General features: G+C 68.3%; 58 protein-coding genes. 22 read left to right on the top strand and 36 right to left on the bottom strand.

The genetic code is table 11. The annotated features are described in order from the left end of the window. The 10 genes from V7702_RS03395 to ruvC all read right to left on the bottom strand — a co-directional run. Positions 1-637, bottom strand: a 637-nt coding sequence (locus V7702_RS03395) for a tol-pal system protein YbgF (protein ID WP_335648738.1), incomplete at its 3' end; no start/stop codon positions are given. 156 nt (positions 638-793) lie between these two features. Further along, positions 794-1,345 carry a peptidoglycan-associated lipoprotein Pal gene (gene pal, locus V7702_RS03390; RefSeq protein WP_335648737.1) on the bottom strand — a complete coding sequence of 184 codons (552 nt, stop codon included), beginning with the start codon at positions 1,343-1,345 and terminating at the stop codon, positions 794-796. Positions 1,346-1,479: 134 nt separating this feature from the next. Continuing rightward, positions 1,480-2,778: a Tol-Pal system beta propeller repeat protein TolB gene (gene tolB, locus V7702_RS03385; protein WP_335648736.1), complete on the bottom strand. Its 1,299-nt coding sequence runs from the start codon at positions 2,776-2,778 to the stop codon at positions 1,480-1,482. A gap of 16 nt (positions 2,779-2,794) precedes the next feature. Then, positions 2,795-3,643, bottom strand: coding sequence for an energy transducer TonB (locus V7702_RS03380; protein ID WP_335648735.1), 849 nt, complete (start codon positions 3,641-3,643; stop codon positions 2,795-2,797). A 9-nt stretch (positions 3,644-3,652) separates the two neighbouring features. Next, positions 3,653-4,132, bottom strand: coding sequence for an ExbD/TolR family protein (locus tag V7702_RS03375; protein WP_335648734.1), 480 nt, complete (start codon positions 4,130-4,132; stop codon positions 3,653-3,655). Positions 4,133-4,138: 6 nt separating this feature from the next. Further along, positions 4,139-4,849, bottom strand: coding sequence for a protein TolQ (gene tolQ, locus V7702_RS03370; protein ID WP_335648733.1), 711 nt, complete (start codon positions 4,847-4,849; stop codon positions 4,139-4,141). A 226-nt stretch (positions 4,850-5,075) separates the two neighbouring features. Continuing rightward, positions 5,076-5,549 carry a YbgC/FadM family acyl-CoA thioesterase gene (locus V7702_RS03365; protein WP_335648732.1) on the bottom strand — a complete coding sequence of 158 codons (474 nt, stop codon included), beginning with the start codon at positions 5,547-5,549 and terminating at the stop codon, positions 5,076-5,078. 14 nt (positions 5,550-5,563) lie between these two features. Further along, positions 5,564-6,595 (bottom strand): Holliday junction branch migration DNA helicase RuvB, encoded by a 1,032-nt coding sequence (gene ruvB, locus V7702_RS03360; protein ID WP_335648731.1) that lies wholly within the window; start codon positions 6,593-6,595, stop codon positions 5,564-5,566. Next, the gene (gene ruvA, locus V7702_RS03355) at positions 6,592-7,209 is read right to left on the bottom strand and encodes a Holliday junction branch migration protein RuvA (protein WP_335648739.1); all 618 of its coding nucleotides are present in this window, start codon (positions 7,207-7,209) and stop codon (positions 6,592-6,594) included. The genes ruvB and ruvA overlap by 4 nt, the downstream gene beginning before the upstream one ends. Continuing rightward, positions 7,209-7,727 carry a crossover junction endodeoxyribonuclease RuvC gene (gene ruvC / locus V7702_RS03350; RefSeq protein ID WP_335648730.1) on the bottom strand — a complete coding sequence of 173 codons (519 nt, stop codon included), beginning with the start codon at positions 7,725-7,727 and terminating at the stop codon, positions 7,209-7,211. Before ruvC ends, ruvA begins: the two co-directional genes overlap by 1 nt. Before the next feature lie 165 nt (positions 7,728-7,892). Between ruvC and V7702_RS03345 the strand changes: the two genes are divergently transcribed. Continuing rightward, positions 7,893-8,123: a hypothetical protein gene (locus V7702_RS03345; protein ID WP_335648729.1), complete on the top strand. Its 231-nt coding sequence runs from the start codon at positions 7,893-7,895 to the stop codon at positions 8,121-8,123. 20 nt (positions 8,124-8,143) lie between these two features. On the opposite strand, the gene V7702_RS03340 is transcribed toward V7702_RS03345, so the two are convergent. The 6 genes from V7702_RS03340 to V7702_RS03315 all read right to left on the bottom strand — a co-directional run bounded on the left by V7702_RS03340 (position 8,144) and on the right by V7702_RS03315 (position 12,962). Next, complete coding sequence (locus V7702_RS03340) at positions 8,144-8,638, bottom strand: hypothetical protein (protein ID WP_335648728.1); 495 nt, start codon at positions 8,636-8,638, stop codon at positions 8,144-8,146. Between the two features lie 45 nt (positions 8,639-8,683). Next, a complete protein-coding gene (locus V7702_RS03335; protein WP_335648727.1) occupies positions 8,684-9,385 on the bottom strand; it encodes an MgtC/SapB family protein in 702 nt (233 codons plus the stop codon). Positions 9,386-9,426: 41 nt separating this feature from the next. Next, a complete protein-coding gene (locus tag V7702_RS03330; protein ID WP_335648726.1) occupies positions 9,427-10,173 on the bottom strand; it encodes a YebC/PmpR family DNA-binding transcriptional regulator in 747 nt (248 codons plus the stop codon). 99 nt (positions 10,174-10,272) lie between these two features. After that, on the bottom strand, positions 10,273-11,064 hold the full coding sequence (locus V7702_RS03325) for an SDR family NAD(P)-dependent oxidoreductase (protein WP_335648725.1): 792 nt from the start codon (positions 11,062-11,064) through the stop codon (positions 10,273-10,275). Between the two features lie 23 nt (positions 11,065-11,087). Beyond that, entirely contained in the window at positions 11,088-11,924 is an 837-nt protein-coding gene (locus V7702_RS03320) for an alpha/beta fold hydrolase (RefSeq protein WP_335648724.1), read from the bottom strand. A gap of 72 nt (positions 11,925-11,996) precedes the next feature. Next, positions 11,997-12,962, bottom strand: a complete 966-nt coding sequence (locus V7702_RS03315; RefSeq protein WP_335648723.1) for a quinone oxidoreductase family protein — start codon at positions 12,960-12,962, stop codon at positions 11,997-11,999. A 208-nt stretch (positions 12,963-13,170) separates the two neighbouring features. Here V7702_RS03315 and V7702_RS03310 point away from each other — a divergent pair, with 208 nt between their 5' ends. The 4 genes from V7702_RS03310 (at position 13,171) to V7702_RS03295 (ending at position 16,900) form a co-directional block, all read left to right on the top strand. Further along, a complete protein-coding gene (locus V7702_RS03310) occupies positions 13,171-14,337 on the top strand; it encodes a hypothetical protein (RefSeq protein WP_335648722.1) in 1,167 nt (388 codons plus the stop codon). Positions 14,338-14,381: 44 nt separating this feature from the next. Next, positions 14,382-14,927: a hypothetical protein gene (locus tag V7702_RS03305; protein ID WP_335648721.1), complete on the top strand. Its 546-nt coding sequence runs from the start codon at positions 14,382-14,384 to the stop codon at positions 14,925-14,927. A 175-nt stretch (positions 14,928-15,102) separates the two neighbouring features. Next, the gene (locus tag V7702_RS03300) at positions 15,103-15,999 is read left to right on the top strand and encodes a patatin-like phospholipase family protein (protein ID WP_335648720.1); all 897 of its coding nucleotides are present in this window, start codon (positions 15,103-15,105) and stop codon (positions 15,997-15,999) included. An 88-nt stretch (positions 16,000-16,087) separates the two neighbouring features. Next, the gene (locus V7702_RS03295) at positions 16,088-16,900 is read left to right on the top strand and encodes a thioesterase family protein (RefSeq protein ID WP_335648719.1); all 813 of its coding nucleotides are present in this window, start codon (positions 16,088-16,090) and stop codon (positions 16,898-16,900) included. 132 nt (positions 16,901-17,032) lie between these two features. On the opposite strand, the gene V7702_RS03290 is transcribed toward V7702_RS03295, so the two are convergent. The 5 genes from V7702_RS03290 to V7702_RS03270 form a co-directional block, all read right to left on the bottom strand. After that, a complete protein-coding gene (locus tag V7702_RS03290) occupies positions 17,033-18,406 on the bottom strand; it encodes a nucleotide sugar dehydrogenase (RefSeq protein ID WP_335648718.1) in 1,374 nt (457 codons plus the stop codon). Continuing rightward, positions 18,403-19,569, bottom strand: coding sequence for a DegT/DnrJ/EryC1/StrS family aminotransferase (locus V7702_RS03285; RefSeq protein WP_335648717.1), 1,167 nt, complete (start codon positions 19,567-19,569; stop codon positions 18,403-18,405). The genes V7702_RS03290 and V7702_RS03285 overlap by 4 nt, the downstream gene beginning before the upstream one ends. A gap of 124 nt (positions 19,570-19,693) precedes the next feature. Next, positions 19,694-21,277 carry an AMP-binding protein gene (locus V7702_RS03280; RefSeq protein WP_335648716.1) on the bottom strand — a complete coding sequence of 528 codons (1,584 nt, stop codon included), beginning with the start codon at positions 21,275-21,277 and terminating at the stop codon, positions 19,694-19,696. A gap of 220 nt (positions 21,278-21,497) precedes the next feature. Then, positions 21,498-21,908, bottom strand: a complete 411-nt coding sequence (locus V7702_RS03275) for a DUF2177 family protein (protein WP_335648715.1) — start codon at positions 21,906-21,908, stop codon at positions 21,498-21,500. Between the two features lie 11 nt (positions 21,909-21,919). Further along, positions 21,920-22,948, bottom strand: a complete 1,029-nt coding sequence (locus V7702_RS03270; RefSeq protein ID WP_335648714.1) for an SAM-dependent methyltransferase — start codon at positions 22,946-22,948, stop codon at positions 21,920-21,922. 190 nt (positions 22,949-23,138) lie between these two features. Here V7702_RS03270 and V7702_RS03265 point away from each other — a divergent pair, with 190 nt between their 5' ends. From V7702_RS03265 to V7702_RS03250, 4 genes are all read left to right on the top strand, one after another. Further along, positions 23,139-24,485: an NAD(P)/FAD-dependent oxidoreductase gene (locus V7702_RS03265; protein WP_335648713.1), complete on the top strand. Its 1,347-nt coding sequence runs from the start codon at positions 23,139-23,141 to the stop codon at positions 24,483-24,485. Then, positions 24,482-25,288, top strand: coding sequence for a DUF1365 domain-containing protein (locus tag V7702_RS03260; RefSeq protein ID WP_335648712.1), 807 nt, complete (start codon positions 24,482-24,484; stop codon positions 25,286-25,288). The genes V7702_RS03265 and V7702_RS03260 overlap by 4 nt, the downstream gene beginning before the upstream one ends. Positions 25,289-25,521: 233 nt before the next feature. Then, positions 25,522-27,336, top strand: a complete 1,815-nt coding sequence (locus V7702_RS03255) for an ABC transporter ATP-binding protein (RefSeq protein WP_335648711.1) — start codon at positions 25,522-25,524, stop codon at positions 27,334-27,336. Beyond that, positions 27,333-29,216, top strand: a complete 1,884-nt coding sequence (locus V7702_RS03250) for an ABC transporter ATP-binding protein (protein WP_335648710.1) — start codon at positions 27,333-27,335, stop codon at positions 29,214-29,216. Before V7702_RS03255 ends, V7702_RS03250 begins: the two co-directional genes overlap by 4 nt. 39 nt (positions 29,217-29,255) lie before the next feature. On the opposite strand, the gene V7702_RS03245 is transcribed toward V7702_RS03250, so the two are convergent. Then, positions 29,256-29,987 (bottom strand): hypothetical protein, encoded by a 732-nt coding sequence (locus tag V7702_RS03245; RefSeq protein ID WP_335648709.1) that lies wholly within the window; start codon positions 29,985-29,987, stop codon positions 29,256-29,258. Further along, positions 29,984-30,460: a winged helix-turn-helix transcriptional regulator gene (locus V7702_RS03240; RefSeq protein ID WP_335648708.1), complete on the bottom strand. Its 477-nt coding sequence runs from the start codon at positions 30,458-30,460 to the stop codon at positions 29,984-29,986. Before V7702_RS03240 ends, V7702_RS03245 begins: the two co-directional genes overlap by 4 nt. A 91-nt stretch (positions 30,461-30,551) precedes the next feature. Here V7702_RS03240 and V7702_RS03235 point away from each other — a divergent pair, with 91 nt between their 5' ends. The 8 genes from V7702_RS03235 (at position 30,552) to V7702_RS03200 (ending at position 37,716) form a co-directional block, all read left to right on the top strand. Further along, complete coding sequence (locus tag V7702_RS03235) at positions 30,552-31,292, top strand: SDR family oxidoreductase (protein WP_335648707.1); 741 nt, start codon at positions 30,552-30,554, stop codon at positions 31,290-31,292. A gap of 17 nt (positions 31,293-31,309) precedes the next feature. After that, positions 31,310-31,912, top strand: coding sequence for a 2-hydroxychromene-2-carboxylate isomerase (locus V7702_RS03230; RefSeq protein WP_335648705.1), 603 nt, complete (start codon positions 31,310-31,312; stop codon positions 31,910-31,912). A gap of 83 nt (positions 31,913-31,995) precedes the next feature. Beyond that, a complete protein-coding gene (locus V7702_RS03225; protein ID WP_335648704.1) occupies positions 31,996-32,691 on the top strand; it encodes a LemA family protein in 696 nt (231 codons plus the stop codon). Further along, the gene (locus V7702_RS03220; RefSeq protein WP_335648703.1) at positions 32,688-33,473 is read left to right on the top strand and encodes a TPM domain-containing protein; all 786 of its coding nucleotides are present in this window, start codon (positions 32,688-32,690) and stop codon (positions 33,471-33,473) included. Before V7702_RS03225 ends, V7702_RS03220 begins: the two co-directional genes overlap by 4 nt. A gap of 1 nt (position 33,474) precedes the next feature. Further along, the gene (locus tag V7702_RS03215) at positions 33,475-34,170 is read left to right on the top strand and encodes a TPM domain-containing protein (RefSeq protein WP_335648702.1); all 696 of its coding nucleotides are present in this window, start codon (positions 33,475-33,477) and stop codon (positions 34,168-34,170) included. An 83-nt stretch (positions 34,171-34,253) separates the two neighbouring features. Further along, complete coding sequence (locus V7702_RS03210) at positions 34,254-34,715, top strand: (2Fe-2S)-binding protein (RefSeq protein ID WP_335648701.1); 462 nt, start codon at positions 34,254-34,256, stop codon at positions 34,713-34,715. 5 nt (positions 34,716-34,720) lie between these two features. After that, positions 34,721-36,910: a xanthine dehydrogenase family protein molybdopterin-binding subunit gene (locus V7702_RS03205; RefSeq protein WP_335648700.1), complete on the top strand. Its 2,190-nt coding sequence runs from the start codon at positions 34,721-34,723 to the stop codon at positions 36,908-36,910. 65 nt (positions 36,911-36,975) lie between these two features. Next, positions 36,976-37,716, top strand: coding sequence for a DUF3800 domain-containing protein (locus tag V7702_RS03200; protein WP_335648699.1), 741 nt, complete (start codon positions 36,976-36,978; stop codon positions 37,714-37,716). 142 nt (positions 37,717-37,858) lie between these two features. Here the strand turns inward: V7702_RS03200 and V7702_RS03195 are convergent, their stop codons facing one another. The 4 genes from V7702_RS03195 to V7702_RS03180 form a co-directional block, all read right to left on the bottom strand. Further along, positions 37,859-39,241: a vWA domain-containing protein gene (locus tag V7702_RS03195; RefSeq protein WP_335648698.1), complete on the bottom strand. Its 1,383-nt coding sequence runs from the start codon at positions 39,239-39,241 to the stop codon at positions 37,859-37,861. 10 nt (positions 39,242-39,251) lie between these two features. Then, the gene (locus V7702_RS03190) at positions 39,252-40,220 is read right to left on the bottom strand and encodes an AAA family ATPase (protein ID WP_335648697.1); all 969 of its coding nucleotides are present in this window, start codon (positions 40,218-40,220) and stop codon (positions 39,252-39,254) included. 128 nt (positions 40,221-40,348) lie between these two features. Further along, positions 40,349-41,335, bottom strand: coding sequence for an alpha/beta fold hydrolase (locus V7702_RS03185; protein WP_335648696.1), 987 nt, complete (start codon positions 41,333-41,335; stop codon positions 40,349-40,351). Positions 41,336-41,397: 62 nt separating this feature from the next. Next, positions 41,398-42,480: a hypothetical protein gene (locus V7702_RS03180; protein ID WP_335648695.1), complete on the bottom strand. Its 1,083-nt coding sequence runs from the start codon at positions 42,478-42,480 to the stop codon at positions 41,398-41,400. 190 nt (positions 42,481-42,670) lie between these two features. Between V7702_RS03180 and V7702_RS03175 the strand changes: the two genes are divergently transcribed. From V7702_RS03175 to V7702_RS03155, 5 genes are all read left to right on the top strand, one after another. Next, on the top strand, positions 42,671-43,945 hold the full coding sequence (locus V7702_RS03175) for a cytochrome P450 (RefSeq protein ID WP_335648694.1): 1,275 nt from the start codon (positions 42,671-42,673) through the stop codon (positions 43,943-43,945). 2 nt (positions 43,946-43,947) lie between these two features. Continuing rightward, positions 43,948-44,979: a phosphotransferase family protein gene (locus V7702_RS03170; RefSeq protein ID WP_335648693.1), complete on the top strand. Its 1,032-nt coding sequence runs from the start codon at positions 43,948-43,950 to the stop codon at positions 44,977-44,979. Then, positions 44,976-45,422, top strand: coding sequence for a hypothetical protein (locus V7702_RS03165; protein WP_335648692.1), 447 nt, complete (start codon positions 44,976-44,978; stop codon positions 45,420-45,422). The genes V7702_RS03170 and V7702_RS03165 overlap by 4 nt, the downstream gene beginning before the upstream one ends. A gap of 95 nt (positions 45,423-45,517) precedes the next feature. Then, positions 45,518-45,925 (top strand): Zn-ribbon domain-containing OB-fold protein, encoded by a 408-nt coding sequence (locus tag V7702_RS03160; protein ID WP_304712856.1) that lies wholly within the window; start codon positions 45,518-45,520, stop codon positions 45,923-45,925. Between the two features lie 7 nt (positions 45,926-45,932). Further along, positions 45,933-47,072 (top strand): thiolase C-terminal domain-containing protein, encoded by a 1,140-nt coding sequence (locus V7702_RS03155; protein ID WP_335648691.1) that lies wholly within the window; start codon positions 45,933-45,935, stop codon positions 47,070-47,072. A 51-nt stretch (positions 47,073-47,123) separates the two neighbouring features. Here the strand turns inward: V7702_RS03155 and V7702_RS03150 are convergent, their stop codons facing one another. The 9 genes from V7702_RS03150 to V7702_RS03110 all read right to left on the bottom strand — a co-directional run. Further along, the gene (locus V7702_RS03150) at positions 47,124-47,612 is read right to left on the bottom strand and encodes a hypothetical protein (protein ID WP_335648690.1); all 489 of its coding nucleotides are present in this window, start codon (positions 47,610-47,612) and stop codon (positions 47,124-47,126) included. Continuing rightward, positions 47,609-48,205 carry a response regulator gene (locus tag V7702_RS03145; protein ID WP_335648689.1) on the bottom strand — a complete coding sequence of 199 codons (597 nt, stop codon included), beginning with the start codon at positions 48,203-48,205 and terminating at the stop codon, positions 47,609-47,611. The genes V7702_RS03150 and V7702_RS03145 overlap by 4 nt, the downstream gene beginning before the upstream one ends. Before the next feature lie 12 nt (positions 48,206-48,217). Further along, positions 48,218-48,598 carry a hypothetical protein gene (locus V7702_RS03140; protein WP_335648688.1) on the bottom strand — a complete coding sequence of 127 codons (381 nt, stop codon included), beginning with the start codon at positions 48,596-48,598 and terminating at the stop codon, positions 48,218-48,220. After that, the gene (locus tag V7702_RS03135; protein ID WP_335648687.1) at positions 48,598-49,155 is read right to left on the bottom strand and encodes a chemotaxis protein CheD; all 558 of its coding nucleotides are present in this window, start codon (positions 49,153-49,155) and stop codon (positions 48,598-48,600) included. Before V7702_RS03135 ends, V7702_RS03140 begins: the two co-directional genes overlap by 1 nt. Then, positions 49,152-49,541 carry a response regulator gene (locus V7702_RS03130; protein ID WP_304712850.1) on the bottom strand — a complete coding sequence of 130 codons (390 nt, stop codon included), beginning with the start codon at positions 49,539-49,541 and terminating at the stop codon, positions 49,152-49,154. The genes V7702_RS03135 and V7702_RS03130 overlap by 4 nt, the downstream gene beginning before the upstream one ends. After that, entirely contained in the window at positions 49,541-50,578 is a 1,038-nt protein-coding gene (locus V7702_RS03125) for a protein-glutamate methylesterase/protein-glutamine glutaminase (RefSeq protein WP_335648686.1), read from the bottom strand. The genes V7702_RS03130 and V7702_RS03125 overlap by 1 nt, the downstream gene beginning before the upstream one ends. Continuing rightward, the gene (locus V7702_RS03120) at positions 50,575-51,465 is read right to left on the bottom strand and encodes a CheR family methyltransferase (protein WP_335648685.1); all 891 of its coding nucleotides are present in this window, start codon (positions 51,463-51,465) and stop codon (positions 50,575-50,577) included. The genes V7702_RS03125 and V7702_RS03120 overlap by 4 nt, the downstream gene beginning before the upstream one ends. Beyond that, positions 51,462-51,929, bottom strand: a complete 468-nt coding sequence (locus tag V7702_RS03115) for a chemotaxis protein CheW (RefSeq protein WP_335648684.1) — start codon at positions 51,927-51,929, stop codon at positions 51,462-51,464. The genes V7702_RS03120 and V7702_RS03115 overlap by 4 nt, the downstream gene beginning before the upstream one ends. A 2-nt stretch (positions 51,930-51,931) precedes the next feature. Continuing rightward, positions 51,932-53,413: chemotaxis protein CheA (locus V7702_RS03110; protein ID WP_335648683.1), on the bottom strand; the 1,482-nt coding region annotated here is incomplete at its 5' end.

Genomic DNA, 53,413 nt, shown 5'->3' with positions numbered 1-53,413 from the left:
CCTCGGGCGCCAGATTTGAACCACCATGGGTGGCGGTGAAGCCCTCGAACGCCGTCTCTGCGGCGTCATAGTCGCCGCTCAGCATCAGGCCGCGGGCGCGGTCGAAGTCGGCCTGCGGCGAGCCGCCGCCGTCGCTGACCCCGGGGGCCGGGGTGGCGCCGAAGCCCGGCGGCGTGCTTCCGCCCCCGTTCGCGCCGCCCCCGTTCGCGCCGCCAATGGGCGCTCCGGTATAGGCTTCCAGCGTGGCGATGCGTTCGGTGAGCGCCTGGATCTGAGCCTCCAGGGCGGCGGTGCGTTCGGCGGCCTGGCGGGCCTCGAAATTGTTGGTCTCGATCTGGCCGTTGATCCGGGTCAGCACCGTCTCCAGATCGCTCAGCCGTCGGTCCAGGTCAGCGAGGCGGTAATCGGTCTCGGCGGGCTGGACCACGACCGGGCGGCCGGTGTCGCGACCCTGGAAAACAATGGCGCGGAGTTCGCGCACGACCTTCTCCATCCGCTCGACCCGGCGAGCATCGCGGGCGTCCAGGGGATCGTCCATAGAGGTCTGGGCGAGGGCCGGGGTCGAGACAGCGGGACCCAGGGTCGCCAGAGTCAGGGCCAGGGCGGCGGGCAGGGCGAAGCGGCTGCGAAGCGTCATGGTCAGATCATCTATGAGGCCGAAGGGCCGAAATTGCGGCGCCGAGGCCACCATGGGCCAGCGAGGCCGCCGGCGCCAAGGGCCAGGGGAAGGCCGACAGCAAAGAGGGGACCCGCATGGGGTCCCCTCCGCGAGATCAAAAGTTCAACTCAGGCCCTAGTTGGCGCCCGAGGTGATCGCCGTATGGGCGTTCCGGTTACGCTGATAGGCGTCCTCGCTCGTGCCCGGATCGATCGGGCGCTCCTTGCCGTAGGACACGGTGTTGATGCGGCTCGACGACACCCCGCGGGAGACCAGGAAGTCGCGCACGGCGTTGGCGCGGCGGGCGCCCAGGGCGAGGTTGTATTCGCGAGTGCCGCGTTCGTCGGCATTGCCTTCGATGCGGATCATCACCGACGGATAGCGGTTCAGCCAGGCGGCCTGGGCTTCCAGGACCGGGGCGGCGTCGGCGCGCACCGAATAGGAATCGAAGTCGAAATAGACCCGGTCACCGACATTGATGACGAAGTCCTGCTGGGTCCCGGGCAGCACGCCCTGGCTCACCGGCGGGGGCGGCGTGCCCGGCTGGGAGGCCGGCGGGGGCGGCGGCGGGGCGGTGGGGCCGACGGCTTCAGGCTTGGGACGCGAAGCGCAGGCGGTGACGGACGCGGCGGCGAGCGCGATGATCGCAAACTTCGCGGCGCGCTGTGTCATGGAGCTGGTGGTCATCACGCAGTCTTTCCTTATAGAGATGTTATAAAAACGCGGCGCGCCCGGCGCCAGTCACAGGATACGAAGCTGTTTGTACATGCTGAAGTCAAGCTAGGCCAACAACTTCCAAAACCTTCTCCTACATTCACTCGTCAGTTGAGCAGAGGAGACCATGCGGGGTCCGACCCTGACTGCGGGTACGGCGCCGGCCGGACGATCCGACCCGTGACATCAACGCTCCACAAACGCGAAGGTCCGCCAGGTGTTTCACGGGAGAACATCAAAACTCTGCCATTGGGGGCCCAGGTGGGGCCTTCATCCAGATAGCTGGTGGTCAGAAGTCGCTCGTCCGAGCCGTCGGGGCGCATCACGCCGATGTGGAACTGGCCCCCGGCCTGCTTGGTGAAGGCGATGTATTCGCCGGTCGGACTCCAGACGGGGGTCATGTAACGGCCGCCCCCTCGGGAGATCCGCATCGCCCCCGAGCCATCGGCGTTCATCACATAGATCTGCGGCGAGCCGCCCCGGTCGGAATTGAAGGTGATCCTCGCGCCGTCCGGGGAGAAGGACGGCGAGGTGTCGATGGACGGATCGCTGGTCAGGCGGCTGGTGGAGCGGCTGCGCAGGTCCATCACATGGATGTCGGTATTGCCGCCCCGCTCGACCGAAAAGGCGACCTTGCCGCCGTCATGGGAGAAGCGCGGGGCGAACACCATGCCGCTGAAATTGCCCAGGGCTTCCCGTCGGCCGGTCTCCAGGTTGAACAGGTAGATCGACGACCCGTCCGGCCGCAGGGCCATATAGGTGATCTCCTGGCTGGTGGAGGAGAACCGGGGCGTCATGACGATGTAGGAGCCGTCGGTCAGGTAGCTGGGATTGGCGCCGTCCTGATCCATGATCGCCAGCCGCTTGATCCGGTCGACGCGGCCGCCGCTCTCGGCGACGAACACCACGCGGGTGTCGAAATAGCCCTTCTCGCCGGTCAGTCGCTCATAGACGGCGTCGGAAATCTTGTGCGCCACCCGGCGCCAGTTCTCCGAGGTGGAGGTGAACTGCATGCCCAGCAGCTGCTGTTCGGAAAAGACATCCCAGAGGCGGAAGTTCACGGTCAGGCGGCCGGTGGCGTCCACCGTCACCTCGCCATTGACCAGACCCTGGGCGTTGATCGTCTTCCAGTCGGCGAACCGGGGCTGATAGCGGATGTCCAGGTCACGCTCGATGAAGGCGGCCGGGTCAATTGGGCGAAACAGGCCCGAGCGCTCGAGATTGCTGGTGATCACCTGGGCGATCTCAGCGCCGCGCTCGCCGGCGAATGCGGGGACGGCGACGGGCAGGGGCTGGACGTCGCCGCGGTTGACGTCCACCTCGATCTGCGCGCGGGCGGGGCTGGCGAGGGTCGCGGCCGACAGCAGGGCCGCCGTCAGGGCGACGAACAGGGTCCTTAGACGCATGGGCTCGATAGCTCCTCTAGTTGGCGGCGCACGCCTGGGCGGCGTTGAAGCTCACGGCGATCTGGTCACCGTAGAACTCGCGGGGGAGTGTGGTGAAGGGGGCGGCGCTGTAGACCGCGCGAATGGCGCGCTCGGCGGCGGCGCGGACGACGGGGTCCGATGAGTTTTCCTGCCCGCCGGCCTGGACATCGCCGACCACTCGGCCATCGCTGCCCAGACGGAAGGTGACGCGCACGCGGACATTGCGCGCGGCCTCGACCTCGCAGTTGGGGTTCCAGCGGCGCTGAAGCTCATCGGCCAGGCCGGACATGGCTGCGCCGGAGGCGCCGCTGCCGCTGGTGGAGCGCGGCCGGGTGGCGGTTTCAGGCCGAGCGCTGCCCTTGGAGGCCGAACTGCGCGAGCCCTTCAGGCTGTCGGCCAGGGCGTCCAGGTCGAGGGTGTTGTCCTTCTTAGGCGGCGCAGCGGGCTTGGGGGCGGGCGCCTTCGGGGACGGGGCCTTGGGACTCGGGGCAGGCTTGGGGGCCGGCTTGGGCGTCGGGGTCGGGGCAGGCTTGGGCGTGGGCGCCGGCTGCGGGCGAGGCTGTGGCGTAGGTTGCGGCTGCGGTTGTGGCTCGGCGGCCGCGGCGGGCGCCTCGAGGGGCGCGTCGGGTTCCGGCGCTTCGGTCTGGGCGCTCAGGTCTTCCGGTCCCTCGACGGCGGGACGGGGATTGGCGGGGATCGAGCTCACCACATTGATCGGCACCACCGCGCCGACCTTCAGTTCGCGGTCCCACGGCCAGGGGATCAGGGCCGCACCGACCAGCGCGACGTGCAGGATCGCCGAGATGATGAGGGCTGAGCTCAGATTCGACCGCTCACCGCGCATGAGCTGTCCTCAGCGCGCCGTCTGATCCGCGCCCGAAGAGGGGCCGCCGGTCTCGGTGAGCAGGTTGATGGAGGTGAAGCCCGAGCTGGCCAGGGCCGCCATGACCTGGGCGACGGTGGCGTAGGAGGCCCGGCCGTCGGCGCGCACATAGATGGGGCGCTCGGTGGAGCCGTCGGCCATGGCGATCAGTCGGGGCGAGAGACTGTCGAAGGGCGTCTCCTCCTCGTCGATGAAGACGACCCCATCGGCGCGCACCGAGACGGTCAGGGGCTCGGACTGGTCGGGGATGGCGCTGGCCTCGGTTTTCGGCAGTTCCAGGGGCACGCCGACGGTCAGCAGCGGGGCCGAGACCATGAAGACGATGAGCAGCACCAGCATCACGTCCACCATGGGCGTGACGTTGATTTCCGACAGGGCGCCGCGGCGGCTGGACCGCCGCCTGCGCCTGCCGCCGCCGGCCGAATAGGCGTCGTGGGAGGAGAGCGCCATGGAGGCTCAGGCCCGGTCGCTCAGCCGCCGCTGGATCGCGGTGGCCAGGTCGTCGGCGAAGCCTTCCAGCCGCCCGGAATAGCGCGCGGCGTCAGACGAGAACTTGTTGTAGGCGATATAGGCCGGGATGGCTGCGGCCAGGCCGATGGCGGTGGCGAACAGGGCCTCGGCGATGGCCGGCGCCACCACGGTCAGGTTGGTGTTCTGCTGGATGGCGATGGCCTGGAAGGCGCCCATGATCCCCCACACCGTGCCGAACAGGCCAACGAAGGGCGAGGCGGTGGCGACGATGGCCAGCAACGGCAGGCCTTCCTCCACCCGCGAGGCCTCGCGGGCGATGATGGCGTCCTGCACCCGATCAATGCGTTGGATCAGGAAGCCAGCCTGGGTGTCGCTGGACAGGCCCTTGGCGCGGGCCTCGCGCCATTCGCGAAGGGCGGCCTGCAGCATGCGGGGGAGGGCGTGCTGGGGACGTTCGCCGGCCTCGTTGGCGATCTCTTCCAGGGAGCGACCGGAGGACACCTGGTCCTCGAACCGGTCGGCATGGCGGTTAAGTGCGCTGAACCGCAGCAGCTTGTCGATGATCACCGCCCAGGAGAACAGGGAGGCCAGGCCCAGGCCAATCATCACGGCCTTCACGACCCAGTCGGCGCGCAGGAACAGCGCGATCAGGGAAAAGCTTTCGGCCGTCAATGTGCCGGAGGCGGCGGGGTCCATGCGGTCTGGGCTCCGTTGGCGAGGGCGAGATTGCGCCCATGGGATGGCTTGGGACGTGGCGGTGGCAAACTTAAGGCGCCGATCGGTGACGATCACGCCCCTACGCGCGCCAGTGGAACTGCAATAACCTTACCGAAGCCTGCCTAACGCCCAGAATGGTCGATCGCTTCGAATCGTTTTGCCGATAAGGTGAACCAGTCCGTCGACCGCGTCGCTTATGCCGGCGTTATGCGACGCCGGAACCCTCGTCGGCCGAGAAGTAGGGCGCCAAGGCGGCGGCCATGCCCGGCGGCGGCTTGCGGGGCCGGCCGTCGAGGCCGATGCAGGCGGCCAGCACCGCCGCCTGAGCGATCAGGGTCTCGCCGCGCACGATCCTCTGGCTGATGAACAGCCGCGGCCCCTTCACCCGGTCATAGGTGGTGCGCACCTGCAGGGCGTCGTCGATCCGAGCTGGGGCTTTGAAGTCTAGCTCCATGCGCACGATGGTGAAGGCGGACGGTGTCTCCTGGTCCAGCAGCTCGGCATGGCGCACGCCGGCCAGCCGCAGGAAGTCCGACCGCCCACGCTCGAAATAGCGCAGATAGTTGCCGTGATAGACGACGCCGGTGAAGTCGGTGTCCTCGTAATAGATCCGCACCGGCAGGACATGTTCGCGGCCATCGATCCAGCCGGCGGAGGGTTCACCAGAGGCGCGGGTCATGGTCGGGACCTCCGCTATTCGTCGAACAGGGTGGGCTGGCCCGCGCCTGGGGGCTGGGGCGGTGGGGTCAGGCCCAGATGACCATAGGCCTTGGCGCAGGCCACGCGGCCGCGGGGTGTGCGCTGGATGAAGCCTTGCTGCATCAGATAGGGCTCGATCACGTCCTCGACGGCGTCGCGGGCCTCGGCGATGGCGTAGGCCAGGGTCTCCACCCCGGCCGGCCCGCCCCCATAGTTGTCGATCAGGGCGCGCAGATAGCGGCGGTCGAGGGAGTCCAGCCCCACTTCGTCCACCTCAAGTCTCGCGAGGCCCCGGCCGGCCGCGCCCCTGTCGATCTCGGCGGCGCCCTCGGCGGCGGCGAAGTCGCGCACCCGCCGCAGCAGGCGGCCAGCGACCCGCGGCGTGCCCCGGGCGCGGGCGGCGATCTCGGCGGCGCCGTCCTTGGTTAAGCTCACCCCCATCTTGCCCGCCGCATGGGCCAGGACCTTGATGAGTTCGGCGGGCGTGTAGAATTCGAGGCGCACCGGAATCCCGAACCGGTCGCGGAGCGGCGTGGCCAGCAGGCCGGCCCGAGTGGTGGCCGCCACCAGGGTGAAGGGCGCAAGATCGATGCGGATCGAGCGGGCCGAGGGGCCTTCGCCGATGATCAGGTCCAGCACGTGGTCCTCCATGGCGGGATAGAGGATCTCTTCCACATTGGCCGCCAGGCGGTGGATCTCGTCGATGAAGAGGACGTCACCGGCCTCCAGATTGGTCAGGATGGCGGCCAGGTCCCCGGCCTTGGCCAGGACCGGGCCGGAGGTGGCGCGGAAGTTGACCCCCATCTCCCGGGCGATGATCTGGGCGAGCGTCGTCTTTCCCAGGCCCGGCGGGCCAAACAGCAGGACATGATCCAGGGTGTCGCCGCGATCCCGGGCGGCCTGAATGAAGATGCGCAGATTGGCCTTGGACTGTTCCTGGCCGACGAACTCCGCCAGCGTCTGAGGGCGATAGGCCCGGTCGGTTCCCTCGGCCGGGGCCGCCTCGCCGCTGACCAGCCGGCTCATCGGCCCAGCTCCTGCAGGGCGGCCTTGATCAGGGCGGGCGCCTGCGCCTCTTCGCCCAGCCGCACGGCCGCGGCCTCCACCAGCCGTCTGGCCTGGGGTTCGGCGACGCCCAGGCCCATCAGGGCGGCGACGGCTTCACCCGAGGCCGACGGCGCTGGTGCGGCTTCAGCGGCCCCGGCGCCTGGCGCAAAGGCGCTGATCGGCAGGTCGGTGAGGGGCTTGTCCTTCAGCTCGGTGGCGATGCGCAGGGCGAGCTTGGGACCCACCCCTTGGGCGCGGGCGATGGCGGCCTTGTCCTGGCGCCCGGCGGCGGCGGCCAGCTCGGCCGGCGGCAGCACATCCAGCACTGCCAGCGCGGCCTTGGGGCCGACGCCCTGGATTTCCTTGAGGATCAGAAAGGTGCGGCGCTCGTCCCGGGTGAGGAAGCCATAGAGACGCATGCCCGCCTGCTCGCTCCACTGGGTCTCGATGTGCAGCACAGCCTCCTCGCCGATGGCCGGCAGGCGCGACAAGGTCCGCGCGCCGCAGCGGACCACATAGCCGACGCCCAGCACGTCGATCAGGGCGTCCTCCTCGCCGATCTCGGCGACCGTTCCCCGCAGCCGGCCGATCATCACGCCACCCGCCTCGCGGGCGTGCGGGCCGCAAGGCTGCGCGCCGTTCGGGCATGGGCGTGGGCGATGGCTACGGCCAGGGCGTCGGCGGCGTCGGCCTTGACCGCGCCGGCCGCCGGCAGCAGCCGGGCGATCATGAAGGCGACCTGATCCTTGTCGGCGCCGCCGGTGCCCACCACGGCCTTCTTGACCACGGTGGCGGCGTATTCGGCCACCGGCAGGCCGGCCCGGGCCGGCGCCACCAGGGCCATGGCCCGGGCGTGGCCGAGCTTGAGCGCGCTGGCGGCGTTGTTGTTCATGAACGTCTCCTCCACCGCCGCCTCGTCCGGGCCGTGGTCGGCGACAATGGCGCTGATGGCCTCGAACAGCACCAGCAGGCGTTCGGAAAAGGGCAGGGCGTCCCTGGGCGCGATCACCCCGTGCGCCACATGGGCCAGGCGCGCGCCCTCGATGGTGATCACCCCCCAGCCGGTGCGGCGGAGGCCTGGGTCCAGTCCAAGGATTCGCACGGCGGTCATGGGCGACTCTATAGGCGTGTTCGGGGATTGTTCCTACCGGGCGATTTGGGGCCGGCGAGGTTAAGGCGACGTTAGCCCTTCGGCCTTTGGCGCGCTTCCGAGGTGTGCGGAAGGGCGCCGAACGTTTTTCCCCGATCGTCGTTTAAGCCCCAAAGGAGTACGCAAATGGCGCTTCCCAAAGGCATGCAGCAATCCCGCCGGGTCGGGTTCCTCATTCCCATCGCCCTGTTGGCGGTGGGCGTGGCGGCCGCGGTCATCTTCGCCTTCAGCCACCTCGCGGCCAAGGGCCCGGCGCCGCAGCTCGACGCCTCGCCGAAAGCCGTGGCCACCGGCGACACGGCGCCCAGGCGCGACGCCTATAATGCGGGCGACTATACCGAGCCCGACGCGAAATAGGTCATGCGCCAGCCTTGAACTCAGGCGTGCAGACCGCGGACCTTCGTCAGGTTGGGGCGGGGGATCGGGTTCTTGAAGGCGCCCTTGGCCTTGGCCCGGTCGCGGGCGAGTTCGGCCCAGGCCGCGGCGAAGCCGGCAGGGGTTCTGGCGTCGGATGGCTGGGTTCGCACCAGGCTGAGCGCACGTCCGGCCAGGGCCTCTGCGACCGTTTCCCACACCACGGCGTCTGGAACGGGCGCGCCGGCCACGTCCTGCCAGCCCGCCGCCCGCCGCGCAGACATGGTGCGCACGCCCTCGATCAGCAGCGGGTCTGACAGGTGGAGCGCGATGGCCTTGTCCGGCGGCAGGTCGGCGACCGCCGCCTGCAGGGCGCGGACGCAGAAGCCCTCGGCGTCCAGGTCCCGGTCGCCGCCGGCGGCGCCGGACATGGCCTTGCCGATCTGACGGAGCCAGGCCCAGCCGCCGGTGCGGTAGGGGGCCTGATGATTGGTTTCGATCCAGATTCGCAAAGTCATGAGGGCGCGGCTTCTAACACCACAGGCATGGCCGTGTCGCCTGCCTCAGTCTTTTCGGGGGGCAAGCCTGTACTCCACCACCTGGGGATCATCGCGCAGGCGCTTGGCCAGGCGCTCCACCTTGAGCTGGCCGCTACCATGCAGGGTGGCGCTGTATTCCACCCGGCCAAGCCGATCCTCGGCCCCGGCCCAAAGCCGCTGGCTGATGGCGCCGGCATGGAGGCCGAACTCGCCCATGAGGTCGCGGAATGCGCTCTCATCCAGGGCCTCGGCGCGACGGTAGCAGACCCGCACATCGATGATGTTGAGCTGGGGCATGTGCCGGTCGGCCCATCTCAGGACGCCCAGGACCAGGATGGTCACGGCCGTGCCGCCGATGGCCAAGCCATAGAAGCCAACGCCATAGAGGGTGCCGAGCGCCGAGGTGATCCAGAGCGAGGCCGCCGTGGTCAGGCCATGCACGCTCAGCCCGTGGCGGAAGATGACGCCGCCGCAGAGAAAGCCGATGCCGGTCAGAATGCCGTGGGCCATCCGTACCGGATCGATGCGAACCACCTCGGTCGAGACATCGCCCATCCACTCCAGCTGATGGACAGCGGCCAGCATGAGCAGGGCCGAGGCGAGGCTGACCAGGATGTGGGTGCGAAAGCCGGCCGGCCGGCCGCGATACTCGCGCTCGAACCCGATCAGGCCGCCGGCGACGACGGCCCCTGCCACGGGCAGCACATAGGCGGCGAACCACTCCATGGGGCTCCAACGCGCGAGGGGCGCTGAAGCTTCATGGGCGCTCAGCCGGCGTAGGTTTCCAGGTCCTCGTCGGAGACGTCGTAATTGCCATAGACGTTCTGGACGTCGTCATCGTCTTCCAGGGCGTCGATCAGCTTCATCAGCGTGGCGACGGGCTCGCCCTCGACCGGCGTCAGGGTCTTGGGCCGCCAGGCGATGGCGGTGGACTTGGGTTCGCCCAGCGAGCCTTCCAGGGTCTGGGCCACATCGGAGAGGTCTTCGAAAGCGGTGTAGATGGTGTGGGTGTCCTCGTCGGACTCCACGTCCTCGGCGCCGGCCTCGATGGCGGCCTCCATCACCTTGTCTTCGGAGCCGACGCTGGCCGGATAGACGATCTGGCCCACCCGGTCGAACATGAAGGAGACGGCGCCCGTCTCCCCCAGATTGCCGCCGTTCTTGGAGAAGATCGCCCGCACATTGGCCGCCGCACGGTTGCGATTGTCGGTCAGGGCCTCGACGATCAGGCCCACCCCGCCCGGACCGAAGCCCTCATAGCGGATTTCCTCATAGGCCTCGGCGTCGGCGCCTGAGGCCTTCTTGATGGCCCGGTCGATATTGTCCTTGGGCATGGACTCGGCCTTGGCGTTGGCCACGGCCAGACGCAGGCGGGAGTTCATCGCCGGGTCGGGCATGCCTGACTTGGCGGCCACGGTGATCTCGCGGCTGAGCTTGGAGAACAGCTTGGACCGCACCGCGTCGGCGCGGCCCTTGCGGTGCATGATGTTCTTGAACTTTGAATGTCCGGCCATGGGTGGTCCTGGAAGTCTTGGTCTGGTCTTGAAGCGATGGAAGCGCCGCTTCTAGCGCTCGCCGGGGCGTAAGGCAAAACCCTGCGCCCCGGCCATGAGCTAGCGAGGACCGAAGCGCTTGCCCACCGGGTGAGATGACGACAGGCCGCCGTCTACGGCGATGGCTTGGCCGTTCACATAGGAGGCGTCGTCGCTGGCCAGGAACAGCGCCATGTGGGCGATCTCGTCGGCGACCCCGGCCCGTTTCAGCGGATTGAGCTGGCCGATCTTGTCCTCGCTGCCCTTGGCGCGGGCGAAATCGAAGACCCCCTTGGTCATGCCGGTCTCGATGAGGCCGGGGCAGACGGCGTTGACCCGCACGCCCGTCCCATAGAGCTCATTGGCCGCCGTGGTCGCCAGGTTGATGACGCCGGCCTTAGACGCCGAATAGGAGGCCGGGCCGGCGCCCGAACGAATGCCGGCCACCGAGGCCGTGCAGACGATCGAGCCCTTGCCCTTGGGGATCATGACCTTGCTGGCGTGCTTTATGGCCAGGAAGGGGCCGATCAGGTTGATCCGCAGCACCTCGGCCCAGATGTCCGGCGTCAGTTCGAAGAAGGGGGTGGGCCCACCCGTGATCCCCGCATTGGCGTAGACAGCGTCCAGGCCGCCGAATTCGTCCACCGCCCGCTGGATGTAGGACTCCACGAAGGCCTCGTCCCCGGCGTCGCCGGTCATGGCCACGGCCTGGCCGCCATGAGCCTTGATGGCGGCGGCCGTCTCTTCGACGGCCTCAGCCCGGTCGACGCAGACCACCCGCGCGCCCTCGCGGGCGAACAGGCTAGCGCTGGCCCGGCCGATGCCGCTGGCTGCGCCGGTGACCACGGCCGAAAAGCCTTCGAGACGTCCCATGAAATACTCCTGCGATAAAAGCTTCAGCGCGCCCGTTCGGCGGCGGCGACAATGGCGTCGATGATGGTGTCGTAGAGGGGCTCGGGCAGGTCGTGGCCCATCCCGGGGATGATGCGCAGCTCCGCGCCCGGAATCGCCCTGGCCGTGGCTTCGCCGCCGGCCTTGGGGATCAGCGGATCGACCTCGCCGTGCAGCACGACCGTGGGCACGTTCAGCTTGGCCAGCTTCTCGGTCCGGTCGCCGCTGGCGCCGATGGCGCCGCGCTGGCGCTGGACGCCCTTGGGGTTGAAGGCCCGGCGCATTTCCGACAGCACCCGCTCGCGCAGGGCTTCGTCGGTCCAGGGATAGGCCGGGCTGCCGATGGTTCGGGCGTTCTTCATGCCGTGGACGACGAAGGCCTCTTCGTCCACGGTCGGGTCAGGCGCGACCTGGGTGAGGACGGCGGCGGCCTCGGGCGTGGAGTCCATGGTTCCTGGCGCGCCGGTGGCCGACATGATGGAGGTCAGAGAAAGCACGCGGCCCGGATGCTCGATGGCCACGGTCTGGGCGATCATGCCGCCCATGGAGACGCCGGCCACATGGGCCTTGTCGATCTTCAGGTGGTCCAGCAGGCCCATGGCGTCGGCGGCCATGTCCGACAGGGTGTAGCGGTCGCCGGACTGGAACCAGGTGGAGCGGCCCACATCGCGGTTGTCGAAGCGGATGGCGCGATAGCCCCGGGCGACCAGCTTCTCGCAGAAGGGGACGGGCCAGCGGGTCATCTGTGACCCCAGGCCGTTGATCAGCAGGACGGCCGGCGCGTCGTCCGGTCCGAAGGTCTCGTACTCGATCTCGATGCCGTTGACGGCGGCGCGGGGCATGACGGCTCCTGGACTATGACAAGGAAGGTGGACGGCGCAGGCCTGGGCCCGCGCCGTCCGATCATGGGGCGATCAGGGGACCAGGACCACCCGGCCGACAGCCTGGCGGCTCTCGATATAGGCGTGCGCCCCGGCCGCGTCCGACAGCGGGAACTCCTTGTCGATGATCGCTTCCAGCTCGCCCTTGGCGGCGTCTTCGATCAGCTGCTGGATGTTGTCGTGCACCCGGTCGGTGCCGATCTCGGCGCCCAGGAAGACGCCCGACAGGGTCCGGTTGCCGCCCATCATGGAGCCGACATCGACCACCATGGGCTCGCGCCCGGCCGCCCCGACCATGGAGACCCGGCCGCGATAGGCCAGCGAATTGATCGAGCCCTGCAGGGTCGAGCCGCCGACGGAATCGACCACCACGTCGACGCCCTTGTTGTCGGTCAGGCGCTTGACCTCCTTCACCACGTCGTCACGGGTGTAGTTGATCCCGTGGTCGAGGCCGAGGCGCTTGAGCTTCTCCAGCCGCTCGTCGGAGGAGGCGGTGGCTAGGATGAGCCCTGCGCCGGCCCTCTTGGCCAGCTGGATGGCGGCCACGCCCACGCCGGACGCGCCAGCCTGCACCAGGACGGTCTCGCCCTTCTTCATGCGGCCGAATTCGAACAGGCAGTCATGGGCCGTGCCGAAGGTCACCGGAATGGCCGCGGCCTTGCGGACATCGAAGCCGTCGGGGATGGGCCAGCAGTTGCGGGCCGGAACCGAGCGCAGCTCGGCATGGCTGCCCCAGTTGTTCACCGTGGCGACCTTCTGGCCGACCCGGACATTGGTGACCTCAGAGCCGATCTCGATGATCTCGCCGGCGGCCTGATAGCCGACCACGTGCGGGTTGGTCATCAGCGGACCGCGCCAGCGGTTCAGGGTGTCGCCGCCCTCGATGGCGATGGCCTCGACGCGGATGATGACGCCCTTGGGGTGGCAGGCCGGGTCCGGAATCTCCTCGTATTTGAGGACTTCGGGACCGCCGTTCTCGTAATAGACCGCAGCCTTCATGCGCCTTCTCCCTAATGGCTTAAAACAAATGTTTGAGCCGCAAGGCTTCCCATGCGCGGCGGGCCTTCGCAAGACGCTCGGCGCAGCCTGAGGTGGACTTCGAACGCCTCTAGCTTGGCGCATAGTCCATTTGGGTCATGCGGCGCGCCGCCACAGGGGCGAGAACCGGCGAGCAATTACAGCCACTTGTCCCAGGGCCGCATCCCCCATGCGCCACAAGATCTCTTGCCTTGCCGCCGCGGCGTCTGCGGCTTGCCTGTTGGGCGTCTCCGGGCCTGCATCGGGTCAGGCCGACCCATTCGGCGCCCTCTACCAGCCGCCGCCGGGCAGTCCCGGGGCGAAGGAGGCCTCGTCCGGGCGAACGGGATCGACCTCGGTGAGCGGGGCGGTGGGGCGCTCCTATGCCGGCGCCCAGACAGGCGGCATGGTCAGTCTGGCGCAGCTCGACATGATGCCGGGCGACCTGCCGCCCATGGCCGTCGTGCTGGATAGCGGGGGGACCCGCGTTCTGAAGAACCGGCCGCGGATCGTAGTGCCCGGCTATTCGCTGGCCTTCATCCAGGGCGCCAGCGCCAGCGCCTTCGCGGGGGGCGCGGGTCTCGACACCAACGCCAGGCGGACCAAGATCGCCACCCGCCTGGTGGGCTTTGCTGATGATATGGCCACGGCGTTGGCCGACGAGGCGCACGCCGATCTGGTGCGGCAGCTGCAGGCGGCCGGGTTCGAGGTCGTGGACCTGGCGTCCCTGCAGGCTTCGGAGCGCCTGCGGAGCCTGCCGCGCCATGGCGTTGCGGTGGGCGGGCAGGGCGTGATCGACAGCCGCGCCACCAAGGCCTGGGTGGTCTATGGCCCTCGCGCCCTGCCGCCCATCAAGGGCCACGCCTTCGAACAGGGCATGGGGGCGATCGCCGCCTCCGGCGCCCTACTGGCCTTCGGCAAGGCGAGCCAGGAGCTGGACGCCATCGTCGTCGCCCCCCGGCTGATGATCGACTACATCGACATGGAGAGCAGCGGCCGGCGCACCTATAGCGGTTCGGCCTCGGTGGACGCCGACCTGCGCTTCGCCATCAATCCGGTCAGCCGCGTGGACTTCGTCTGGGGCAATGAGCGCGGCGGCGCCATGCCCGGCTGGTTCACCACCAAGGGCGCGGCCTCGCCACAGCCTTTCGGCATCCTGGCCCAGACCGACGACCGCTCGGACTCCGTCGCCCTGCACAACGCCCTGGCGACCACGGGCTTCGGCTCCTTCTATCGCCAGAGCCTGGTCTACGACGCCGAGGTCTCACCCAAACGCTACGCGGCCCTGACCCGGTCCGCCTTCCAGGGCTTCAACGCCGCCCTGGTCGCCGAAATCCGCAAGGCGCGGGCCCCGTGACGTCACGCCGATTTTCACCTGATCTCCAGCTACGGAGCGCCACCATGAAGCGCATATTCTGCCTTACCGCCGCCGCCCTCGCCCTGAGCGGGACGGCCCACGCCCAGGTCCCCGAAGGCGCGACGCCTCCGCCCGCGGCGACGTCCGTCGTGGCCGTTCCCGCGGGGGAAGCCCCTGCGGCCCAGGCGCCGTATCTCGACCCCAACGTCTACCAGGTGCTTCGCTCCGGCGACCGGGCCATGAGCTGCGAGCAGATCGGGGCCGAGGCCAATACGCTGAACGCCCAGCTGATGACCGAGCAGCAAGAGGCGGCCCAGCAGGCGCAGCGCGCCAAGCAGGGCCGGGGCATCGCTGGCGGACTAGCCGGTGGCGTCCTGGGCGGCGCGGCCCGTTACGGGCTGGCCCGCGGCATGGTGGGCGGGGCCTTCAGCCCCTTCGCCGCCCAGGCGATGAGCGCGGTGGCTGATTCCAGCGCGCAGGCCGTGGGCCAGGCGGTGGCCGGCGGCGGCGATGTCGCCGCGCCGACGGTTTCGCCGCAGCAACAGCGCATGAACCACCTCCTGGCCATCTACCGGGAAAAGGGCTGTTAGGAGCGTCGCACCCCTTGCCGCGACGTAGCCGGGCTTGGGGGAGCACCGGCCTTATCCTGACGGAGAGAGCGCAGCCTTGGCTGCGCTCTCATTCGTTTTCGCAGGCGCCTTCATGGACATGCCTGTCCCGGCGCCCGATCCTTCCCGAAAGACAAGACACTTGGGAGAGAGACCGATGAGCAGGGCGCTGGTGTTGGGGGGCGGCGGCCCCGTGGGGATCGCCTGGGAGTCTGGCCTGCTCGCCGGCCTCGCCCAGGGCGGCGTCGATCTCGGCGCGGCGGACTTCATCCTCGGGACATCGGCGGGCTCGTTCGTCGGCGCCCGGCTGGCGCTGGGCGATCCCGCCAGCGACCTGGCCGCGTCCATCCTGGCCGAGGCCGACCGCCCGCGTCAGCCGCCGGCCAAGGCCGGGGAGAAACCCCGCCCGGCGCCCGACCTGACGCCGCTGATGAAGATGATGCAGGAGGCCAGGTCCGGCGCCCGGCCGGCGCAGGAGGTGCGCGCCGACATCGGGGCCTTTGCGCTCGCCGCCGAGACGGTGGACGAGGCGGCCTTCATCGCCTCCTTCGGCCGGTCCTTCGCGGGCCTGGCCGAGGACGCCTGGCCCGAGCGGGGCTTCGCCTGCACGGCGGTGGACGCCCTGACCGGCGAGTTTCAGCTCTGGACCAGGGATTCCGGAGTCGGCGTCACCCGGGCTGTGGCCTCGTCGTGCTCGGTGCCGGGGGTCTATCCGCCTGTGACGCTCAAGGGCCGGCGTTATATCGACGGCGGCATGCGCTCCTCGCTCAACGCCGACATGGCAAAGGGTCATGACCTGGTGGTCCTGGTGCAGGTGCGCGGGGGCGAGAGCGCCGGACCTGCCGCCGAGGCCATGGCCAAGCAGTTGGAGGACGAAATCTCCGCCCTCAAGTCGTCGGGGGCCGAGGTGGTGCTGATCGGCCCCGACGCCGGCAGCGCCGCGGCCATGGGCTTGAACCTGATGAACTTCGCCCGCCGTCCGGACGCCGCCCGCGCCGGGCTGGAACAGGGCCGCGCCGAGGCCGCCCGGATCGCGGCGGCCTGGAACGGGTGATCTAGCCTTCCCTTAGGGCGCCCTTCCTAGAAGCAGGCCTATTGATCGCGGCCTCCCCGCCGCGCCTGCATTTCTTGAGGGATTTCCCATGGACGCCGCCGCGCCCGTGCGCCTGCACGATTTCGACGAAGCCCTGCCTTTGACCCCGGCCGGTCCCCGCCTGTGGGATTCCCGGATCGACAAGCGCTACTGGAACATGATCGGCCCCTGGGGCGGCTGGACCGCCGCCCTGCTGCTGAAGGCGGTTCTGGCCGAAAGCGACCATGGGGGCACGCCGGTGGGCCTGACCGTCAATCTCATGGGTGGCCTGGACGACAGTCCCCTGCAGCTCTCGACCCGGCCGGCCCGCCAGGGCAAGTCGGTGGAGTTCTGGACCTCCGAGCTGATCCAGAACGGCGCGCCGGTGGCCATGGCCATGGTGACGCTCGGCCAGCGGCGGGAGACCTTTTCGACGCACGAGGCGAGCTTTCCCGAGGGCGTGAAGGCCCCTGAGGAGATCGGCAGCATCCCCACCCGCCCGGGCTTCTTCACCGCCATGTTCGAGCAGCGGCCGGTGCAGGGCTCGGCGCCGCTGCAGGAGAATCCCGACAGCCTGACGCGCAACTGGATGCGTGACCATCAGGCCCGGCCGCTGGACTATGTGCTGCTGGCCGGTCTGGCCGACGTGTTCGCGCCGCGGATCTTCTATCGCAGCGCCGAGCGGCGGCCGGCTTCGACCGTGAGCATGAGCGTCTATTTCCACGCCACCCCGGCGGAGCTGGAGGCGGTGGGCGGCGACTTCATCCTGGGCGAGGCCAAGGGCCGCCGGTTCGAGAGCGGCTTCTTCGACCAGCACGGGGCGCTGTGGTCCCGCGACGGCGTCCTCCTGGCGACGACCGAACAGCTCTGCTGGTTCAAGTAGGGGGGCGGCAGGCCCGGACGTCGCCTCACCTATCTTCGTCATTCTCGGCCTTGTGCCGAGAATCCCTCGCGACGCTCGCGCCCGCCCTCGACAGGGATGCTCGCCACAAGGGCGAGCATGACGCCGGAGGGGTTAGGCCTTGCGGATCTGATCCACAAAGCCCGGAGCCAAGCGGCCGATGGCGTTGCGGGTGTCGATGACAAGGGGCACGGCCGTCGTCAGGGCGGCGTAGTCCACCGCATCGTGGTCGGTGCAGATGACCGCGCAGTCATAGGCGGCCAGGGCGGCCTCGTCCCAGGCGATGGAGGTCATGCCGGCCACCTCTGCATGCTCGTCGTTCGGCGGCACGCTGGCGATATGCGGGTCGTAGTAATCGACCGCCGCCCCGCGCTCGCGCAGCAGGCGGATGACGTGCAGCGAGGGGCTCTCGCGCATGTCGTCGACATTCTTCTTGTAGGCCAGACCCACCACCAGGATGCGCGCGCCCTTGACCGCCTTGCCCTCGCGGCTGGAGAGGGACTCGGCCACGGCCTCCACCACACGACGGGGGAGGGCGGCGACCACGTCGCCGGCCAGCTCGATGAAGCGGGTCGCCTCGCCGTGCGCCCGGGCCTTCCAGGTCAGGTAGAAGGGGTCGATGGCGATGCAGTGCCCGCCCAGCCCAGGCCCCGGATAGAAGGGCATGTAGCCGAAGGGCTTGGTCTTGGCCGCATCGATCACCTCCCAGATGTCGATGTCCATGCTCTCGAAGACCACCTTGAGCTCGTTGACCAGGGCGATATTGACCAGCCGGAAGATGTTCTCGGTCAGCTTCACCGCCTCGGCCGTCTTCAGGTCGCTGACCGGCACCACCTGGGTCAGCGGCGAATAGACCGCAATGGCCATGCGTCGCTCGGCGTCGGTGTCGGCGCCCACCACCTTGGGGATGGTGGTGGCCCCGAAGTCGATGTTGCCGGGGTCTTCCCGTTCGGGGCTGTAGGCGATGGCGAAATCCACCCCGGACTTCAGGCCTGTGGCGCGCTCCAGGATCGGCCGGATCAGCTCTTCGCTGGTGCCGGGATAGGTGGTGGATTCCAGCACCACCAGCTGGCCGCGCCGCAGGTGGCGGGAGATGGTCGTCGCGCAGGCCGCCACATAGGAGAGGTCAGGCTCCCGGTGGACGTTAAGCGGCGTCGGCACGCACATCAGCAGGGCGTCGGCGTCGGCCAGGCGCGCCTCATCGGTGGTGGCTTCCAGCCGGCCGGTAGCCCCCATGGCGGCGACCCGGTCGTCGGAGATGTGTTTGATGTAGGAGCGGCCGCCGTTCAGGGCCTCGATCTTGGCTCGGTCCGGGTCATAGGCCAGGACCCGGAAACCCTTGCCCAGGAAGCCTTCGGCGAGCGGCAGGCCCACATAGCCCAGGCCGATGACGCCGATCACCAGGTCCCGCGATTGCGCGCGGGACTCGAACGCCGCAGCCATTTGATCCGGCGTCGGACGATCTCCGTCCAGGGCGGGTCCGCTCATGCGTTGCGACCGGCGAAGGCGCGGACGGCGGTGATGATCTGATCCTGCACGTCGGCCTCCAGATAGGGGTGCATGGGCAGGCTGATGACCCGCTCCGCCGCCGCCATGGTCGCCGGCAATCCGCCCGGTCCCACAGGATAGCCCGAATAGACCCCCTGCTTGTGGATTGGGATCGGATAGTAGACCGCGGTGGGGATTTCGGCGGCCTTCAAGTGCGCGGCCAGGCCGTCGCGATCGTCGGTCTCGATGGTGTATTGGGCCCAGACCGAGACCCCGCCCGCGATCACCTCAGGCGTGCGGACCACGTCACCCAGCCCCTGGGCGTAGCGGTCGGCCACCCGGTTCCGGGCGTCGATCTCATCGGCGAAGATGGCGAGCTTCTGCAGCAGGACCGCGGCCTGGATGGTGTCCATCCGGGCGTTCATGCCGATCCGCATGTTCAGGTATTTGGGATCGTGGTCGAAGGTGCGGCCCTCAAGGTCGGATTTCACCGCCTGGCCATGGACCCGCAGGGAGACCAGCAGGTCGTGCAGGCGCGCGTCCTTGGAGAGCACCGCCCCGCCGTCGCCATAGCAGCCCAGCGGCTTGGCCGGGAAGAAGCTGGTGGTGGCCACATCGGCCCAGTGCAGGGGGTGATGGCCGCCCAGCGTACAGCCGAAGCCTTGCGCGGAATCGGCGATCAGCTTCAGGCCATGCTTCTGGCAGACCGCGCTGAGGGCCGGATAGTCGGCGGGCTGGCCGAACAGATCGACCGCGATCACCGCCCTGGGCGTCAGCCTGCCTTCGGCCTTCACCGCGGCGATCGCCGCGTCCAGGTGGGCGGGGTCCATGTTGTAGGTGTCGGGCAGGATGTCGACGAAGACCGGCGAGGCGCCCACCAGGGGCACGACCTCGGCGGTGGCCGCAAAGGTGAAGGACGGGCAGAAGACGGCGTCACCGGGCCCGACTCCCCAGGCCATAAGCGGCAGCATCAGGGCCTCGGTCCCCGATCCGCAGGACAGCACATGCGGCGCCTGGCCGAATTCCCCTAGCGCAGCCTCGAAGGCGGCCACCTGCGGCCCCATGACATAGGCGCCTGAGCGCACCACCTCGAGTATGGCGGCTTCCAGGGGCTCGCCGAGGCGCTGGCGCTGGGCCTGCAGGTCAATGAACGGAATCGGCATGGCGGTTACTCGCGGGTCTGTAGGCGGCGGTACATGCCATGGGCCCCGAGGTCACGCCAAACACGGATGTTTTCGCAAGGTTTCGCCGCGCCGGAGCGGGTCCGGCGCGGCGCAGGCCTTGCGATCAGATCTGCCGGGCGCGGCCTTCCCAATAGGGGGCGCGGACCTTGTTGCGCTGGATCTTGCCGGCCTCGCTGCGGGGCAGCTCGGTGACGAAGTCCAGGCTGCGGGGCACCTTGAAGCCGGGCAGGGCCTTGCGGGCGAAGTCGAGGATTTCGTGGGCCAGATCGTCGCTGGGCTCATAGCCTTCATTGAGCATGATCACCGCCTTCACCTGCTCGCCCCATTCGGCATGGGGGATGCCCACGGTGGAGGAGTCGGCCACGGCCGGGTGCTTGATCAGCTCGTTGTCGATCTCCTGCGGATAGATGTTCACCCCGCCGGAGATGATGGTCTCGGCGCTGCGGCCGGTGAGGAACAGATAGTCATCCTCATCGAAATAACCGACGTCGCCCATGGTGAAGAAATCGCCGACCCGGGAGGCCTGGGTCTTGGCTTCGTCCTTGTAGTACTGGAAGCCGCCGCCGGGGGGCAGCTGGTGGTAGATGGTGCCGGGCACGCCGTTGGGGCAGTCATTGCCCTGTTCGTCGATGATGCGGACCTGCAGCAGGGCCGGGCGCTTGCCGACGCTGCCGGGCTTCTTCAGCCACTCTTCGGAATTGATGGTGAAGCCTGCGCCGCCCTCGGAGCCGGCATAGTACTCGCTGAGCACCGGGCCGAACCACTCGATCATCGCCTGCTTGACCTCCGGCGGGCAGGGCGCCGCACCGTGGACGATGTAGCGGACGTGATCGACGGAATACTTGGCCTTCACCTCGGCCGGCAGATCCAGCAGGCGCTGGAACATGATCGGCACCATGTGCAGATGGGTGACCTTCTGCTCGCTGATGGTGCGCAGGACCTGTTCGGAATCCCACTTGTCCATGAAGATCAGGGTCGAGCCGGTGCCCATGGCGGCCCGGACGTCGAAGGCCAGCGGAGCGGCGTGATAGGCCGGGCCGGCGCAGAGCTGGATCGAGGTGTCGTCATAGCCGCGACCGGCCAGGATGCTGGAGGGGGTGACCACCGGCGTCGGGCGGAAGACGCCCTTGGGCCGCCCGGTGGTGCCCGAGGTGTACATCATCTGGTTGCCCAGCACCGGGTCGGAAATGTCGGAGCCGTCCAGGCCCGCGAGCGCTGCGTCATACTCCACGAAGCCGTCGACGGCGCCGCCGACCGACAGCTTCAGGGTGGCGTTCGGGCAGTTGGCGGCGGCCTCGGCCATCACCGCCACGCGAGCGTCGCCGACCAGCACCTTGGCTTCGCAGTCGTTGATGATGTAGGCGATTTCGTCGGCGTTCAGGTGCCAGTTGACCGGGGTGATGCGGACGCCGGCCCGCATGGTGGCGGCCAGGACCTCGATGAATTCCACCCGGTTCGAGCAGACCAGGGCCAGGCTGTCGCCGGGGCCTGCCCCGTGCTGACGGAAGAGGCGGGCGAGCCGGTTGGCGTTGGCGTTCACCTCGGCGAAGGTCCGCGTCCGGCCATAGGCGTCGATGACGGCGGGCTTGTCAGGCTGGACATCGGCCCAGACCGCCATGGTCATGCCGGTGACGGCGGCCTGGTCGAGCCGGTCTTCCAGGCCCACGCGCTCTTTCAAATCTTCCATCAAATTCCTCCCGACGCCTGCTGTCCGAAGCTTCGGGACGCAGGTCGCATCTGATTATCGTTGCGGACGGCCGTTCATCGGAGGGGCGCAGACGCAATATGCCTGCCCGCCCGCCGAACCGTCATCGGCCGCCACAATGACAGCGGAATTCCGCAACGACAACGCCCGCCCGATCCGAACAGAGGCCGGATAGGGCGGGCGATGGGAGAGGGATCAGGGCCTAGACGGCGCGCTCGGCCCAGCGGGTCACGAAGAAGCCGGCCGTGGCCGAGGCGCCGGTCAGGACCGTGCCCCAGACGATGTCGGCCAGGGTGATGTGAGTCGCCCAGACCTTCAGGGTCGCCTGGTTGGTCAGGTCGTAGGTGGCGTAGCAGAGGAAGCCGAGGATGGCGCCGGTGGTGAGCGCCTGGGTCCAGGCGCCTTCGCGCACCGCCGGACTGACCGCCAGGATCATGATGCCGGCGATATAGATCAGATAGAAGGCGATGGCCGGCGGCAGGGAAAACTGGTCGGCCAGCACCGCGTTGAGGGTCGGCCGATAGAGCTTTGGCCCCGCGGTGGTCAGCCAGACCGCGTCGATGAGGGCGAAGGCCAGGCCCGTACCCAGATAGCCGATGACGTATTTCAGCATGGTCGGATCCTTCAGGCCGAGGGTTTCAGACGATAGTGGCTGACGCCCCACTCCTGGCCGTCCCGGTGGCCGAACAGGCCGGCGGTGGCCAGGAAGAACAGCCGCCAGCGCCGCCGCCAGAGGGGGCTTGCGTCCCCATAGACCTCGGCGAGCACCTCACGCAGGGCTGTGTCGTGGCGGTCGAAGTTCTCCAGCCAGTGCAGCGCGGTGCGCTGATAGTGCTGGCCCGACCAGCGCCAGTCGGCCTCTACCTCGAAGAGATCGGGGAACTGGGCCATCAGGCCATGGCTGGGCATCACCCCGCCTGAGAAGAAGTGCTGGGCGATCCAGTCGGCTTCGTCCTCCACATCGAACCGGTAGGGCGTGGTGCGGTGGGTGAAGACGTGGATGAAGGCCCGGCCGTCGGGCTTCAACCACCCCCGCACCCGGGCGAGCAGGGCGCGCCAGTTGGCCATATGCTCGAACATCTCCACCGAGACCACGCGGTCGAAGACGTCCGGCGTCTCGAAGACATTCATGTCGGCGGTCACCACCGTGACATTGGCCAGGCCCAGGGCGTTGGCCCGGCCGCGAATGAATGCCCCCTGGCTGGCGGAGTTGGACACCGCGGTGATCCGGGCGTTGGGCAGGGCCCGCGCCATCCATAGGGTCAGGGAGCCCCAGCCGCAGCCGAGTTCGAGGATTTCCTGACCATCGGCCAGGCCCGCATGCTCGGCGGTCTCGGACAGGGCGTTCTCCTCGGCCGCCGCCAGGTCCTCGACGCCCCGGCCGTAGAGGCAGGAGGAGTATTTCAGCTGCGGTCCCAGGACCTTCTCGAAGAAGGCGGCCGGCAGTTCGTAGTGCTGATCGTTGGCCGCGGCGGCATGCTCGGCGATGGGCCTCTGGGCCATGTCCTGGGCGAAGGCGGTTTCGGCGTCCGGCCCGGACTGACCCAGTTGCCGACGGGCGTTAGCCACCAGCAGTTCGATCGCCGCCCGCCGCATGACATCGGGAATGGGCGCGCCCTCGAAGGCCTGGACGGTCGAACTGATGAAACTCATTGGCGGCGTTCCTCGCTACGGCGGTCAGGCCCGGCGATCAAAGGGAACCGAGGGGCCGGACGTCCCCTTGATTACGCGCAAGGCGGAGGTTCGGATGCGTCGCCCTCGCTGCATCCGCAGGCGCATTCGCGCCGTATCGCCTCTCGCCGGAGACCCGCCGTGGCGTCGCCGACGAGAGATTGGAGTTCCCGTGGGCGTAGAGAGCACTTCCAGGCCGTTGCGGATCGCCGTTGTCGGCGCCGGCGTTTCCGGACTTTCCGCCGCCTGGCTCCTGGGCTCCCGCCATCAGGTCACCCTGTTCGAAGGTGATGGCCGGCTCGGCGGACACGCCCACACGGTCGACGCCCCTGGCGGCCCCGACGGCGTGATCCCCGTGGATACCGGGTTCATCGTCTTCAATGAGGACAACTATCCCAACTTCACCGCCCTGCTGAAGCACCTTGGGACGCCCAGCATTGACGCCGACATGGCGCTCAGCGTCTCCCTCGACGACGGGGCGTTCGAATATTCCTCAGGTTCGCTGTTTGCGCAGAAGCGCAACTTCTTCAGCGCTCGCTACTGGGGCATGCTCCGGGACGTCACGCGCTTCTACCGCAACGGGCCCAAGGACCTGGCCGAGCTGGATTCGCCGCTGACCAGCCTGGACGACTATCTGAAGCAGAAGGGGTACTGCCAGGCCTTCCGGGACGATCACCTGCTGCCGCAGGCGGCGGCCATCTGGTCGACCCCCTTGGCGGCGATCCGGGACTACCCGGCCGCCGCCCTGATCCGCTTTTTCCAGAACCACGGCATGATGCAGGTGTTCGGCCGAGGCCTCTGGCGGACGGTCGAGGGGGGCAGTCGCGCCTATGTGGAGAAGCTGGTCCAGGCCTTCCAGGGCGAGGTGCGCAGGGGCGTCCGGGTCACCGGCGTACGGCGCGAGGCTGGCGGGGTCGATCTCCGCCTGGCGAGCGGCCAGGTGGAACGGTTCGACGAGGTGGTGATCGCCACCCACGGCGACCATGCACTGGCCCTGCTGGAAGACCCGACGCCGGAGGAGACGCGGCTCCTGTCGGCCTTCCGCTACAGCCGCAATCTGGCGGTGCTGCACACCGACCCGGCCCTGATGCCCCGGCGCCGGGCGGCCTGGACGAGCTGGAACCACATCGGTCGCCGCAATGCGCCCCAGGAGGGTTGCGTCACCTACTGGATGAACCGTCTGCAGAGCTTGCCGGCCAAGCCGGAGCTGTTCGTCACCCTCAATCCCACCCGCGAGATCGCGCCAGAGGCGATGATCCGCACCGATGTCTACGACCACCCCCTGTTCGACAGTGGGGCGATCGCCGCCCAGCAGGCGCTTTGGGGCCTGCAAGGGGTGAAGCGGACCTGGTTCTGCGGCTCCTATTTCGGTCATGGCTTCCATGAGGATGGGCTGCAGTCAGGCCTGGCCGTGGCCGAGCAGTTGGGCGGCGTCCGCCGGCCCTGGTCGGTGCAGGACGAGTCCGGCCGCATCCACCTGTCGGCCCGCGCCGCCGCCCCGGCCGAGGTCGCGGCGTGAGCCAGGGCGCCAGCGCGCTCTATCCCGGCCTCGTCGCCCATCGGCGGTCGCGGCCCCGGGCGCACGCCCTGCGCTACCGCATCTTCATGCTCCTGCTGGACCTGGACGAAGGACCGGCGCTGGCCCGCGGGCTCCGCCTGTTCGGCTTCGATGCGCCGGGCCTGATGAGCTTCCAGACCCGCGATCACGGGGACGGCTCCGACACACCGCTGAAGGTTCAGGTGGAGCAGCATCTGGCCAGGGCCGGCATAACAGGCGGCGGGCCGGTGCGCCTGCTCTGCATGCCCCGGGTCCTGGGCGGGGTGTTCAACCCGATCAGCGTCTATTTCTGCCACAGGTCGGACGGGGCGCTCAGCGCCATCCTCTATGAGGTCAACAACACCTTCGGCGACAGGCACAGCTATCTGATCCCAGTGGCGACGGACGCACCGAGCGGAGTGGTGCGGCACACCGCCGAGAAGGTGTTCTTCGTCTCGCCCTTCATGGACATGGAGCTGACCTACGCCTTCAAGGTCCGTCCCCCGGGACAGGGAGAGACGGATGGTGTGGCCGTCAGTATCGAGGTGGCCGACGCCAAGGGGCTCCTTCTGTCGGCCAGCTTCGCCGGTCAGCGGCAGCCGTTGGACGACAGGCGCCTGCTGGCCACCTGGCTTGCGCACCCCTGGATGACGCTCGGCGTCATGGGCGCCATCCACTGGGAGGCCTTGAAGATCTGGCTGAAGGGCGAGCGGATTCGTCCCCGGCCCAGGGCGCCGCAGAATCCCGTCACCCTGACGCCACAGGCCGACGCCCAGGCGGCCTGAAGCCAACTTGTCTGTGCCGTCCCGACGTCCCCGCGGGGATGGATGTCACGTGGGCGGACTATTTGGCGGGCGCGTCAAAAGATGGTGGCGCGACCCATGGTGGCGCCGCATGATGGCGCCATACCAAGATTGGACATTTTCAGATGAGTGATTCACGCCCCTCCCCCAGGGATGCGGCGGCGGATTCTGTGTCGATTGACGTCTCGGCTATGCCCCGGGTCCTGCGCAGAATCATGGGGTTGGCCCTGCGCTATCCGGGCCTGGTCGCCCTGGCCGTCGGCTGCTCCATCGGCGCGGCCCTGTTCAGCCTCACCCTGCCCAAGCTGTTCGGCCAGGCGGTGGACCAGGCCCATCTGCTGCTGGCCAACGAGGCCGCCAGCGCCGAGGACGTGCAGCGCGCCCTGGTCAGCACGGCGCTTCTGGTGCTGGGCGCCGCCAGTCTTCGGGGTCTACTGACAGGCTATGGCGGCTACGTGGCCGAGAAGGTCAGCCAAAAGGTGGCCTATGACCTGCGGCTGTCCTTCTTCCAGCAGCTTCAGCGCCTGTCCTTCGGCTTTCACGACAAGATCCATTCCGGCGACCTGGTGACCCGCGGGATGCTGGACCTGGAGGGGACGCGGGCCTTCATCCAGGGCGGCATGATGCAGACCCTGACGCTGGTCATGCTGCTGTCGGTCTCGGCCTTCATGATGTTCTCCACCGACGTGACCATGGCCTTCCTGGCCCTGGCCTTCGTGCCGTTCGCCAGCTGGGTGCTGGCGCGGATGGGAATCATGCTGCGGGTGACCTGGCTTAGGGTTCAGCAGCTGATGTCGGTGCTGACGCTCACCATGGAGGAGAACCTCCAGGGTATCCGGGTGGTGCGCGCCTTTTCGGCCAAGGCCTTCGAGATGGGCAAGTTCGACGTCGCCGCCGATAACGCCCTGCAATATTCGTTCAAGCGGATCACCCTGCGCTTCCGGGCGATCACAGCCATGACGCTCAGCTATTACGGCTCCATGGCCCTGCTGCTCTGGTACGGCGGCCACCAGGTGATCGCCGGGGCCATGTCGGTTGGCCGGCTCACCGAATTCCTGGCCTATATGACCCTGCTGCAGGCCCCGATCCGGCAGATCGCCATGATCTTCGCCTCGGCCGCCCGGGCCACCTCCTCAGGCGGCCGGGTGTTCGAGGTTCTCGACCTGGAGCCGGAGATCGCCGATGCGCCCGGCGCTCAGCCCCTGGCGCCGAGCCAGGGCGTGCTGCGCTTCGAGCGCGTGGACTTCGCCTATGACGAGGGCCGCCCGGTGCTGCGCGACGTCAGCTTCGAGGTTCGCCCCGGCCAGACCCTGGGGGTCGTCGGCGCGCCGGGCAGCGGCAAGTCGACCATCGCCAACCTGATCCCCCGCTTCTACGACGTCACCGGCGGCAGGATCACCATCGATGGCCAGGACATCCGCGAGGTCAGCCTGGCCTCCCTGCGGGAATACATCGGCTTGGTGCAGCAGGAGGCCTTCCTGTTCGACACCACGGTGACCAACAATGTCGCCTATGCCGATCCCTGGGCCGAGGAGGACCGCATCGTCGGCGCCGCCCGCACCGCCCAGCTGCACGACTACATCGCCGGCCTGCCCACCGGCTACACCACAAGGGTGGGCGAGCGCGGGGTGGCCCTGTCCGGCGGCCAGCGCCAGCGTATGTCCATCGCCCGCGGCGTGGTGCCGGGGCCGGGCGTCATGATCTTCGACGACTCCACCGCCGCCATCGACGCGGTCACCGAGCGCAAGGTCCGCGACGCCCTGGCCAGCGCCACCAGGGCCAAGGCCACGGTGATCATCGCCCACCGCCTGTCCTCCCTGATGCACGCCGACCAGATCATCGTGCTGGACGAGGGCCGCGTGGTGGAGCGCGGCGACCATCAGAGCCTGGTGGCGGCCGGCGGTGTTTATGCCGAGCTCTACGCCCTGCAGACCCGGGCCGACGGGGGCGGATTGTCCGAGGATCTCCCGCCGGAGCCGACCGCCGACCCTGAAGTCGTCGCCAACCAGATCCAAGGGGTGCGGGCATGAGCGATTTCGTCTTCGACCGCGGGACAGACGTCGCCTCGCAGACGCCGCGCCGCCCGCGGGCCACCCTGGGCAGCGATGACGCCGAGGAGATCTTCGCCTCGATCAATCCCAAGGTGCTGGGGCGGTTCATCCCCTATCTGAAGCCGCACAAGGCCTTCGTCATCGGCGCGCAGATTGCCGTGCTGATCTCGGCGGCCACGGCCATCGCCATTCCCTACATGATCGGCCAGGCGGTGAACGCCGCGGTCGGCGGCGGCGACAATGCGCGGCTGGACCAGATCATCGCCATCTTCGTGGGTGTGGTGATCCTCAACGCCGCAGCCTTCTTCCTCGAACAGTGGATGAGTTCGCGGCTGGCCCAGCGGGTCATCTTCGACGTCCGCCGCTCCATGTTCAGCCACTTCCAGGACGTGTCCCTGTCCTTCATGGACAAGACCCATGTGGGCCGGATCATGGCCAGGCTGCAGGGCGACGTGAACGCCCTGCAGGAATTCCTGGAGAGCACCACCGGGGCCGTGGGCGACATCGCGCTCCTGATCGGCATCACCGTCGCCCTGCTCAGCATGGACCTGCAGCTTGGCCTGCTGACGCTGACGGTGATCCCGGCCCTGATCGTGGTCCGGGCCATCTGGCTGCCCTTCTCCAAGAAGACCTTCCGGGAAGCCCGCGACGCCTCGTCCACCGCCAACAGCGCCCTGGCCGAAAACATCCAGGGGGTTCGCACCGTCCAGGAGAGCCGCCGCGAGGCGATGAACTTCGAACTCTATTCGGAGAAGGCCCGGGAGAACATGACCGCCCAGAACAACTCGGCGGCCATGACCCAGGTGATGGTGCCGACGGTGGACGTTCTCACCGGCCTGGCCATGGGCATCGTGATCGTGATCGGCGGCAATGCGGTGCTGGGCGGGCGCCTGGATGTCGGCGTCATGGTCGCCTTCATCTTCTATGTGCAACGCTTCTTCGACCCCGTGCGCATGCTGTCCATGCAGTACACCATCATGCAGCGGGCCATGGCGGCCGGTCACCGCATCTTCGAGGTGCTCGATGTGCCGGTGACCATCGTCGATAAGCCCGGCGCCGAGGCCCTGGCCGACTTCGAGCCGACGGTGGAATTCCGCAATGTCACCTTCGGCTATGACCCGGCCCGGCCCGTCCTGCACGATGTGAGCTTTGAGGTGCAGCCCCGGCAGGTGGTCGCCCTGGTCGGCCCCACGGGCTCTGGCAAGACCAGCATCATCGCGCTCGCCCACCGCTTCTACGAGGTGGACCAGGGCCAGGTGCTGATCGGTGGCCGCGACGTGCGCGACGTGACCCTGGAATCCCTGGGCCGCAACATCGGCATGGTGCTGCAGGAGCCCTTCCTGTTCAGCGGCACCATCGAGGAGAACATCCGCTACAACACCGAAGGCACCACCCGGGAGGACGTGATCTCCGCGGCCAAATCGGTCTCGGCCCATGACTTCATCATGCGCCTGCCCGAGGGCTATGACACCCAACTGGGCCAGCGGGGGCGCAACATCTCTCTTGGCCAGCGGCAGCTGATCTCCTTCGCCCGCGCCCTGGTGGCCGACCCGCAGATCCTGATCCTCGACGAGGCCACGGCCAATATCGACTCCTTCACCGAACAGGCGATCCAGAAGGCGCTTAAGGTGCTGTTCGCCGGCCGCACCTGCATCGTCATCGCCCACCGCCTGGCCACCATCCGCGACGCCGACAAGATCATCGTCCTGCAGCAGGGCCACATCCTGGAGCAGGGGCCGCATGACGTGCTGATGGCCAATAAGGGGCTCTATTCCAGGCTCTACACCTCGGCCCACGCCTCGTTCGACGACGCCCAGGTGGCCGCCACCGGCGACGCTGAGTTCGCGACGCGGACGTGAAGCGGACGTCAGGCTCCGCCGCGCGCCTGCGCGGCGACGCTAGGGCGCTTCATTGAACGTCAGCATCACCTCGGGGAGGGGCGTGAGCATACGCGGCTCTTCGCTGTCGGCCTCGATGTCCAGCCGCAGGGCGAGCGGCGAACCCCAGGGCTCGGAGAGCACCAAGCGGGTTGGGCCCAGATCGAACGCCATGCCTTCATAGGGGGGCAGGCGAGACGTCACCGGACCGAGGGACTCAGCGCCCAAGGTCGCGAGCACCGCCTGCGCCGCCTCCAGATCGGTCTCCGGAAGCCAGACCCGCGAGATAACAGCCGGACCGGCGCCCGGCCCAGCGGGGTCATAGAGCGGGCTTTCGAAGTCGGGTAGGGTGGGGGCGCCCGGATGGTAGGCGATCACGAACAGTTGGGAGGCCAGCCCCTGTCCCTTGCGGAACGACAGCAGGTCCCAAGGCGCCTCCAGGTGCGGATCCGCCGCCTCGTCACGGCGGGCCGCCTTGGCCCTTAGCCCGGCGGCCGCGACCTGGCGTTCCAACTGGTCGATATCGCCGTTCAGGCCAACCAGCCGGTGAAAAGGACGGCCGCCGTCCGGCGACGGGGCCCCCACCTGGTGGACATCGAGGAACGGCCCGTTGGCGAAGCGAACGCCGCGGGCCGCCAGGGTCCCGCCGGGGGCGTAGCCATCCATGATCCCGACGTGGGCGGCCTCGGCGATGACGCTCAGCAATTCATCCCTTTTGTCGGTCCAGAGGGCGATGTGATCCAGCCTGATCATCCAGGACTTCCCAGCGCCCCGGCCCTAGCGCCAAGACCCGGCCTCGCCTCCACGTCGCGGGCGGTGACGGGCTCGCCGCATTCGGAGCAGACCTGGACGGCGTGGAAGTCGCAGCCGCAGGCCTTGTGCCGCCTCAGGATCGGGGGGCCGGCCTCGCCGGCATAGTGGCGGTCACCCCAGTCGACGATGGCCATGATCACCGGATGCAGGTCCAGGCCCTTGTCTGTCAGGTGGTATTCGTGGCGGATGGGGCGGTCCTGATAGGGGCGGCGCTCCAGCACGCCTTCGGCGACCAGGGTGTTCAGCCGCTCGGTGACGATGCTGCGGGAAATGCCGAGCCTGGCCTGGAAGACCTCGAACCGGCGGACGCCCAGGAAGGCGTCGCGCAGGATCATCAGGGTCCAGCGGTCGCCGATCACCGCCAGGGAGCGGGCCACCGAACAGGGCTCCTGCGCCAGTTCATCCCATTTCATCGCGGTCGATCTCCTGCTGACGGTCAATGATGCGATTGACTCCATTCGAATTCAATACGAACCTGAGTTCGAAATCTGAACGGAGATCCTCATGGCCGACCAACCGAAGGGCGCTTGCGTGGTCATCGGCGCCGGCGACGGGGTCGGCGGGGCCATCGCCAAGGCTTTCGCCGCCGAGGGTCTGGTCGCCTGCGTCACCCGCAGGCCCCGCCATGAGGACCAGCTTCAGGCCCTGGCTGATGAGATCATCGCCGCCGGCGGCCAGGCCCGCGCCTATGGGGTGGACGCCCGGGAGGAGGGTGAGATGACCGCCCTGTTCGACCGCATTGAGGCCGAGGTCGGTCCCATTGAGGTGGTGGTGTTCAACATCGGGGCCAATGTCCGCTTTCCGATCCTGGAGACCACCAGCCGGGTCTTCACCAAGGTCTGGGAGATGGCCTGCTTTGCAGGCTTCCTCACAGGACGCGAGGCCGCCCGGGTGATGCTGCCCAGGGGGCGCGGGACCATCCTGTTCACCGGCGCCACGGCCTCGGTTCGTGGGCGCGAGGGGTTCGCCGCCTTCGCCGCGGCTAAGCATGGTTTGCGCGCCATCGCCCAGAGCCTGGCCCGGGAACTTGGTCCGAAGGGCGTCCATGTGGCCCATGTGGTGGTGGACGGGGCCATCGATGGGGTGTTCAGCCGCGGAAACATGCCCGACATCGAAAAGCGCCTGGCCGAGGACTCCATTCTCAAGCCCGCCGACATCGCCGCCACCTATGTGGCTCTGCACCGCCAGGCCCGCTCGGCCTGGACCCATGAACTCGATCTTCGTCCCTGGTCGGAGAGCTGGTGAGCAAGGAGAGACGCCCGATGGCCGCCACCCTGGAATTCCTGTTCGATTTCGGCAGTCCCAACGCCTACCTGTCGTGGCGCGCCCTGCCGCCGATCCTGGCGCGCACCGGGGCGGTGGTGGCGGTGCAGCCTGTGCTGCTGGGCGGCCTCTTCAAGCTGACCGGCAACCGCTCGCCGGTGGAGGCCTTCGCCGAGGTAAAGGGCAAGCTCGCCTATGAGAATCTGGAGACGCGGCGCTTCGTCGCCCGCCATGGGCTGAACGCCTTCCAGATGAATCCGCACTTTCCGGTCAACACCCTGCTGATCATGCGCGGCCTGGTCGCCGCCCGCCGGGCTGGCGTGAGCATGGCCTATATGGAGGCTGTGCTGGCCGCCATGTGGGAGGATGGGCGCAAGATGGATGATCCCGCCGTGGTCGCCGAGGTGCTCACCGCCGCTGGCCTCGACGCCCAGGCGCTGCTGGAGGCGACCCAGGATCCGGAGGTCAAGGCCGAGCTGATGGCCGCCACCGAGGCCGCCGCCGCCAGGGGCGCCTTCGGCATCCCCACCTTCTTCGTGGGCGAGGAGATGTTCTTCGGCAAGGACCGGCTCGGGCAGGTGGAGGAGGCGCTCAGCGCCTGAGGCGGCGGCGCCCATTGCGCCGGATCAAGGCGCAGCCCACATTCGCGGCGAAACTGCGCCATCACCGCTTTGGAGCGCCCGCCTTGACCCGACTGTTCGCCCGCCTCGCCCGCATCGCCGTCCTGATCGCCGTGCCCCTGGCCTTGGCCGGCTGCGGCATCAACACCATTCCTACCAAGGACGAGCGCGCCAAGGCCGCCTGGGCTGAGGTGCAGAACCAGTATCAGCGCCGCTCGGACCTGATCCCCAACCTGGTCTCAACCGTCCAGGGCTTCGCCGCCCAGGAGCGCGAGGTCCTGGTGGCCGTCACCGAGGCGCGCGCCTCGGCCACCCAGGTGCAGGTCAACGCCGACACCATCACCGATCCTGAGCAGTTCCAGCGGTTCGCTGAAGCCCAGAACCAGCTGTCGGGCGTGCTGGGTCGTCTGATGATGATCCAGGAGCGCTATCCGGAGCTGAAGTCCAACCAGAACTTCCTCGCCTTGCAGAGCCAGCTGGAAGGCACCGAGAACCGCATCGCCATCGCCCGGCGCGACTACAATGAGGCGGTGCGCGACTACAACACCGAGATCCGCACCTTCCCCGGCGCCATCTGGGCCAATACGGTCCATGGCTGGGCCGAGCCCATGCAGACCTTCGAAGCCTCGGCCTCAGCCCAGACCGCGCCGACGGTGACCTTCGAGCAGCCGGCGGCCCCTGCGCCTGCGCCCCTGCCGGCTCCCGTTCCTGCGCCCCTTCCGGCGCCGGCCCCCGCCGTTGAGCCTGCGCCGGGCCAATGAGGTCGTTCGGCGCGCTCTGCGCCCTGGCCTTCGGTCTCGTCCTGGCGCTCGCCGGGACGGGCCACGCCCAGACTGCGCCCAGCTTTCCGGAGCTGACCGGGCGCGTGGTCGACGGCGCAGACATGCTGTCGGCCCAGACCGAGGCGCAACTGACGCAGCAACTGGCGGCGCTTGAGACCTCCACCGGCCGCCAGCTGGTGGTGGTCACCCTGCCCGACCTGCAGGGCTATGAGATCGAGGACTACGGCTATCAGCTGGGCCGCCACTGGGGGATCGGCGAGGCCGATACCGATTCCGGCGTCCTGTTCATCGTCGCGCCGAACCAGCGGAAGGTGCGCATCGAGGTAGGCTACGGCCTGGAGCCGATCCTTACCGATGCGCTCTCGTCCACCATCCTCCAGGCCGTGGTTCTGCCGGAGTTCCGCGAAGGGGCCATGGAGCAGGGCGTCATCGCCGGGACCCAGGCCATCGTCGATCAGCTGGCCCTGCCGGAAGAGGAAGCCGTGGCGCGGGCCGCCGCGGCGGCCGAACAGCCCCAGGCCGAAGAGGGTCTGATCGCGCCGATCATCTTCGTCCTGTTCATCGTGCTCTGGATCATCGGCGGCTTCATGGGCGCCTTCGGGCGTGGCCGTGGACGCCGCGGCCGCCGAGGCTCAGGCCTCTGGTGGCTACTGCCTCTGCTGCTGTCCAGCGGTGGCGGTCGAGGCGGCGGCTTTGGCGGCGGAGGCTTCTCCGGCGGCGGGGGCGGCTTCGGCGGCGGCGGATCTTCGGGGAGCTGGTGACATGCTGAACGATCAGGAGACCCAGAAGGTCAAGGCGGCGGTCCGCGCCGCCGAAACCCGCACCCGCGGCGAGCTCTATTGCGTCATCGCCGAAGAATCCTCCGACTATCGCGAGACCCCCTTCCTGTGGGCCGGGCTGACGGCCCTGGCCGCCCCGGCCATCCTGCTGCTGGGCGGCGTCGAGGTTTCGGTTCCTGACGCCTTCGCCCCCTGGACGGCGGCCCAGGCCGGGGCGGCGGCCGAGACGGCGGTGCGCGGCGCGCTGACCGCGACCCTGGTCCTGCAGGCGGTGCTGTTCATCCTGGTCGCCGCGGTGGGTTCCCTCGAGCCGGTTCGCCGGTTCATGACGCCGCGCAGCGTCAAGCTCGACCGCGTCCGGCGCCACGCCCAGGAGCTGTTCCTGGCCCGCAACCTGCACCAGACCCGGGAGCGGACCGGTGTGTTGATCTTCGTCTCCCTGGCCGAGCACGCCGCCGAGCTGATCGCCGATGAGGGGATCGCCGGGGTGGTCGACCAGAAGCGCTGGGACGGCGCCATGGCGGCCCTGGTGGCCGAGGCCAAGGCCGGGCGGCCGGCGGAGGGTCTGGCGGCGGCCGTCACCCAGGTGGGCGACATCCTGGCCGAGCACTTTCCCGCTGATCCCGCCGACAATCCCAACGAGCTGCCGGACGCGGTCATCCAGATCCCCCGGCTCTAGGGCGGCGCTCGAACAGTCGTTTACCTGCGCCCGCAGCGCCCGTACTCTCGGTATCCGAGGAAACGAGAACAAGGGGACGGGGCATGGCCTACGAGCTCAACGTCAACGGCAAGGCGATGACCGCCGACGTGGACGCCGATACGCCGCTCCTGTGGGTGCTGCGCGACACCCTGGGCCTTGTGGGGACCAAGTTCGGCTGCGGGATCGCCCAGTGCGGCGCCTGCACCGTGCATGCCGACGGCGCGCCGATCCGCGCCTGCGTGACGCCGGTCGAGGCCATCGGCGCCGCCCAGATCACCACCATCGAAGGCGCCAGCGCTCTGGAGGTTGGCGCCCGCGTGCAGAAGGCCTGGAGCGAGCTGGACGTGGCCCAGTGCGGCTACTGCCAGCCGGGCCAGATCATGTCGGCCACCGCCCTGCTGGCCGAAAATCCCACCCCCAGCGACGCCGATATCGACGCGGCCATGGCCGGAAACATCTGCCGCTGCGCCACCTATGTGCGCATCCGCGCCGCGATCAAGCGCGCCGCCGGCCAGGAGGCCTGAAGACCATGGGCATCATCTCCAACATCACCGAAGGCTTCTCCCCCTCCCGCCGCGCCGTCCTGGCCGGCGGCGGCGCGGGCGGGCTGATCCTGGCCTTCAGCCTGGCGGGCAAGGGCGCGGCGGCCGATACGCCGGCGGCGCTCAACGCCTACGTGCAGATCGCGCCGGACGGCATCGTCACCATCGTGTCGAAGAACCCGGAGATCGGTCAGGGGATCAAGACCTCCCTGCCCATGCTGATCGCCGAGGAGTTGGACGTGGACTGGGCCAATGTCCGCACCGTCCAGGCCGACAATGACCCGGCCGCCTATGGCCGCCAGTTCGCCGGCGGCAGCATGGCCACGCCCCTGCACTGGGACCAGCTGCGCCAGGTGGGCGCGGCCGGGCGCGCCATGCTGCTGGCCGCCGCCGCCGCGGACTGGGGTGTCGAGGCCGCCAGCCTGACCACCGAGCCGGGCGTCGTCGTCCATGCCGCCAGCGGCCGCCGCGCGCCCTATGGCTCGCTCGCCGCCAAGGCCGCGGGCCTGACCGCGCCGGAACTGTCCAGCGTGCCGCTGAAAGACGCGTCGGCCTACCGGATCATCGGCCAGCCGACCCCGCAGGTGGACACCGCCGCCATCGTCACCGGCCAGCCCCTGTTTGGCATCGATATGCGCCTGCCGGGCATGCTGTACGCCGCCTACGCCAAGGCGCCGGTGTTCGCCGCCAAGGTGGCCAGCGCCGACCTGGCCGCCGCCCAAGCGGTCAAGGGCGTCCGCAAGGCCTTTGTGGTCGAGGGCGGCGCCGAGCTGGACGGCCTGCTGCCCGGCGTCGCCGTGGTCGCCGACAGCTGGTGGGCCGCCAACAAGGGCCGTCAGGCGCTGAATGTTCAGTGGGCGGACCATCCGACCTCCAGCCAGTCCACCCAGGGCTATGCCGGCCAGGCCCGCAGCCTGGTCGAGGCCAAGGGCGGCAAGGCCCTGCGCAGCGACGGCGATGTGGAGGCCGCGCTCTCGGCCTCGGCCCAGACGGTGGAGGTCGACTACTTCTACCCCTTCCTGTCCCACGCCACGCTTGAGCCGCAGAACTGCACGGCCCACTTCCATGACGGCAAGATGGAGATCTGGGCCCCGACCCAGCTACCCGAGCCCGGCCGCCAACTGGTGGCCAAGACGCTGGGCATCGCGCCGGAAAACGTCATCGTCCACATGACCCGCTGCGGCGGGGGCTTCGGCCGCCGGCTGATGAACGACTACATGGTCGAGGCCGCCTGGATCGCCCGAGAGGCCGGCGCCCCGGTCAAGCTGGTCTGGACCCGCGAAGACGACATGCGCCACGACTTCTACCGTCCGGCCGGTTTCCACCACTTCCGCGGCGGGATCGACGCCTTAGGGAATGTGACGGCCTGGGCCAACCACTTCGTCACCTTCGGCGAGGGCGAGGCCACCGCCCGCAGCGCCGGCATGGCGCCGACGGAATTCCCCGCCCGCTTCATCGACAACTATCAGCTCGACGTCTCGATGATGCCGCTGGGTGTGCCGACCGGGCCGCTGCGGGCGCCGGGCAGCAACGCCATCGCCTTCGTGGTGCAGTCCTTCATCGATGAACTGGCCCATGCCGGCGGGGTCGATCCAGTGGAGATGCGCCTGCGCCTGCTGGGCGATCGCGGCCTCGTCGGCGAAGACGCCCGCTCAGGCTACGACGCCGCCCGCATGGCGGCCGTGGTGCGGCTGGCGGCGGAAAAGTCCGGCTGGGGCGAGGCCCTGCCAGCGCGAACGGGCAAGGGCATCGCCTTCCACTACAGCCACCTGGGCTATTTCGCCGAGGTCGCCGAGGTCTCGGTGACCGACGATGGCGCGGTCAGTGTCCACAAGGTCTGGGTCGCCGCCGATGTGGGCCGCCAGATCATCAACCCATTAGGCGCGCTGAACCAGATCGAGGGCTCGGTGATCGACGGCATCTCCGAGATGTTCGGCGAAATCACCATCAAGGACGGCCAGGCCGAGCAGGCCAATTTCGACACCTTCCCCCTGCTGCGCATCGACGCCGCCCCGGTGATCGAGACCCACTTCATCAAGTCCGACAACCCGCCCACGGGCCTGGGCGAACCCGCCCTGCCGCCGGTGGTCCCGGCCGTTACCAACGCCATCTTCGCGGCCACGGGCAAACGGGTGCGGAGCTTGCCGTTGACGGCTGCGGAGTTGGCAGCGGGGTAGGGGACTAATCTGAACAGCCAATCGCTGCATATCCCCTTTTTTGTTCTCGCTGCGGGCGGGGTACTTTGGCTGCGTTTGCAGAGGTTTACATTGATGAGAGCGGGACCCACGACGGGTCACCGGTCATGTGCGTGGCCGGGTATCTCTTTCTGAAAGCAGGCGCCACCCGCTTCAAAAGGGAATGGGCGAAAGTCCTGAAGCGGGAGAAGATTCCCTTCTTCCACATGGTGGACTTTGCGCCGGGCAATCACCCGTTCGACCACATGGATAAGCCAAAACGCATCGCGGTCGAGAAGCAACTGATTGCCGCGATCCACGACTGCGCTGTCTTCGGCTTTTCGGTTACCGTAGACGAGCGAGAGTACAACGAGATCATAACCCCGAATCCAAGCATCGGCGGAGCATACTCATTCTGCTTGAGGGGCTGCCTTGCTGAAATTAGCGACTGGCGGAAGCGTAGCAACTTCAGAGGTGAGATCGCCTACTTCTTTGAGGCAGGCCACCGGGATCAAAGCGAAGCGAACCGGATCATGCACGAGGTGTTCCGAGACGCAGAGGCGCGTCGGCGCTTCGCGTACGGCAGCCACGCTTTTGTTGAGAAGACAATGATCGTCCCCCTGCAGTCGGCGGATCTTCTGGCGTGGCTTTGGCGCAACGACTTCATCCGTGGGATAAACAAGATCCGAGTGAGCCGCGCCGATCTCGTGGCGCTTATTAGGCCGCAGGATAAGACCATTGCCTACCGCAGGCCGCTGCTGATCGAGGTTGAGGAGGCAATTGGCCTCGTCGGCGGATGGGGCGCGTGACTCCTCGCTTAACAGATGCGATTTTTTGGGCGGCGGGGCTTGGCCAGTAGGAAATTGCAGCGGCGGATGCCTACCTACCCAGCTGGTTCACCTACAGCCGATTCTCAGTCACTCACCTGGCCGCGCCGCACCTGACGCCCCCTCAGTGCGGGACGTACTGGCGCAGGACGTCTTCGATGATGCGTTCGAGCTGGTCGAGCGTGTTGCAGGTCTTGGCCAGGTGGCAGAAGGGCAGGTAGCGGTTCATGACGCTGTCGCCCTGGTTCCAGTAGCTCTCCGGCTCCGGGTTCAGCCAGATCACCGAGCGGGAGCGCTCGTGGATGGTGCGCATGATGTCCAGGCGCGGATCGGCATAGTTGGAGCGGGCGTCGCCTAAGAAGATCACCGTGGTGTGGCGGTCGAGCTTGTCCAGATGGTTCTCGGCGAAGTCCTGCAGGGCGCGGCCATAGTCGGTCTGCTGGAAGCCGATCAGCTTCAGGACCTCCAGGATCGCCTTGTCCACCCCATGCTCGTCCAGGATCTGGTTCACCGGGATCGTGCGGCCGGAAAAGGCGTAGGCGTCCATCCGGTCGACCACCTCATTGAGGCTGTAGAGGAAGGTCAGCAGGAACTGGGCGGCCGCAGCCACCGACTTGGAGACGTCGCAGATGGCGATGATCTTGGGCTTGTCGACCCGCTCGGTCTTCCAGACGACGTTGAACGGCACCCCGCCATAGGCCATCGATTGGCGCAGGGTCCGGCGCACGTCCAGGTGACCCTTGCGGGCCCGGTTGCGGCGGCGGGAATATCGGTCGGCCAGGCGTTTGGCCATCTTGCGGACCAGGGCCTGCATCATCTGCAGGTCCACCGGATCGATGCCGCCCTCGGCGTTCAGCGCCTTGCGGGCCAGAAGCTCCTCGCGCAGCTGGCGGCCGCTCTCGGCGGCGTAGAGGTCGTGCTGGCGCTGGACATAGCGCTGGGCCTCGGCGGCCACGACCTTGCGGCCGGCCTCCAGCCGGTCGGCCAAGGCCTGCCCGCCTTCCCCTTCAAGCCTGCGGGCCTGGCTGATGATCTTCTCGATCTCGGCTACGCCCATCTCGTCCAGCAGACGCCGGGTCAGCCGGCTCTTCTGGGTCGACAGCCTGATCTCCGAAACCTGGGCTGCCTGGGCGGCCTTCTCCATGGCCTGGGTCAGCGCGGTGGAATCGCCGGCCAGGATGATCTGGGCCAGCTCCGAACCTGCGGCTTCTTCGGACACGTCCTCCAGCTTCGCCTCGGGCGGCGCAGCCTCGCCGCCTTCCGGCTGCGAGGGCGGCGCAGCGAAGTCGAACGGGTCCCGGGCGAAGAAGTTGTCGAAGGCCCGGTCGAACCGGCGCACCTCGTCCTCGCTCTTGGCGAGCGTGGCGCACAGCGCGTCCTTCAGCAGCTCGCGATCGGCATAGCCGATGCGGGCCACCGCCTCGTGGGCGTCGATGGACTCCGCCGGCGAGACCTTCACATCGGCGGCCCGCAGGGCGCGGATGAAGTCCTCCATCTGGTGCTGCATGGGCGGCGCCTTAAGGAGTCGTCTGGGCCGTCCGCAGCAGTTCGCTGATCTGCGGCTCGACCATCTGAATGTCCTGCTCGTACTTCAGGATCACGTTCAGGGTGTCGCGGACCATGGCCGGGTCCAGGCTGTCGGCGTGCATCAGGATCAGCGCCCGGGCCCAGTCGACAGTCTCGGAGATCGAGGGCGACTTGCGCAGGTCCATCTCGCGCAGGGCATGCACGAAACCGACCAGCTGGTGGGTCAGGCGGGCCTCGATGTCCGGCACCCGGCTGGCGACGATGCGGCGCTCGAGGCTCGCCTCGGGCAGGGGGATGTGCAGGTGCAGGCAGCGGCGCTTCAAAGCATCGCCCAGGTCGCGCACATTGTTGGAGGTCAGGAAGACGATGGGCGGGGTCTTGGCCTTGATGACGCCGAGCTCCGGCACCGAGGCCTGATAGGCCGACAGCACTTCCAGAAGGAAGGCTTCGAAGGCCTCGTCGGACTTGTCGATCTCGTCGATCAGCAGGACGCAGCCGTCATCCTCGCGCAGGGCCTTCATCAGGGGCCGGGGCTCCAGGAAGGGCTCGGAGAAGAACATGTCGCCCATGCCGTGCAGGCGCTCCATGGCCTCGTCCATGCCGGCCGCGTCGGCCAGTTCGGCGCCCATGCGGTCCTTGAGGATCTGGGTGTAGAGGAGCTGCTTGCCGTACTTCCACTCGTAGAGGGCCTTGGACTCGTCCAGCCCTTCATAACACTGCATGCGGATCAGCGGCAGGTCGAGCAGGGCGGCGGTGGAGAGCGCCAATTCGGTCTTGCCGACGCCGGCGACCCCTTCCACCAGGATCGGCTTCTGCAGGTGGACCGACATGTAGAGCGCCGTGGCGATGCGGCGCGAGGCAATGTAGCCGACGCCGGCCAGGCCCTGAACCAGGGCGTCGACCGAGGCGAATGAATCCGCGGGCGGCGAGGCGTTCGCCGCCTGAGCCAAAATCGTCAAAGTCTCAATCTCTCAAATATTGGGCCGGCGTCGAAAAATCGCGGCCCCCTTAGGGTGCAATCTTCCGATAGTGCCAATTGCGCGCCGCATAAGGCAAGCCCGATCGCCGGGACGGCCGGAGCGTGGACCTATGGCGCGGTCTTCAGGAAGTCGAGAATGGCGCTGCGGGCCTGCGGCTCGTCCAGGGTGGGCGCGTGGCCGACGCCCTCGATATCCAGGCGGCGCATCTGCGGCGCCAGGGCCTGCATTCGTCCGGCGGTTCCGGCGGTCAGCAGATCGGACTGCGCCCCGCGGACCAGCAGCAGGGGCCGGTTCACCGCCAGGGCCATGAACAGCGGCCAGAGATCGGGGCTGGACTGGGTCGATCCTGCGGGTGCGCCGGCGAAGGCCTGGGCGATGGCGGGATCGTAGTCCGGGACAATCCGGCCCGGAGCGACCTCGCGCCAGGTGCGGCGGGCGAAGGTCATCCAGTCGGCGTCGGAGAGGTTCGGGAGGGCGACTTCGTTGACGGCCCGCGACCGCTGGGCGGCCTCGGCCCAGGAGGCGGCGGGCTCGGCCGCGCCCACATAGCCGCCGATGCGGGTCAGGCCCTCGGTGGCGATCTCGGGCCCGATATCGTTGAGGACGGCGCCGGCGATCAGGTCCGGGCGCAGCGTGGCGAGCGTCATGGCGATCAGCCCGCCCATGGAGGTCCCCAGGAAAATCCCCCGGGCCAGGCCGGCCTCGCTCATCAGGGCCGCCACGTCTCCGGCATAGACGGCGGGGTTGTAATTGGACGGGTTGGGATCACGGGCCGAACGCCCGCGCCCGCGGACATCGAGCGCCAGGACGCGGCGGCCCGCAGCGGCTATGGCGGGCGCGATCCCGTCGAAGTCGCGGCTGTTGCGGGTCAGTCCATGGAGGCAGATGACCGGCAGGCGGGCCGGGCCCGCGGCCGGCGCATAGTCCCGGGCCGACAGATCAAGCCCGTCGGTGGAGGTCCAGGTCCGCTCGGTCCCCTCGCTCGCCGCCCCCGGGGGAGAAGGCGGACGAGACGGCGGCGGGGAGCCAGGGGGTGGCGCTGTCGTCCGGGCCGCCGGAGCCGCGCCGAACATCTGGGACAAGATCCGTCGCATGGCGCAGGGCCCTCAAAGTCTCAGGATCAACCCGACCAGCCCCGCACGCCCTTGGCAAGGCCTCACCCCAGGCCATAGGGCTTGTAGGGGCCGGCGATGAGCTGTTCGAACACGCCCAGGCCGCTCTGTTCGGCCTCGCCTGGCCAGGCCAGCTTCACCCGCGACAGGGCCTGGATGTGGACGTGCTCAGGCGCCCCCATGTCAACGGCGGCCAGGTCGATGTCCTCGCGCTCCACCACCAGCTCGCCCTTGTAGGCGCCGTGACGCCAGGCGCCGGAATAGCCGATGCCGCGCATCAGAAAGGTGAGGAAGGGCTCGAACGTCACCTGGGCGAGGCCCCCATCGACGGGAATCTCCAGCACCCCGCCCTTGGCGTGCCGCGTGCCCGGGACCAGCTCCACCTTGGTCATGCGGGCGGCCTCTGTGTGATAGCCGCCGCCCTGCGCTGCGCCGTCGGGCAGGACCACGGCGCGGGTGTTCCAGGTCGTGCCGTCCGGATCGGCGTTGACGTGGAAGAAGACGCTGCGGTCGGCGAAGTTGAGCGGCGTCCACTGCCAGAAGAAACCGGTCATGGTCATGGGGACCGGCGGCTGCGGATCGGGCGCGCCGACGGGACGAATCCCCCAGGAGCGGTCGCGGGAGCCCACCGTACCGGCCGGCAGATCGCGGCGCTGGCCGTCCACCTCGATCCAGCCCTCGCAGCGGACGTTTTGGGTCATGCGGGTATAGTCCATGAAGGCCCGCGGCCCGTTACGGCGGGTGAAGCGCGGCTCCTCGATGGGGAAGGCGCGGCCGGTGAAGGTGATCTCGGCCGCCAGGCCCTCGCCGTCCTTCACCGTCACCTTCAGCATCTGCAGCGGCTCGATCACCGCGATGGAAATGGGGCCGACGCTGAGATCCAGCCGCTCGGAATGCAGGACCCGCGAGGCGTGGACGCAATGCTGCACGCCATCCCGGATGACGCTGAAATGGGCGTCGGCGATGTTCAGGTGCGGATAGAGGCCAAACGCGATGGCGAAATAGGTCTCTCCGTCGGGGCTGTAGCCGTTGAAGAAATAGCGGTCGTAGAAGTTGCGATCCGTCCCCGCATGGGCGACCGGCTCGGCCGTCTGGTGGATGGGGAAATCGTCGGCCTTGGTCAGCATGGGGCGTCCTCCTCCGGGCGGTCTTTCTTTGGGCTATTTGATTGTCGGTATTGCGACACCGCTCTGGCTCGCAGTATCAATTGTCCAAATAGAACAAAGCAAGGGAGGCGTCGGCCTGATGACGTTGCGGAATGAAATTGCTGCCCCAAGGTAAGCATTCCGTCGCGTAAGCGGTTCGGCCAGGGCGATCATGACTAAGGCTGCGACGCGCATACCAGACGAGCATGCGCAAACTCTCGTCGATCCGGCGGCCTATGCCGATGGACGCATCCACGAAACCTATGCCTGGCTGAGGGCCAACAACGCCTTCGGACGGGCCGAGCCCAAGGGTTTCGAGCCCTTCTGGGTGGCGACGCGCCATGCCGACATCCTGGAGATCAGCCGCCAGAACGCCCTGTTCCTCAACGGCGCCAAGTCGCCGACCATCGTCAATGAGGAGACGGACGCCAAGATCCGCGAGATGACCGGGGGCAGTCCGCACCTGCTGCGCACCCTGATCCACATGGACGCGCCGGATCACCACAAGTACCGCGCGCTCACCCAGGCCTGGTTCATGCCGCAGAACCTGCGGGCCATGGAGGAGCGCATCCGCGGCGTCGCCAGGGCCGCCGTCGACCAGATGGCCGAGACCGGCGGACAGTGCGACTTCGTCCGCGAGGTGGCGCTGCACTATCCCCTGCGGGTGGTGATGGAGATCATGGGCGTGCCGCGGGAAGATGAGCCGCGGATGCTGATGCTGACCCAGGAGCTGTTCGGCGCCGCCGATCCGGAGCTGGCCCGCAAGGAGGAGGTGGATCCCGGCAAGAAGCTGACGCCGGGCGTCATCACCGACTTCTTCGAATATTTCCGCAAGCTCTCGGCCGACCGCCGCGCCAATCCCACCGACGACCTGGCCAGCGTCATCGCCAACAGCATGATCGACGGCCAGCCGATCTCGGAGTTCGAGGCGATGAGCTACTACATCATCGTCGCCACGGCCGGCCATGACACCACCTCGTCCTCCACAGGCGGCGCCATCTGGGGCCTGGCTGAGAACCCGGCCGAGCTGGCCAAGCTCAAGGCCGATCCCTCGCTGATCGCCGGCCTGGTGGACGAATCGATCCGCTGGACGACGCCGGTGAAGACCTTCATGCGCACCGTGGCCGAGCCGACCCATATGGCCGGCCGTGACTTGGCCGCCCAGGACTGGCTGATGCTCTGCTACGCCTCGGGCAACCGGGACGAGGCGGTGTTCGACGATCCCCAGGCCTTCCGGGTCGACCGCAAGCCCAACCGCCACCTGGCCTTCGGCTATGGGGCGCACCTGTGCCTGGGCCAGCACCTGGCCAAGATGGAGATGCGCATCCTCTGGGAGGAGCTGATCCCGCGCCTGGAGTCCCTTGAGCTGGCCGGCGTGCCGAAGATGTCCCAGGCGGTCTTCGTCAACGGGCCCAAGACCCTGCCCATCCGCTTCCGCATGCACTAGCCATGGAGGAGGCTGAACTGACCACGCGGCTGGCCGGCTATATCGCCGGCCAGATCCCGCAGGCCCGGGACGTGGCCATCACCGAGGTGGCCCGCATCACCGGCGGCGCCTCGCGCCAGACCTATCGCCTCACCCTGTCCTGGACGGAGGCGGACGGCGCGCCGCGGCGGCGCGGCCTGATCCTGCGCCGGGACCCGGCCGACAGCCTGATCGACACCGAGCGTCGGGTGGAGTTCGAGGCCTATCGCGCCTTTCACGGCACCGGCGTGCCGGTCCCCGAAATGCTGTGGCTGGAGGAGGGGAGCGAGGCGCTGGGCAGCCCCTTCTTCGTGGCCGAGGAGATCGCCGGCTTCCAGGCGGGACCCGGCGCCCTGTGGGCTGCGCCCTATCTGGAGACCCATGCGGTCCTGGGCGCACGGAAGTGGGACATTCTTGGCCAGATCGCCCGCGCCGATCCCGCCGCCACCGGCCTGAGCGAGATCCTGCCGGCCGTGGCCGCCGAGGACTGCTGGCGCCGTGAACTGGATCACTGGGAAGGGGTGCTGGACGCCGACGAGAGCGAGCCCCTGCCGATCATCCGCGCCGCCATCCGCTACCTGCGGGCCAATCCCCCGCCGCCGGCCCAGAAGGTCGGCGTGGTCCACGGGGACTATCGCACCGGCAACTTCCTCTATGACACAGAGGGCGGCGTCCACGGGGTGCTCGACTGGGAGATGTGCCACCTGGGCGATCCCCTGGAGGACCTGGGCTGGAGCTTCAATCCCGTCTGGTACTTCGGCCGCGGCATGCCCGGCGGACTGCTGCCGCGGGATGAGGCGATCGCCGCCTGGGAGGCCGCCAGTGGCCTGCGGGCCGAGCCTGAGGCCCTGAAGTGGTGGGAGCTGTTCGCCTGCGTGAAGGGCCAGGCCATCTGGGTCTCCAGCGCCCGGGCCTGGATGAACGGCGCCAACCGCGACCCGATCCTGGTCTATCCGGCCTGGGCCCTGATCAACGCCCAGGACCGCGCCGCCCTGCATGTGATGGGACGCCTATGAAACCCGATGTCGCCCAGGTGCTCGCCGATCTGGCGGGCCGCGTCGCCCGTAACGCCGCCCCGCAGATCCCCGCCGCCCAGCGCGCCGGGGAGCTGGGCCTCTCGGCCATGCTGCTTGGCCTGGCCGCCGAGATGTGGGACGGCGCGGCCGAAATCCTGGTCCGGGAGAACGCCGCCCTGCGTGGCCTGCTGGCCTCCGGCGCCCGGGTGAGCCAGGACAATGCGCGCCGCCGCTGGCTGGTCGAGCTGGCGGGGAGCCGCGACGGCAGTCTTCGCCTCGGCGCCCTGCAGAGCGCCAACGCCGAGCTGCGGGTGGCCCTGATCGCCCTCCATGCCGAGCTTGAGCGCCGGGACGATCCCGAGGCCAAGGACCTTGAAGCCGACATCTGGCGCGAGCTCGTGGCGGGCGCCGAGCGGCGGCGTCTTTCGGGGTCTCCAGTCTAAGCCGGTCGACAAGCGCGCCGCACTCGTCTTTTCTGGCGCCCGCTCGGCCGGAAGGGCCGGGATTTTTGAAAACATTATTTGAGGGATGGAGACGTATGCCGCCTCGCATTTTGCCGGAGCCGACTCCGGAGACCCAGCATTTCTGGGACGGGACCCGCAACGGGGAGCTGCTGCTCCAGCGTTGCAAGGAGACCGGTGAAGCCTATTTCCCCCCGCGCCCCTTCGCGCCCAAGACCGGCTCGCGCAATGTCGAGGTCTTCAAGGCCAGCGGCCGCGCCACCCTGCACTCCTATGTGATCAACCACCGCCCGCGCCCCGACATGGGGACCGAGCCCTACGCCATCGCCGTGGTGCAGCTCGAGGAAGGCCCGCGGATGATGACCAACATCGTCGGCTGCCCGCAGACGCCGGAAGCCCTGGTGCTCGACATGCCGCTCGAGGTCGTCTTCGAGAAGATGAGCGACACCATCACGCTGCCGTTCTTCCAGCCGGCCAAGGGGTAAGGCGACCATGAAGCAGAAATCTGTCGCGGTCGTTGGCGCCGCTGAAACCACCAAGATGGGCAAGATTCCGGACGTGTCCGTGATCGGCCTGCACGCCGACGCCGCCCTGAACGCCATGGCCGACGCCGGCCTGAAGCCCACCGACATCGACGGCGTGGCCTGCGCCGGCATCTCGCCGGTGGAGCTCGCCCAGTATCTGGGAATCACGCCCACCTATGCCGACGGCACCAGCGTCGGCGGCTGCTCCTTCATGCTGCACGTCCGCCATGCGGCGGCGGCGATCAACGAAGGCCTGTGCACCACGGTCCTGATCACGCACGGCGAATCCGGCCGTTCGCGGGTCGGCGCCGGCGGCTTTGGCCGGGCGCCGTCCAGCCTGATGGGGCAGTTCGAAATGCCCTATGGCGTGACGGCCCCGCCGACCATGTTCACCATTCCGGTGCTTCGCTACATGAAGACCTATGGGGTGACCGAGGAAGACCTGGCCAATGTGGCGGTGATCCAGCGGGAGTGGGCGGCGAAGAATCCCCGCGCCTCCTACAAGGATCCGATCAGCGTCGACGACGTGCTCAACTCCGACATGATCGCCTGGCCGTTCCGCAAGCTGATGTGCTGCCTGGTCACCGACGGCGGCGGCGCGCTGATCCTGACCAGCGCCGAGCGGGCCAAGGACTTCCCGCAGAAGCCGGTCTATGTGCTGGGCACGGGCGAGAGCGTGGAGACCCCCATGGTCAGCCAGATGGAGGACTTCACCTCGTCCAAGGCCTTCCGGGTCTCGGGCAAGAAGGCCTTCGACGAGGCCGGCATCAGCCACGCCGATGTCGATCATCTGATGATCTATGACGCCTTCGCCCACCTGCCGCTCTACGGGCTGGAGGATCTCGGCTTCTGCAAGCCAGGCGAGGCCAAGCACTTCATCAATGAGCGGAACACCGCCATCGGCGGCAAGCTGCCCCTGAACACCAACGGCGGCGGGCTCTCCTACATGCACTCTGGCATGTACGGCATGTACGCCCTGCAGGAGAGCGTGCGTCAGATGCGGGGCATTGCGCCCGCACAGGTCGATGGCGCGAAGATCAGCGTCTGCCACGGGGTCGGCGGGATGTTCGCCGCTTCCGGCACCGTGATCTTTAGCAACGAGGCCTGATCTACCTTGAGGAGCGCCCCTGGAGCCTTCAGCTCCGGGGGCGATCTGGTTCTATTCGGCGGGTGGGGTTTCGCCTTCGCCTTCGCTGTCGTCGACGCGCAGGCGATCGGTCAGGGCCCACAGGCCTTCGACCATGGCGTCGAGATGCTCTCGGCCCGCGGCCTCGGTGTTCCAGATCAGCCGCATGCCGTTGACGTGCAGCTTGATCGAAGCCCAGTCCTCGCCCTCCCGGGTGCGCAGCTTGTCGGAGAGCTCGCAGAGGCTATAGGCCGCGCGGCAGAGCTGCTTGTCGTCGAACAGGCCCGCAATGTCGAGCACCTGGGTCGACAGGTCGTAGACCGAGTCCATCGGCGCATCGCGGGTGTCGCAAAGCCACTCCAGGGTCTCGAGGGTTTCCCCGATCGCCTCGTAGGAGCGGCCCTGCTGGGCGGCCAGTTCGCGTCCGGCGCGGCTGTTGGCCATGCCGGCGGTCATGCCGCCGGGCTCGGTCACGTGCTGGGCCAGACGGTTCCGGACCTTGAAGACTTCGGCCTCGCTCATAGGGCGGCCCTTTGCGGCTTAAGCAGCATATCGATCTCGTCCTGATCCATGTTTGGATCCTTGGCCGTCCCTACATGGGCGGACAGGTCGTCCTTGCGGCGGCCCTTGACGCCCAGGGGGGGGCCGATATTGCGGAAACGCCGGTCGGGGCCGACATAGGTGTCGCTCCGCACCATGGCCCGCTCGTCCTTGGCCACCCAATAGATCCGTTGGAGCAGGACTTCGGGGGTGAAGGGTTTTGATACGATGAAGTTGGCGCCGCAGTCGCGGCTGCTCTCGACGGTGCTCCGCGCCGCGTGCCCGGTCAGCATGATGACAGGAGAAAAGCGCGCCTCTTCCGGGCCTTCCCGACGCAGCCAGCGCACGAAGTCGTAGCCGTCCATGTCGGGCATGGCGGTGTCGCAGACGATCAGGTCGATCTCCCGACTGCGCAGGATGGTCTGGGCCTCGGCCGCCGAGCCGCACTTGACCTGACGCAGAACGCCAAAGCCGCGGAAGATCGAGGCCAGCACCTCCAGCGCCTGCGGATTGTCGTCAATCAGCAGGACGTTGGAGCGCGCCAGGTTCATCCGGATGTCGGGATGAAGGCTCATGGCGACGCGGCCTCAGAACAGGTCAAGGTCGCCTGATCCGCTGTCCTTGGGAGGCGGGATCAGGGTGGCGTCATAGAGGCAGGCGCGCAGACGCCCCGCCAGCTCGCTCAGCGGCACCTGGGCCAGGACCGCGTCGGGATCGACCGTGCGCGCGCTGGTCAGCTGGTCGGACAGTCCCCGGGTGAAGACCGACAGGGCGGCCAGGTGCTGTGTCAGGACGTCGAGGGTCTGGGCTTCGCTCAGCGCCAGCTCCCGCGGCTCGCCCTGGACGGCGGCGGCGAGGCGGGTGACCAGGTCTTCCAGGCGCGCGCACAGGTCTCCGGCGTGGTCCAGCTCCGCAGCCAGGGCGGAGAGGACGGGCGGGGCGAGGGCGGCGACCTGGGCTGGGCGCATCAGAACAGCTCCACCGCGCCCTCGGCCACCGGCAGGGGCGTGGGGATGGGCGGCTTTGCGACTTCCTTCAGCTCGTTGGTGTCGGTGACCGTCTTCTGCTGGGCTCGCCCACTGACCGGCCAGAACTGGATCCGGCGGGCGCCAAAGCCGCCGAGGCTGGTGCCCACCACGGGAATGCCTTCGTCGCGAAGAAAGCGCTCGGCGAAGGCGGCGTTGGAGGCGCCCACGTCCGACAGGCCGGTGAACATGCGGGCGCCGCCGAACAGCTTGGCCTGCATGTTCTCGCGCCGCGCGCCCATGCGCAGCAATTCGTTGATCAGAAGCTCCATGGCGAAGGCGCCGTAGCGGCGACCTTCATTGGCGCCCTCGGCCTTGCCCTCGGGCAGCAGGAAGTGATTCATCCCGCCGACGCCCTGCTGGGGATCCCACAGGCATACCGCCACGCAGCTGCCCAAAATCGTGGTCAGGGTGATCTCAGGATCATCGGTCACATAGTGCTCGCCCTGCACCACGTGCACCCGCCGTCCCGGCCGGTTCGAGATGTTCTCAACGATCATTCGAGGGGTCCGAAAACGGCTTCGATCTTTTCCTTCAGGATCTGGGTCGTGAAGGGTTTGACCAGATAGTTGTTCACCCCGAACTGCACCGCCCGCTGCACCAGCTCGCGGTCGGCGCGGCCGGTGAGCATGATGACCGCGGTCTTGGAGATCGGCCCGTGGGCGCGGATGGCGCGCAGCAGACCGAGCCCATCCAGCTTGGGCATGTTGAAGTCGGTGATCACCAGATTGACCGGTTGCGCCAGCAGCAGGCGCAGGGCGTCCTCGCCGTCGGCGGCCTCCCGCGTCTGGTTGATGCCCAGGGCGTTCAGGCTGGTGCGGATCAGCGAGCGCATGGACTGCTGATCATCGGCGATCAAGGTCTTGATGGCTCCGGGGGCGGGCATCAGGCGCTCCTTTGCGGTTCGGCGGCCGCGCATATTCCAAGGATGGTCGAGCTCATGCGAGCAAGCGGCGATTGCTTTTCCACAGCGCCGATCTCCTGGGCCGCGCGGGGCATGCCGTAGACGACGCAACTGGACTCGTCCTGGCCCAGGGTTCGGGCCCCGGCCTGGCGCATGGACAGCAGGCCCTCGGCGCCGTCCCGGCCCATGCCGGTGAGAATGACCCCAAGCGCCGGGCGGTTCAGCCGGGCGACCGAATCAAACAGCACGTCCACCGAGGGGCGATGGCCGCTGACCGGGCCGTCGTGCCGAAGGCGGCAGGCCGGGTGAGTCGTGCCGGTGATCTCCAGGTGGGAGTCGCCGCCGGGCGCCAGGTAGACATGGCCCGGGGCCAGCCGGGCCCCGTCCCAGGCCTCGGCCACCTTGGCGCCGGACACCCGGTCCAGCCGCTCGGCGAACGAGCGCGTGAAGGTGGCCGGCATGTGCTGGGTGATCACGGTGGGCGGGCAGGTGGCCGGGAAGGCCGAGAGAATGGTCATCAGGGCCTCGACCCCGCCGGTGGAGGAGCCGATGGCCACGATGATGTCCTCGGCCTTATAGGGCCGGGTGTCTTCCACCTTGGTGACGTGGCCGACGAACGGACGCACCCGGGCCCGTGCGGCGGCCTTCACCTTTTCGGCGAGATCGGCGAAGGCCTCGACAGCGGTGTGCCCGGCGCCCGGCTTGCCGACGCAGTCGACGGCGCCGAGCTCCATGGCCGTCAGGGTCGCCTCGGCGCCGGCCTGGGTCAGGGTGGAGACCATGACCACCGGCATCGGCCGCAACCGCATGATCTTCTCGAGGAAATCGAGGCCGTTCATGTGCGGCATCTCGACATCGAGGGTGATCACGTCCGGATTGAGCCGCTTGATGGCCTCCCGGGCCTCGATGGGATCATTGGCGAACCCCAGCACCTCGATTTCGGGATCCTGGCGAAGGGTGGCGGCGATGAGGCTGCGCATCGTCGCGGAGTCGTCGACAATCAGTACACGAACGGTCATCGGGCGGACCTCGCCTGATAGGTGGTCAGGCCGGCGGTCTCCAGGGTCGCCACCGCGGGGCCAGAGACCCGTTCGGAGTGGCCGATATAGAGTGTGCCGCCTGGCGCCATGGCCGGGACGAACCGGCTCCAGATGCGCTCCTGGGTCGGCTCGTCGAAATAGATCACCACGTTGCGGCAGAAGATTACGTCGAACCGCCCACGCATCGGCCAGTCGCCGATGAGGTTCAACTCCCGGAACGCGACCAGATCGCGCAGCTCGGGCGACACCGACCATAGGCGGCCGTCCGCGGCGGGAACCTTCTCGAACCAGCGGCGGCGAAGTTCGAGCGGAACGGGCGAAACGGCGTCCTCGCGGTAGCAGCCGATCTTGCCCTCGGCGACCATGTTCGGGTCGATGTCCGTGGCCAGGATCTTTACGTCCAGTCGCGCGGCTTCCGGCAGGACCGACAGCAGCGTGATGGCCATGGAGTAGGGCTCCTGGCCATTGGAGCAGGCGGCCGACCACATGCGCACGCGCCCCCCGGCCCGGGCGCGGGCGGCCAGCTCAGGCATCACCTTGTCCCGCAGGTGGTCGAAGTGGTGCGGCTCGCGGAAGAAGCGCGTCACATTGGTGGTGAGGGCGGCCATCATGGCCTGGCGCTCGTCCAGGCTTTCGGCGTCCTCCACCAGGGCGCAATACTCCCGGAAGCTGCGCAGACCAAGGGTGCGCAGGCGCTTGGCCAGGCGCGAATAAACCAGGGCGGCCTTGCCCTCGTTGAGCGCGATGCCGGCGTGGGAATGCAGGATCTGAGCGATCTTGCGGAAGTCGTCTGTGGTCAGCAGGAATTCGCCGTCGACCAGACCTTCGTTCTTCGCGCCGCGCCGGGACTCTGGGGTCTGCGTCATGCCGCCTCGGCTTCAGTCTCGGGAAGAACCCGATCCAGGGCGATGAGGCTGACCATGCGGCCTTCAAGGGCGAACAGCCCCTTCACAAAGGTCTTCACCTGGTCGCTGGCGACGTCAGGCGTCGGCTGAACCAAGTCGTCGCTCATGTTGATGATGTCGGAGACGGCATCCACCAGCAGGCCGATGGTCCGCTCGCCAATATGAACCACCATGATCACGTGGCGGGCGGTGGGCTCCGAGGTGGTCAGGCCCAGACGGGCGCCGAGGTCGATGATCGGCAGGACGGCGCCACGCAGGTTGATGACGCCCTTCACGAACGAGGGGGTGCGGGGCAGAGGGGTGGCCGGCGCCCAGCCGCGGATTTCCCGCACCGACATGATGTCGACGCAGAACTCCTGGTCGCCAATCCGGAAAGCGATGAGTTCGCGCCGCTGGGCGACGCCTGGGATCACGGTGTCAGTCATGGTCAAACCGCCATTCGCTTCTCGATACGGGGAGCCTTGCGACGGGAGGTGGTCACCAAGGCGTCCACATCCAGGATCAGGGCCACGCGGCCATCACCGAGGATGGTCGCCGCGGCGACGCCGTGGATGTGCTGGTAATTGGCTTCCAGGCTCTTGATCACCACCTGGCGCTGGCCCTGAATCGCTTCGACGAGCAGGGCCGCCTTGCCGCCGCCTTCGCTCTCGACCAGGACGGCGACGCCGGAAGCCGGCGGCAGGGGCTCATCGCGGAAGCCTAGCGCCATGCCCACATCGATCAGGGGCACGAAGGTGTCCCGGATGCGGATCACCGCATCGCGACCACCCACCAGGTGGACGTCCTCGGCGCGGGGAGTGAGGCTTTCAACGATGTTGGAGAGCGGCGCCACCAGGGTCTGTTCGGCCGCTGACACCACCATCCCGTCGAGCACGGCGAGGGTGAGCGGCAGGCTCATGGAGAACTTCGAGCCCTTGCCGGGCTCCGAGGTGATGGAGATGCGTCCGCCCAGGGCCTGGATCGAGCGCTTGACCACGTCCATGCCGACGCCGCGGCCGGAGATGTCCGACACCACGTCGGCGGTGGAGAAGCCGGGAAGGAAGATCAGGTTGTCGATCTCGTCGTCCGACAGGACCGCGTCCTCGGCGATCAGGCCCTTGCTCACGGCGATGCCGCGAACGCGGGGACGGTTGATGCCCCGGCCGTCGTCCTGGACCTCGATGACGATGCGGCCGCCGCGATGCAGGGCGGCCAGGCGGACCACGCCCTCGGCGCCCTTGCCGCCCGCCTCCCGTTCCTCGGGCGTTTCCAGCCCGTGGTCGATGGCGTTGCGCAGCATGTGGGTGATGGGGTCGGACAGGCGCTCGATGACGGTCTTGTCGACCTCGGTGTTCTCGCCGTCCATCACCAGGCGAACCTTCTTGCCCACCATGTCGGCGACTTCGCGGACCAGGCGCGGCATGCGCTGGAACACCGACTTCACCGGCTGGGCGCGGATCGCCATGACGCTGTCCTGGATCTCCCGGGTCAGCAGTTCGAGGTCTTCAAGGCCGAGCGCCACGTCCGACGAGCGGGCCAGGCCGCTTTCGAACACCCGCTGGGACAGCATGGCCTGTTGGATGACCAGCTCGCCCACGGCGTTGATCAGTCGGTCGACCCGGTCCAGATCCACGCGGATGGTCGGGGTCGCCGCGGTGGGGGCCCCGCCGCCGGCGTTGGCCCGTTCGGTCTTGGCGTCGGTCTTGGCCTCGGCCTTGGCGGGCTGCGCTGCGGTCTGGACGTGATCCAGGGACGCCTGCTCGGCCAGGGCGATCAGCCCAGCCACACCCATATTGGCCGGATCGGCCTTGGGGGCGTCCTGAGGCGGCGCCTGGACCGGCTCGGGGGCGGCCGGCGGCGACATGGACGCGGGCGGCGCCGCTGCTTCAGGCGCGGAATCACCCTGGACGCGGGCCAACAGGGCCTCGAG

Origin of the sequence: Phenylobacterium sp. (genome assembly GCF_036963605.1) — a bacterium.
GTDB lineage: Bacteria > Pseudomonadota > Alphaproteobacteria > Caulobacterales > Caulobacteraceae > Phenylobacterium.
Note: the sequence above shows the minus strand (reverse complement) of the source record. Positions and strands in the feature narration are given on the sequence as shown.

Bases quoted from the DNA above. Each gene is read 5' to 3' on its own strand.
- V7702_RS03250 (WP_335648710.1), top strand. From the start codon at position 27,333: ATGAGCGATTTCGTCTTCGACCGCGGGACAGACGTCGCCTCGCAGACG.
- V7702_RS03275 (WP_335648715.1), bottom strand. From the start codon at position 21,908: ATGCTGAAATACGTCATCGGCTATCTGGGTACGGGCCTGGCCTTCGCC.
- V7702_RS03285 (WP_335648717.1), bottom strand. From the start codon at position 19,569: ATGCCGATTCCGTTCATTGACCTGCAGGCCCAGCGCCAGCGCCTCGGC.
- V7702_RS03325 (WP_335648725.1), bottom strand. From the start codon at position 11,064: ATGGGACGTCTCGAAGGCTTTTCGGCCGTGGTCACCGGCGCAGCCAGC.
- V7702_RS03270 (WP_335648714.1), bottom strand. From the start codon at position 22,948: ATGAGTTTCATCAGTTCGACCGTCCAGGCCTTCGAGGGCGCGCCCATT.
- V7702_RS03255 (WP_335648711.1), top strand. From the start codon at position 25,522: ATGGGGTTGGCCCTGCGCTATCCGGGCCTGGTCGCCCTGGCCGTCGGC.
- tolQ (WP_335648733.1), bottom strand. From the start codon at position 4,849: ATGGACCCCGCCGCCTCCGGCACATTGACGGCCGAAAGCTTTTCCCTG.
- V7702_RS03320 (WP_335648724.1), bottom strand. From the start codon at position 11,924: ATGCCCCGCGCCGCCGTCAACGGCATCGAGATCGAGTACGAGACCTTC.
- V7702_RS03205 (WP_335648700.1), top strand. From the start codon at position 34,721: ATGGGCATCATCTCCAACATCACCGAAGGCTTCTCCCCCTCCCGCCGC.
- V7702_RS03210 (WP_335648701.1), top strand. From the start codon at position 34,254: ATGGCCTACGAGCTCAACGTCAACGGCAAGGCGATGACCGCCGACGTG.
- V7702_RS03150 (WP_335648690.1), bottom strand. From the start codon at position 47,612: ATGAGCGAGGCCGAAGTCTTCAAGGTCCGGAACCGTCTGGCCCAGCAC.
- V7702_RS03305 (WP_335648721.1), top strand. From the start codon at position 14,382: ATGAAGCGCATATTCTGCCTTACCGCCGCCGCCCTCGCCCTGAGCGGG.
- V7702_RS03380 (WP_335648735.1), bottom strand. From the start codon at position 3,643: ATGCGCGGTGAGCGGTCGAATCTGAGCTCAGCCCTCATCATCTCGGCG.
- V7702_RS03280 (WP_335648716.1), bottom strand. From the start codon at position 21,277: ATGGAAGATTTGAAAGAGCGCGTGGGCCTGGAAGACCGGCTCGACCAG.
- V7702_RS03330 (WP_335648726.1), bottom strand. From the start codon at position 10,173: ATGGCCGGACATTCAAAGTTCAAGAACATCATGCACCGCAAGGGCCGC.
- ruvC (WP_335648730.1), bottom strand. From the start codon at position 7,727: ATGACCGCCGTGCGAATCCTTGGACTGGACCCAGGCCTCCGCCGCACC.
- V7702_RS03130 (WP_304712850.1), bottom strand. From the start codon at position 49,541: ATGCCCGCCCCCGGAGCCATCAAGACCTTGATCGCCGATGATCAGCAG.
- V7702_RS03135 (WP_335648687.1), bottom strand. From the start codon at position 49,155: ATGATCGTTGAGAACATCTCGAACCGGCCGGGACGGCGGGTGCACGTG.
- V7702_RS03300 (WP_335648720.1), top strand. From the start codon at position 15,103: ATGAGCAGGGCGCTGGTGTTGGGGGGCGGCGGCCCCGTGGGGATCGCC.
- tolB (WP_335648736.1), bottom strand. From the start codon at position 2,778: ATGCGTCTAAGGACCCTGTTCGTCGCCCTGACGGCGGCCCTGCTGTCG.
- V7702_RS03235 (WP_335648707.1), top strand. From the start codon at position 30,552: ATGGCCGACCAACCGAAGGGCGCTTGCGTGGTCATCGGCGCCGGCGAC.
- V7702_RS03195 (WP_335648698.1), bottom strand. From the start codon at position 39,241: ATGCAGCACCAGATGGAGGACTTCATCCGCGCCCTGCGGGCCGCCGAT.
- V7702_RS03245 (WP_335648709.1), bottom strand. From the start codon at position 29,987: ATGATCAGGCTGGATCACATCGCCCTCTGGACCGACAAAAGGGATGAA.
- ruvA (WP_335648739.1), bottom strand. From the start codon at position 7,209: ATGATCGGCCGGCTGCGGGGAACGGTCGCCGAGATCGGCGAGGAGGAC.
- V7702_RS03215 (WP_335648702.1), top strand. From the start codon at position 33,475: ATGCTGAACGATCAGGAGACCCAGAAGGTCAAGGCGGCGGTCCGCGCC.
- V7702_RS03315 (WP_335648723.1), bottom strand. From the start codon at position 12,962: ATGAAGGCTGCGGTCTATTACGAGAACGGCGGTCCCGAAGTCCTCAAA.
- V7702_RS03125 (WP_335648686.1), bottom strand. From the start codon at position 50,578: ATGACCGTTCGTGTACTGATTGTCGACGACTCCGCGACGATGCGCAGC.
- V7702_RS03220 (WP_335648703.1), top strand. From the start codon at position 32,688: ATGAGGTCGTTCGGCGCGCTCTGCGCCCTGGCCTTCGGTCTCGTCCTG.
- ruvB (WP_335648731.1), bottom strand. From the start codon at position 6,595: ATGAGCCGGCTGGTCAGCGGCGAGGCGGCCCCGGCCGAGGGAACCGAC.
- V7702_RS03230 (WP_335648705.1), top strand. From the start codon at position 31,310: ATGGCCGCCACCCTGGAATTCCTGTTCGATTTCGGCAGTCCCAACGCC.
- V7702_RS03290 (WP_335648718.1), bottom strand. From the start codon at position 18,406: ATGAGCGGACCCGCCCTGGACGGAGATCGTCCGACGCCGGATCAAATG.
- V7702_RS03155 (WP_335648691.1), top strand. From the start codon at position 45,933: ATGAAGCAGAAATCTGTCGCGGTCGTTGGCGCCGCTGAAACCACCAAG.
- V7702_RS03340 (WP_335648728.1), bottom strand. From the start codon at position 8,638: ATGACTTTGCGAATCTGGATCGAAACCAATCATCAGGCCCCCTACCGC.
- V7702_RS03185 (WP_335648696.1), bottom strand. From the start codon at position 41,335: ATGCGACGGATCTTGTCCCAGATGTTCGGCGCGGCTCCGGCGGCCCGG.
- V7702_RS03345 (WP_335648729.1), top strand. From the start codon at position 7,893: ATGGCGCTTCCCAAAGGCATGCAGCAATCCCGCCGGGTCGGGTTCCTC.
- V7702_RS03310 (WP_335648722.1), top strand. From the start codon at position 13,171: ATGCGCCACAAGATCTCTTGCCTTGCCGCCGCGGCGTCTGCGGCTTGC.
- V7702_RS03240 (WP_335648708.1), bottom strand. From the start codon at position 30,460: ATGAAATGGGATGAACTGGCGCAGGAGCCCTGTTCGGTGGCCCGCTCC.
- V7702_RS03170 (WP_335648693.1), top strand. From the start codon at position 43,948: ATGGAGGAGGCTGAACTGACCACGCGGCTGGCCGGCTATATCGCCGGC.
- pal (WP_335648737.1), bottom strand. From the start codon at position 1,345: ATGACCACCAGCTCCATGACACAGCGCGCCGCGAAGTTTGCGATCATC.
- V7702_RS03375 (WP_335648734.1), bottom strand. From the start codon at position 4,132: ATGGCGCTCTCCTCCCACGACGCCTATTCGGCCGGCGGCGGCAGGCGC.
- V7702_RS03160 (WP_304712856.1), top strand. From the start codon at position 45,518: ATGCCGCCTCGCATTTTGCCGGAGCCGACTCCGGAGACCCAGCATTTC.
- V7702_RS03365 (WP_335648732.1), bottom strand. From the start codon at position 5,549: ATGACCCGCGCCTCTGGTGAACCCTCCGCCGGCTGGATCGATGGCCGC.
- V7702_RS03175 (WP_335648694.1), top strand. From the start codon at position 42,671: ATGACTAAGGCTGCGACGCGCATACCAGACGAGCATGCGCAAACTCTC.
- V7702_RS03180 (WP_335648695.1), bottom strand. From the start codon at position 42,480: ATGCTGACCAAGGCCGACGATTTCCCCATCCACCAGACGGCCGAGCCG.
- V7702_RS03120 (WP_335648685.1), bottom strand. From the start codon at position 51,465: ATGACGCAGACCCCAGAGTCCCGGCGCGGCGCGAAGAACGAAGGTCTG.
- V7702_RS03140 (WP_335648688.1), bottom strand. From the start codon at position 48,598: ATGCGCCCAGCCCAGGTCGCCGCCCTCGCCCCGCCCGTCCTCTCCGCC.
- V7702_RS03115 (WP_335648684.1), bottom strand. From the start codon at position 51,929: ATGACTGACACCGTGATCCCAGGCGTCGCCCAGCGGCGCGAACTCATC.
- V7702_RS03165 (WP_335648692.1), top strand. From the start codon at position 44,976: ATGAAACCCGATGTCGCCCAGGTGCTCGCCGATCTGGCGGGCCGCGTC.
- V7702_RS03295 (WP_335648719.1), top strand. From the start codon at position 16,088: ATGGACGCCGCCGCGCCCGTGCGCCTGCACGATTTCGACGAAGCCCTG.
- V7702_RS03145 (WP_335648689.1), bottom strand. From the start codon at position 48,205: ATGAGCCTTCATCCCGACATCCGGATGAACCTGGCGCGCTCCAACGTC.
- V7702_RS03335 (WP_335648727.1), bottom strand. From the start codon at position 9,385: ATGGAGTGGTTCGCCGCCTATGTGCTGCCCGTGGCAGGGGCCGTCGTC.